This is a genomic window from Kitasatospora sp. NPDC043950, from assembly GCF_056435345.1.
This window is the reverse complement of sequence record NZ_JBWKER010000050.1, coordinates 1-47627: the sequence shown is the minus strand read 5'-3', so window position 1 is coordinate 47627 and position 47627 is coordinate 1. Positions and strand designations below refer to the sequence as shown.

Below are 47627 nucleotides of genomic sequence, written 5' to 3'. Positions count from 1 at the left end.
TGGTGGTGTTGGTTGTTGTCTGAGTAAGCTTTCCCTTTCACCCCTCTACCAACCAACCCCCCCCCCCCCCCCCCCCCCGCCCCCCACCCCCGGCGCGCCCCCCCCCCCCCCCCCCGTGCCGCCGTGTAGTCTCCCCGCTGAGAGGTGTCGGGAGGTGACCGTGACGCAGTACGCCGGGGGTGGGCAGGTCCCGCCGCGTCCCGTCGCTCCGCCGGGGCCGCAGCCGTCGGGGGCCGCCGCGCCGCCGCCGGTGCCGCCCGCTCCGGCTCCTGTTCCCGCCGCCGCGCCGCCGGTTCCGGCCGCTCCGGTGCCGCCCGCTCCTGTTGCCGCGCCCGCCCCGGCCGCACCCGCGCCCGGCGCGCCGGTCCCCGTCGGGTCCACCGGGCACTTCGTGCTGCCCTCCGGCACGCCCGTGCAACTCCCCGCCCACCCGCCGCAGCGGCACGCGCCCACCAGTCCGATCGCCGTCCTGCTGATCGGCCCGGCCGGGGCCGGCAAGACCACCGTCGCCCGGTACTGGGCCGAGCGCCGGCCCAGCCCGACCGCGCACATCAGCCTGGACGACGTCCGCGAGTGGGTGCAGTCCGGCTTCGCCAACCCGCAGTCCGGCTGGAACAACGCCTCCGAGGCGCAGTACCGGCTGGCCCGCCGCACCTGCGGCTTCGCCTGCCGCAACTACCTCGCCAACGGCATCTCCTGCATCATCGACGACGCCGTCTTCCCGGACCGCCCGGCCATCGGCCTCGGCGGCTGGAAGCGGCACATCGGCCCCGGCATGATCCCGGTCGTGCTGCTGCCCAGCCTGGACTCCGTGCTGCACCGCAACGCCCGGCGCGGCGGCACCCGGCGGCTCGGTGACGAGGAGGTGGCGCGGATCCACGGCCGGATGGCCGGCTGGTACAACTCCGGGCTGCCGATCATCGACAACTCGTACCTGGACGTGGCCGGCACCGCCGCCGAGCTGGACCGCGTCATCCTGGCCCGGCTGATGGGCATGCCGGTGCGCTGACCTGCGACGATCCGGCGGTGTCGGTGCCGGCTGCGATGATGTGCGGGTCCTGTCGAACCACCCCGGGGGAGCTGACGCCCGTGCCGGAAGGCCACATCATCCACCGCCTCGCCGCCGAGAACCGGAAGGCCTTCGGCGGCCGCCCGGTCGAGGTGTCCAGCCCGCAGGGCCGGTTCGCCGACGAGGCCAAGGCCATCGACGGGCAGCTGCTCACCGCGGCCGAAGCCGTCGGCAAGCACCTGTTCCTCGGCTTCGAGGAGGGCGCCTGGGTGCACGTCCACCTCGGCCTCTACGGCGGCTTCGCCTTCGGTACCGGGCCCGCGCCCGAGCCGGTCGGCCTGGTCCGGCTGCGGCTGGCCAACGACGACGGCTACGCGGACCTGCGCGGCCCCAACACCTGCGCGCTGGTCACCGGAGCGGAGAAGGCCGCCGTCGCCGCCCGGCTGGGCCCCGACCCGCTGCGCGCCGACGCCGACCCGCAGGCCGCCTGGCGCCGGATATCGGCCAGCCGGACGACCGTCGCCGCGCTGCTGATGGACCAGAAGGTGCTGGCCGGGGTGGGCAACGTCTACCGGGCCGAGGTGCTGTTCCGCCACGGGATCAACCCGCACCGCGCCGGCCGCGACCTCACCCGGGGCGAGTGGGACGCGATCTGGGCCGACCTGGTCGCCCTGATGCACGAGGGCGTCGGCGCGGGCCGGATCGACACCGTCCGCCCCGAGCACACCCCCGAGGCGATGGGCCGCCCGCCGCGCGTCGACGACCACGGCGGCGAGGTGTACGTCTACCGGCGGGCCGCGATGCCCTGCCTGGTCTGTGGCACCGAGGTCCGGACGGAGCAGCACGCCGCGCGCAACCTCTTCTGGTGCCCCGCCTGCCAGGCGGCCTGACCGCGTTCGAGGGTTGCTCCGGCCGGGCCCCGGCGCGTCCTCCGGAGGAGCCGGTCAGACGACGGCCGCGCTGGGCTCGTGGTGTTCGGCGGCGGCGCACGCGTCGAGGAGGGGGCGCAGGGCCTCGTCCACGAGCCGGTAGCGCACGATCCGCCCGTCCTTGTCCCCGGTGACCACGCCCGCGGTGCGGAGCAGCCGCAGGGCCTGGGACACGGCGGGGTCGCGCATGCCGGTGGCGACGGCGAGGTCGGAGACGGCGAGCGGGCCGGCCCGGTGGAGGGCGAGCAGGAGGGCGAGCCGCCCGGGGTCGGCGAGCAGGGAGAACCGCTCGGCCCAGGTGCGGACGTGCGCGGGGTCGCCGATCGCGGCGATGGCCTCGCAGACCCGGTGTCCGTCGATGGTGCGGTGGCCCGCGCGGTCGGCCGGTACGAGATGCATGCGCACATTGTTGCAGGAGGGGGCCTGTGATCCTGGACACCTGCGCAGGTGCGCAGCCTTGCAAGGGTGGGTCCTGGCCCCTACGGTGTTCCCCGCCGTGGTGCTCGGGAAGACCGGTGACGGATCCTCAGGGGTCCCAGTCCGGAGCGGCCCTCGCCACTGTGATCGGGCCATCGTGATCGTCGACGATGGAGAGACGTCCGTACCCACGACGCCACTGGGAGCCTCGCGCACCTGGGAAGGCGGGTACGGGACCCCCGTAAGCCAGGAGACCGGCCACGGCATCTCACGAAGTGTTTCCACGAGGTGCTGGAGCGTGACCCGAATGACCCTGCCCGAAACCGCCGCCGCCGAGGCGCCGGCGACACCGTCCGTGCTGCCCACGTTCCGCTGGAAGCGCGAGGACACCGTCCGCACGGCCGGGCTGATGGGGGTGATCCTGGCCATGCACGTGGTGGCCTTCGGGACGCTCGTCTTCCTGGTCGCGCCCCACAACTACGCGGTCGGCACCCAGGTCTTCGGGGTGGGCCTCGGGATCACCGCGTACACCCTCGGCATGCGGCACGCCTTCGACGCCGACCACATCGCGGTGATCGACAACACCACCCGCAAGCTGATGGCGGACGGCAAGCGGCCGGTCTCGGTCGGCTTCTGGTTCGCCCTCGGGCACTCCTCGATGGTGGTGCTGATGGCCGCCCTGGTGGCGGGCGGCGCGCAGCTGGCCAGCACGCTGATGGACGACGACTCGACCACCCACAAGTGGCTCGGGATGGTCGGCACGACGGCCTCCGGCGCGTTCCTCTACCTGATCGGCGCGCTCAACCTGGCCGCGCTGCTCGGCATACTGAAGGTGTTCCGGGCGATGCGGGCCGGGTCGTACGACGAGGCGCAGCTGGAGGAGCACCTCAACTCGCGCGGCTTCATGGCCCGGGTGCTGAACCGGGCGACCCGGTCGATCACCCGGCCCGGGCAGATGTTCCCGGTGGGCATGGTGCTGGGGCTGGGCTTCGACACCGCGACCGAGGTCACCCTGATGGTGATGGCCGGGTCGGGCGCGGCGGCCGGGCTGCCCTGGTACGCGATCGTCTGCCTGCCGCTGCTGTTCGCGGCCGGGATGAGCCTGTTCGACACCCTGGACGGGACGTTCATGAACTTCGCGTACCAGTGGGCCTTCGCGAACCCGGTCCGGAAGGTGTACTACAACCTGACGATCACTGGGCTGTCGATCGCGGTGGCCTTCGTCATCGGCACCATCGAACTGGTCGGCGTGCTGCACGAGAAGCTCGATCTGACCGACCCGGTCACCGGCTGGATCGCGGGCATCTCGCTGGACAACGTCGGCTACGCGATCGCCGGGCTGTTCGTGGTGGTCTGGGCCGCGGCGATCGCCTACTGGAAGCTGGCCCGGGTGGAGAAGCGCTGGGTGGCCGCCGAGTAGCGACGGCTGCGATCAGCGACGGCAGCGATCAGCGACGGCGCCTCCCCCGGGATCCCGGGGGAGGCGCCGTTTCGTCGCTGCGGGCCGGTGCCGGTCGTCGGGCGGGCGGGGTTCAGCGCTCTTCGCGGAAGTCGACGTGCCGGCGCGCGACCGGGTCGTACTTGCGCAGGACCATCCGGTCCGGGTCGTTGCGGCGGTTCTTGCGGGTCACGTACGTGTAGCCGGTGCCGGCGGTGGAGCGGAGCTTGATGACGGGGCGCAGTTCGCTGCGGGCCATGGGTGTCCTCCCGGGTTGGCGGGGTGTTCGGGGCTGGGGCGAAACCGTACACCGAAATGGAAGTCATTTTCATCTGGTGTAACGTGAGCTCCGTCCCGCCCATTCCCGGACGCCAGGGAGCACCCATGTCCGCCCACTGCCAACTCACCGGCCGCCAACCCGGATTCGGCAACGCGATCTCGCACTCGCACCGCCGCACCCGCCGCCGCTTCGACCCCAACATCCAGCACAAGCGCTACTGGCTGCCCGGTGAGGGCCGGTACGTCCGGCTCACCCTCAGCGCCAAGGGCATCCGCACCATCGACACGATCGGCATCGAGGCCGCCGTCGCCCGCATCCGCGCCCGAGGGGGGAAGGTCTGATGGCCAAGCAGAGCAAGATCGCCAAGAACGAGCAGCGCCGCGCCGTCGTGGCCCGGTACGCCGAGCGCCGCGCCGAGCTCAAGCGGATCATCGCCCACCCCGGCACCGCCCCCGCCGAACGCGCGGCCGCCCAGGCCGAACTCGCCCGCCAGCCTCGCGACGCCAGCGCCACCCGGATCCGCAACCGCGACGCCGTCGACGGCCGCCCCCGTGGCTACCTGCGCGCCTTCGGCCTCTCCCGGGTCAACCTCCGCGTCCACGCCCACGCCGGCCACCTGCCCGGCGTCCGCAAGGCCAGCTGGTGAGCGGCGTGGACGGGATCAAACTGCCCGTGGTGGTCGTCGCCGGACTGCACGCCGACGAACGCCGCGCCGCCGTTCGGGAGTTGGCGGCGGCCGCGGTGGACGCGGTGGTCCTCCACCATGACCTGCGGGAGGCCTCGCAGGGCGTCGTCCGCCGTGAACTGCGCGACGCGGGAGGCGGGTTCGACGCCGCCGACGTCCCGCTGGTGAACGACTGCCCCTGCTGCGCCCTGCGCGAGGACCTGCTGCCGCGACTGCTGCGGATCGCCGACGAAGGCCGGTACGGGCTCGCGATCGTCGAACTGTGGGGCGGTAGCGACCCGCACCCGGCCGTCGAGGTGATCGCCGGGGGAGAGGCGGACGGCCGCCACCTGGAGGACGCCGTCGAACTCGCGGGCGTGGTCACGGCCGTCGACCCGGACCGGCTGATCGGCGAACTCTCCGTCTCCGACGACCTGGTGGAGCACGGCGAGCACACCGCCGTCCAGGACCAGCGGACCCGCGCGGAGGCGCTCGCCCACCAGGTCGAGTACGCCACCACCCTCGCCGTCCCGCGGGCGACGGCGCACGCGCCCGGGCTCGCGTTGCTCCGCCAGCTCCACCCCACCGCCCGGGTCGTCCGGCTCGGCACCGGGGCGCTCACCCGGGCCGCCCTCGGCGGCTTCGACGTCGCCGCCGCCCGCGACCGGGTCAACCCGGCGATCGCGCTGCTCCCGCAGGAGAGCGACGAGGCCGGCGTCACCACGCTGGTCTGGGAGCGCCGACGCCCGCTGCACCCCGAGCGGCTGCACCGGGCGCTGGAACTGCTCGTCCCCGCCGCCCAGCGCAGCCGCGGCCGCTTCTGGCTGGCCAACCGGCCCGACCTGATGCTCGCCTGGGACGCCGCCGGGGCCAACCTCGCCGTCGAGGAGTGCGGCCCCTGGCTCACCTCCCTGCCCGACGCCGCCTGGGAGCTCTACCCGCCCGCCCGCCGGGCCGCCGCCGCCCTCGACTGGCACCCTCTGCACGGCGACCGGGTGCAGCAGCTCAGCTTCACCGCGGAGGGCCTCGACGTCGACGGCGTCACCGGGCTGCTCGACTCCTGTCTGCTCACCGACGCCGAACTCGCGGCGGGCGAACCCGGCTGGAAGGCCCTGCCGGACGCCTTCCGGGACCTGCTCGACCCCGTTCACTGAGGAGCCGTCACTGTGCGTAAGCGACCGAACCCGCCCAAGGCCCGGCCGAACCCGTTGTTCACGGCCGGCATCGAGTACATCGACTACAAGGACACCGACCTGCTGCGGCGCTTCGTCTCCGACCGCGGCAAGATCCGGAGCCGCCGCGTCACCCGGCTCACCGTCCAGCAGCAGCGCGCCGTGGCCAGGGCCGTCAAGAACGCCCGCGAGATGGCCCTCCTCCCGTACGCCGCCGGCACCACCCGGTAACCGGACCACCGCCACCACCGTCACCACCGTCACCACCCGACAAGGAGCCCCCGATGGCCGTCCCCAAGCGCAAGACGTCCCGCAGCAACACCCGGCACCGCCGGGCCCAGTGGAAGGGCAAGGCCCCGAAGCTCGTCCCGATCACCCTCAACGGCCGCGAACTGCTCGTCCCCCAGAACCTGGTCCCCGCCTACCGCCGCGGCCTGATCGACCCGGAGGGGGCGTAGCGACCACGGAGGGGGCGTGCGGGGGTGGGGGCGCGCCCTGTCGGGGGTGCTCGGCGGGCGGATCGGAGTGGGGGTTCGTAGGCTCGACGCATGTCTGATGCGTACGCGGGTCGGCGGGAGCGGGTGAGGGAGCACTGCAGTGCGGCCGGGGCCGATGCGGCGCTGATCACCCGGGCGGCGAACGTGCGGTATCTGACGGGCTGCGCGCCCTGCGGGGCGACGCTGCTGCTGACCCGGGAGCGGGTGCTGCTGGCAGTGCCGGACGATCTGCCGGCGGACGACACCGGGGAACACCTGATCGCGCCGGACGTCACCCAGGTACCGGTGGCGGCCTCGGCGGACACCGCCCTGGCGGCGGCCGCCGCCGCCGTGCGACTGGGCGTGGCGGACCTGGCGGTGGAGGAGCACGACCTGACCGTCAGCCGCCACCGCGCGGTGGCGGGCCTGGCGGAGGGGGCCCGGCTGGCCGACCTGGGGCAGGTGGTCGAGCGGCTGCGGGTGGTCAAGGACGAGCACGAGATCGCCGACCTGCGGATCGCCGCCGAGATCGCCGACCAGGCGCTCGGCGAACTGCTGGAGTCGATCCTGGTCGGCCGCACCGAACGGCACCTGGCGATGGAGCTGGAACGCCGGATGATCGACCACGGCGCGGACCGGGCGGCCTACCCGGTGTCCGTCGGCACCGGCAGCCACTCCGGCCAGCCCGCCCACCAGCCGACCGACCGCCGGGTGGAGGAGGGCGACTTCCTCACCGTGGTGATGGGCGCCCAGTACCGGGGCTACGGCGTCTCCACCGCCCGGACCTTCGTGATCGGCGCCGCCCCCGCGCCCTGGCAGGTGGAGCTGCACCGGCTGGTGTTCCGGGCCCAGCGGGCCGCCCGGGAGGCGCTCGGGCCGGGCGTGGAGCAGTGCGTGCCCGACCGGGCCGCGCGGCAGATCCTGGAGGCGGCCGGCCACACCGAGACCTCCCCGCACCCGGTGGGCCACGGCATCGGGCTGGAGATCCGGGAGGCGCCGCGCCTCGGCCCGTCGGACATGGGTAAACTGGACAGCCGCGTGCCGGTCACCGTCGGCCCAGGGGTCCACCTCCCGGGCAAGGGCGGTGTCCGGATCGAGGACACGCTCGTGGTGCGTCCCCCAGAGGAGGGCGGGCCCGAGCTGCTCACCATCACCACCAAGGAGCTCCTCGCCCTGTGACCGCGGCCGCCCGTCGGCCGTCGGCGGCAGGACGCAAGCCTTGGTTCCTTGACAGCTATATCCAGGAGTAAGTGCGCCCGTGGCTTCCACGAACGATCTCAAGAACGGCATGGTCCTCAAGCTGGAGGGCGGCAAGCTCTGGTCCGTCGTCGAGTTCCAGCACGTCAAGCCCGGCAAGGGCCCGGCCTTCGTGCGCACGAAGCTCAAGGAGGTCCTGACCGGCAAGGTCGTCGACAAGACCTTCAACGCCGGCACCAAGGTCGAGACCGCCAACGTCGACAAGCGCGGCATGCAGTTCTCGTACAAGGACGGCGAGAACTTCGTGTTCATGGACACGGACACCTACGACCAGATCGTGGTCGAGCCGGCCGTCGTCGGCGACGCCTCCAAGTACCTGCTGGAGGGCTTCGAGGCCCTGGTCGCCATGTACGAGGGCTCCCCGCTGTACATCGAGCTCCCGGCCTCCGTCGAGCTGCTGATCTCCCACACCGAGCCGGGCGTCCAGGGCGACCGCTCCACCGGCGGCTCCAAGCCGGCCACGCTGGAGACCGGTGCCGAGATCGCCGTGCCGCTCTTCATCGTCACCGGTGAGAAGATCAAGGTCGACACCCGCGACGGCAGCTACCTCGGCCGGGTGAAGTAAGTCCGTGTCGGCCGCACGTAGCAAGGCCCGCACCCGGGCCTTCCAGATCCTCTTCGAGGCCGACCACCGCGGGGTCGACCCGCAGCGGGTCCTCGCGGACTGGGTGGCCCGCGCCCGCGAGCCGAAGCCCGACGAGGGCACCCCGCAGGTCGGCGAGTACACCATGGAGCTGATCGAGGGGTACGTCCAGCACGCTCGCCGGATCGACGACCTGATCTCGCAGTACGCGGTGGGCTGGACCCTCGACCGGATGCCGATCGTGGACCGCAACGTCCTGCGGCTCGGCGCCTACGAGCTGATCTGGGAGGACGGCGTCCCGGACGCGGTCGTCCTGGACGAGGCCGTGGAGATCGCCAAGGAGTTCTCCACGGACGACTCCCCGGCCTTCGTCAACGGCCTGCTCGCCCGCTTCCTGGAGCTGAAGCCGAGCATCCGCCGGTAGGTCCCGACCACCGGCGGTGGTGAGACCCGCAGAACGGCCGCTGGACCCGGATTCCGGGTCCGGCGGCCGTCGCGCGTTTCACCCGGGCGGCGTAAGGTGGTGCCCTACTCGCCAGTAACTTGGCGTTCGGAAACCCGCAGTGAAGGGCAGGCCACCCCCATGACCACCGCGACCCGCAGCGAGTTCGACCAGGGCATCGCCCTGACCCGGCACCCTGACGAGCCCGGCCGCTACGAGGCCGAACTCGGTGCCGGCTGGCAGATTGGCGGCGGGGTCAACGGCGGGCTGCTGCTCGCCGTCGCCGGACACGCGCTGTCGCTGGAGCACGGCGACCACCCCGACCCGGTGTCGATCAGTGGTTACTACCTGTCCGCCTCCACGCCCGGCCCGGCCACCGTCCGCACCGAGGTGCTGCGCACCGGCCGCGGGCTCTCCACCGGCACCGCCTCGCTCAGCCAGGACGGCGTGGAGCGGCTGCGGGTGGTCGCCAGCCACGGCGACCTCTCCACCGCCGACGGCGAGGTGCGCACCAGCGCCGTGCCGCCGCAGCTGCCGCCGCCGGACCAGTGCGTCGGCGTCGAGCACGCGCCCCGGGAGCTGATCGCCCAGGCCGAGCTGCTGGAGCGCTTCGACCTGCGGCTGGACCCGGCCACCATCGGCTGGGCGCTCGGGCAGCCGTCCGGCAACGGGCGGATCCAGGGCTGGTTCCGGCTCGCCGACGGCCGCGATCCCGACCCGCTGCTGCTCCTGCTGGTCGCCGACGCGCTGCCGCCGGTGACCTTCGACCTGGGCCTGCCCGGGTGGGCCCCGACCGTCGAACTGACCGTCCACCTGCGGGCCAGGCCGGTCCCGGGCTGGCTGCGGGTCACCCACGCCACCCGCAACGTGGCCGGCGGGTACTTCGAGGAGGACGCCGAGGTCTGGGACGAGTCCGGCCGCCTGGTCGCGCAGTCCCGCCAGCTCGCCCGGGTGCCGCGGACGGCGTGAATCACATCGTCTTACCGTCGGTTACATTCCTGTGACACGCCGTACGTGTGCGGCGCGCGCGGATGGGGAGATAGACGGTCAGCGGCGAGCCGGCCGCTGACCGTCACCCGCCGACGGTACCCGTCGATGCCAGGAGCCATCCCGTGAGCGAGCGCAGCGAGCGGACCACCGAGAGGCGCGCAGGGGCGCAGGCCCGTGCCGAGCGCAGCGAGGTGGGCGCATGAGCCGCAACGGCCGCGCCCGCCGCAACTCCGACTGCACCGCCGGCGGCCCGCGACCCACGGTGCGGGCGCCGCACCAGCGGCGGCGGGTCGAGGGGGCCGAGCAGGCGTTCGTCATCGGGATCCTGACCAGCGCGGCCGACTTCGCCCGGGCCCGTGCCTGGGGGCTGTCGAACGCCGCCGACCACGAGCACTACCTGGCCGAGACCGCCGAGCTGCTGGCCGACGCCCTGGAGCGCTTCGACACCGTGCGGGCCCGGATGTTCCACCCGCAGGACTTCGCGGAGTTCTGCGTGCTGCACGGGCTGGACCCGGCCGAGCCGCTCGCCCGCGACCGCTACCTGGTCAATCCGCCGTTGCAGACCCAGCTGTTGGCCTATCAGGGCGAGGAACTGGCCGGGGATTTCGTGCCGCGCCTGGTCCGGGCCCGGGAGAACGGGCTGACGCTCTGCCACGCCGACCTGCTGCTGGACGGCGGCCTGTCCGGGGCCGCGGGCGAGGTCGACGAGGAGCACGCCCGCTGGGTGCGCGCCGCCCGCCAGCGCGGCGCCGAGGTGTTCCGCCGGATGCTGGTCGGCGCGGGCGCCGGGGTGTACGAGCTGCGGCTGCGGGTGGACGCGCCGGGCGGGCGGCTGACCGCGGCGGCCCGGGTGCTGCAGTGGGAGGACGGCGTGGTCCGGATCAACGACGAGGACCTGGAGCTGGTCTGCGCGGTGCTGTGCGCCGGATTGGCGCTGGAGCTGCCGGGGGTGGCGGTGCTGCACGGCTCGCAGGGCTCGGTGGCGGCGGGCGGTGCCCGTGGCGGAGCCGCCGACGAGCACTTCCTGCCGGCCTCCTGGGCCTGGTCGAGCGGCGGGCAGGACTGGGCGCCGGCTGCCGGGCCGGTGCGGCTGGACGGCGTGGCGGCGCAGCCCGGCTACAGCCTGGGGACGGTCTGCTGAGCCGGCCGTGGACGCGCGACGGCGCGGCCCCCGGGATGCGGGGTGCCGCGCCGTGACGTTTCTGCACGGCCCGGGGCGTGGCCCGGACCGCGGACCGAGCCGGCGGGAGCCGGTGCGGCGAGCGTCAGCTCGCCTCCTCCTCGCGCACCGCGCGGCGCGCGTCGGGGTTCAGCACGCCCCAGGAGATCAGCTGCTCGGTGAGGATCGACGGCGACTGGTCGTAGATGACCGCCAGGGTGCGCAGGTCGTCCTGGCGGATCGACAGCACCTTGCCGTTGTAGTCGCCGCGCTGGCTCTGGATCGTCGCCGCGTAGCGCTGCAGCGGGCCGGCCTTCTCGGACGGGACCTGGGTCAGTCTCTCCAGGTCGAGCACCAGGCGCGGCGGCGGCTCGGCCGCGCCGCCGGGGGTGCCGCCGGGCAGCAGCTCCTGCACCGGGACGCCGTAGAACTCCGCCAGCTCGGCCAGCCGCTGCACGGTGACCGCACGGTCGCCGCGCTCGTACGAGCCGACGACGACTGCCTTCCAGCGCCCCTGGGACTTCTCCTCGACACCGTGCAGGGAGAGACCCTGCTGAGTGCGGATCGCTCGGAGCTTGCCTCCGAGTTGCTTCGCGTAGTCGCTGGACATTGATCTCCCCGGACGAGATTGCTTCGCGTTCAGTGGTGGGTCACGGACGATTGCCGACGCCGTTACCGGTGGGTTCGACGTCCGTCTCGTAACTCACTGTGAGGTTACGTAGAGTAAGGTAGCTGCGTCAAGCCGAATGGGGCAGTCGTGCGAATGGCCCGCATCCTCGGCGCGTCCGGGGCGTGAACCCGGCGAAGCGGAATGGTGCGTGTCCGGTTGCCTCCCGGCCCGCTGCTAGGATGGCTCGAAGCCCGCGCCCGGTCGGCGGGGGCAGTCCCAGACATCCTTTAAGGCCCGTCCAGTGAGGCGGGGAAGGAGGTCCGCTTCGGCATGACCACACACCAAGATTCGACGCCGCGACCGCCGCACCAGGTGCTGGACGGCACGGACATCGCCCGGGTCGTCACCCGGATAGCGCACGAGATCGTCGAGCGCGCCAAGGGCGCAGAGGACGTCGTGCTGCTCGGCATCCACACCAGGGGCGTCCACCTCGCCCGCCGCCTGCACGGCCGGCTGGCCCAGATCACCGGGCGCGAGATCCCGCTCGGGGCCCTGGACATCACCATGTACCGGGACGACCTGCGGCTCAAGCCCGCCCGCGCCCTGGAGCACACCGAGATCCCGTCCGGCGGCATCGACGGCAAGCTCGTCATCCTCGTCGACGACGTGCTCTTCTCCGGCCGCACCATCCGGGCCGCGCTCGACGCGCTGAACGACATCGGCCGCCCGCGCGCCGTCCAGCTCGCCGTCCTGGTCGACCGCGGCCACCGCGAGCTGCCGATCCGGGCCGACTACGTGGGCAAGAACCTCCCCACCTCGCTGCGCGAGGCCGTGCAGGTGCGCCTGTCCGACAGCGACGGCGTGGACGCCGTGCTGGTCGGCGACCGCGACTACACCGATGCGTCGCGCTCCGCGCGCGATGAACAGGGTTCGCAGGCCCTGGCCTCCCAGCCGTCCGAACCGCACCTTTCGGAGTAACCCGCGTGAAGCGCCACCTCGTCTCCGCCGCCGATCTCACCCGCGACGACGCGCTGCTGATCCTGGACACCGCCGAGGAGCTGGCCCAGCTCTCCGGACGGGCCGTCAAGAAGCTGCCCACGCTGCGCGGCCGGACCGTCGTCAACCTCTTCTTCGAGGACTCGACCCGCACCAAGACCTCCTTCGAGGTCGCCGAGAAGCGGCTCTCCGCCGACGTCATCAACTTCTCCGCCAAGGGCTCCTCCGTCTCCAAGGGCGAGAGCCTCAAGGACACCGCGCTCACCCTCCAGGCGATGGGCGCCGACGCGGTCGTCGTCCGGCACCACGCCTCGGGCGCGCCGGCCCGTCTCGCCCAGTCCGACTGGCTGCACGGCAGTGTGATCAACGCCGGTGACGGCACCCACGAGCACCCCACCCAGGCGCTGCTCGACGCCTTCACCATGCGCCGCCACCTCAACGCCGGGCTGGGCCACGACCTCGCCGGGCGCCGGGTGACCATCGTCGGCGACATCCTGCACAGCCGGGTCGCCCGTTCCAACGTGCACCTGCTGACCACCCTCGGTGCCCAGGTGACCTTCGTCGCCCCGCCGACGCTGCTGCCGATCGGCATCGAGAACTGGCCCTGCGAGGTCAGCTACGACCTGGACCGCGTGCTCCCCAAGACGGACGCGGTGATGATGCTGCGGGTGCAGCGCGAGCGGATGAACGCCGCGTTCTTCCCGACCGAGCGCGAGTACAGCCGTCGCTACGGCCTGAACGGCACCCGGATGTCCCAGCTGCCCGAGCACGCCATCGTGATGCACCCCGGCCCGATGGTGCGCGGCATGGAGATCACCGCCGAGGTCGCCGACTCGCCGCGCTGCACCGTGGTCGAGCAGGTCGCCAACGGCGTGTCGGTCCGGATGGCCGTCCTGTACCTGCTGCTCGGGGGAGCCACCCTCAACGACGCCCGCACCGACTCCGTGGAGACCGCTCAGTGACCACCTACCTGATCCGCAACGCCCAGATCCTCGGCGGTGCCCCGCAGGACCTCCACCTCGCCGACGGTGTGATCAAGGCGATCGGCACCGACCTGGCGGTCGAGGCGGACATCGAGATCGACGCCGGCGGCCTGATCGTGCTGCCCGGTCTCGTCGACCTGCACACCCACCTGCGCGAGCCCGGCCGCGAGGACGCCGAGACCGTGCTCACCGGCACCCGGGCCGCCGCGATGGGCGGCTTCACCGCCGTGCACGCGATGGCCAACACCACCCCGGTGGCCGACACCGCCGGCGTGGTCGAGCAGGTCTGGCGGCTCGGCCAGGAGGCCGGCTACTGCGACGTGCAGCCGGTCGGCGCCGTCACCGTCGGCCTGGAGGGCAACAAGCTCGCCGAGCTGGGCGCGATGCACGAGTCCGCCGCGAACGTGCGGGTCTTCTCCGACGACGGCAAGTGCGTGGACGACGCGGTGCTGATGCGCCGCGCCCTGGAGTACGTCAAGGCCTTCGACGGCGTCGTCGCCCAGCACGCCCAGGAGCCGCGGCTCACCGAGGGCGCCCAGATGAACGAGGGCCAGGTCTCCGGCGAGCTCGGGCTCGGCGGCTGGCCGGCCGTCGCCGAGGAGTCGATCATCGCGCGGGACGTGCTGCTCGCCGCGCACGTCGGCTCCCGGCTGCACGTCTGCCACGTCTCCACCGCCGGTTCGGTCGAGATCATCCGCTGGGCCAAGGCCAAGGGCTGGGACGTCACCGCCGAGGTCACCCCGCACCACCTGCTGCTCACCGACGAGCTGGTCCGCTCCTACGACCCGGTCTACAAGGTCAACCCGCCGCTGCGCACCGCCGAGGACGTCCAGGCGCTGCGCAAGGCGCTCGCGGACGGCACCATCGACGCCGTCGCCACCGACCACGCGCCGCACCCGGACGAGGACAAGGACTGCGAGTGGGCCGTCGCCGCGATGGGCATGGTCGGCCTGGAGACCGCGCTGTCGGTCGTGCAGCAGACCATGGTGGACACCGGCCTGCTGAACTGGGAGGGCGTCGCCGACCGCATGTCGCACCGCCCGGCCCGGATCGGCCGTCTCGCCGGACAGGGCCGTCCCGTCTCGGTCGGTGAGCCGGCCAACCTGGTGCTGTTCGATCCCGCGTACCGTGGTGCCGTGAACCCGGACAGCTTCGCCACCCGTAGCCGCAACACCCCCTACAAGGGCCTTGACCTGCCCGGACGGGTGCACGCCACCTTCCTGCGCGGGCGCGCCACCGTGCTGGCCGGCGAGCTGGCCGAGCAGGGTGGGGCGGCGTGACCGGCCCGGCCGCGCTCGCCCAGGAGCAGGCCAAGGTCACCAACTGGCCCGGGTACATCGGCTGGGCCGTCGGCCTGCTGATCGTCATCGGGCTCGTCTACTGGCTGATGCGGCAGGGCTGGAACTGGCGGCGCACCCTCCAGTCCGGCATCCCGCCGCTGCCCGCCGTGCCGGCCGGCGCCGGGCGGACCATCCTGGAGACCAGCGGGCGGTACCACGGCTCCACCACCGCCGGGAACTGGCTCGACCGCGTCGTCGCGCACGGCCTGGGCACCCGCAGCCGCGCCGACCTCACCCTCGGCGAGGACGGCCTGCTGGTGCGGCGCCCCGGTGACGTCGACCTCTGGATCCCGGCCGGACACCTGACCGGTGCCCGCACGGACTCCGGGATCGCCGGCAAGGTCGTCCCGGCCGGGCTGCTCGTCGTCACCTGGACGCACGAGGGCACCGAGCTGGACTCGGGCTTCCGGGCCGACCACCCGGACGAGCACGCCGCCTGGGTCGAGGCGATCGCCCAACTCGCAACACGTACGAAGACGAAGACGGAAGAGGCCGCTCAATGACCGCACCTGCCCCCACCACGCAGCGCCGACGGCGGGAGCGCACCCCCGCCGTGCTCGTCCTGGAGGACGGCCGGACCTTCCGCGGCGAGGCCTACGGCGCGACCGGCGAGACCTTCGGCGAGGCCGTCTTCAACACCGGCATGTCCGGCTACCAGGAGACCCTCACCGACCCGTCGTACCACCGCCAGGTGGTCGTGATGACCGCCCCGCAGATCGGCAACACCGGCTGGAACGACGAGGACGACGAGTCCAAGCGGATCTGGGTCGCCGGGTACGTCGTGCGCGACCCCGCCCGGGTGGCGTCGAACTGGCGCTCCACCCGCTCGCTGGACGAGGAGCTCGTCCGCCAGGGCGTCGTCGGCATCAGCGGCATCGACACCCGGGCGCTCACCCGCCACCTGCGCGAGCGCGGCGCGATGCGCTGCGGCATCTTCTCCGGCGAGGCGCTGACCGACCAGGCCGAACTGCTCGCCCGGGTGCAGCGGTCGCCCGAGATGAAGGGCGCCGACCTGTGCGCCGAGGTGGCCACCACCGAGGCGTACGTCGTGCCCGCGATCGGTCCCGGCGGCGAAGCCCTGCCCATCGGCACTGCGGAGTTCACCGTCGCCGCGCTGGACCTCGGCATCAAGGGGATGACCCCGCAGCGGATGGCCGAGCGCGGCATCGAGGTGCACGTGCTGCCGGCCAACTCCACCCTGGAGGACCTCTACGCGGTCCAGCCGGACGGCGTGTTCTTCTCCAACGGCCCGGGCGACCCGGCCACCGCCGACCACCAGGTCGCCGTCGCGCAGGGCGTGCTGGAGCGCGGGACCCCGTTCTTCGGGATCTGCTTCGGCAACCAGATCCTCGGCCGCGCGCTGGGCTTCGGCACCTACAAGCTCAAGTACGGCCACCGCGGCATCAACCAGCCGGTGCAGGACCGCACCACCGGCAAGGTCGAGGTGACCGCGCACAACCACGGCTTCGCCGTGGACGCACCGCTGGACCGGGTGAGCGACACCCCCTTCGGGCGGGTCGAGGTCTCCCACGTCTGCCTCAACGACGACGTGGTCGAGGGCCTCCAGGCGCTCGACGTCCCCGCCTTCAGCGTGCAGTACCACCCCGAAGCGGCGGCCGGCCCGCACGACGCGGCCTACCTCTTCGACCGGTTCGTCGAGCTCATGCGAGGCGACGACAAGCACAGCGTGAAGCTCATGGAGGGCCAGCGTGCCTAAGCGCACTGACATCAAGTCCGTCCTGGTGATCGGGTCCGGCCCGATCGTGATCGGCCAGGCCGCCGAGTTCGACTACTCGGGCACGCAGGCCTGCCGCGTCCTCAAGGCCGAGGGCCTGCGGGTCGTGCTGGTCAACTCCAACCCGGCCACGATCATGACCGACCCGGAGATCGCCGACGCCACCTACGTCGAGCCGATCACCCCGGAGTTCGTCGAGCGGATCATCGCCAAGGAGCGCCCCGACGCGCTGCTGCCGACCCTCGGCGGGCAGACCGCGCTCAACACCGCGATCTCCCTGCACTCGGCCGGCACGCTGGAGAAGTACGGCGTCGAGCTGATCGGCGCCGACGTGGTGGCGATCAACAAGGGCGAGGACCGCCAGCTGTTCAAGGGCGTCGTCGAGGCGGTCAACGCCAAGATCGGCCACGGCGAGTCCGCCCGCTCGGTCATCTGCCACTCGATGGACGACGTGCTGGCCGGCGTCGACACGCTCGGCGGCTACCCGGTCGTCGTGCGCCCCTCCTTCACCATGGGCGGCGCCGGCTCCGGCTTCGCCCACGACGAGGAGGACCTGCGCCGCATCGCCGGCCAGGGCCTGGCCCTCTCGCCGACCACCGAGGTGCTCCTGGAGGAGTCCATCCTCGGCTGGAAGGAGTACGAGCTGGAGCTGATGCGCGACAAGAACGACAACGTCGTGGTCGTCTGCTCCATCGAGAACTTCGACCCGATGGGCGTGCACACCGGTGACTCGATCACCGTCGCCCCGGCGATGACCCTCACCGACCGTGAGTACCAGATCCTGCGCGACATCGGCATCGCCGTGATCCGCGAGGTCGGCGTCGACACCGGCGGCTGCAACATCCAGTTCGCCGTCAACCCCGACGACGGCCGGGTCATCGTCATCGAGATGAACCCGCGGGTGTCGCGCTCCTCCGCGCTGGCCTCGAAGGCGACCGGCTTCCCGATCGCCAAGATCGCCGCCAAGCTGGCCGTCGGCTACACGCTCGACGAGATCCCCAACGACATCACCGAGCAGACCCCGGCCTCCTTCGAGCCGGCCCTCGACTACGTCGTGGTGAAGGTTCCCCGGTTCGCGTTCGAGAAGTTCCCGAGCGCCGACGCCACGCTGACCACCACCATGAAGTCGGTCGGCGAGGCCATGGCCATGGGCCGCAACTTCCCCGAGGCGCTGCAGAAGGCGCTGCGCTCGCTGGAGAAGAAGGGCTCCCAGTTCTCCTGGACCGGCCCGGTCGGTGACAAGGCCGAGCTGCTGGTCAAGGCGGTCGTGCCGACCGACGGCCGGATCAACACCGTGATGCAGGCCATCCGGGCCGGCGCCACCCCGGAGGAGGTGTTCGAGGCCACCAAGATCGACCCGTGGTTCGTCGACCAGCTCTTCCTGCTCGACGAGATCGCCGGCGAGCTGACCGAGGCCGCCGAGCTCACCCCCGAGCTGCTGCGCCACGCCAAGCGGCACGGCTTCTCCGACCAGCAGATCGGCGAGATCCGCGGCCTGAAGCCGGACGTCGTCCGCGAGGTCCGGCACGCGCTCGGCATCCGCCCGGTGTTCAAGACCGTCGACACCTGCGCCGCCGAGTTCGCCGCCAAGACCCCGTACTTCTACTCGTCCTACGACGAGGAGAACGAGGTCGCCCCGCGCACCAAGCCGGCCGTGATCATCCTCGGCTCCGGCCCGAACCGCATCGGCCAGGGCATCGAGTTCGACTACTCCTGCGTGCACGCCTCCTTCGCGCTGGCCGACGCCGGGTACGAGACCGTGATGGTCAACTGCAACCCGGAGACCGTCTCCACCGACTACGACACCTCCGACCGGCTCTACTTCGAGCCGCTCACCCTGGAGGACGTGCTGGAGATCGTCCACGCCGAGCAGCAGGCCGGCCCGCTGGCCGGCGTGATCGTCCAGCTCGGCGGCCAGACCCCGCTCGGCCTGGCCCAGGCGCTCAAGGACAACGGCGTGCCGATCGTCGGCACCCAGCCCGAGGCGATCGACCTCGCCGAGGAGCGCGGCGCCTTCGGCCGCGTGCTGCGCGACGCCGGCCTGCCCGCCCCCAAGCACGGCACCGCCTTCTCCTTCGCCGAGGCCAAGGCCATCGCCGACGAGATCGGCTACCCGGTGCTCGCCCGCCCGTCGTACGTGCTCGGCGGCCGCGGCATGGAGATCGTCTACGACGAGGCCTCGCTCGCCTCCTACCTGGAGCGCCACGCCGGCCTGATCTCCGAGCACCCGGTGCTCATCGACCGCTTCCTCGACGACGCGGTGGAGATCGACGTCGACGCGCTCTACGACGGCACCGAGCTCTACCTCGGCGGCGTCATGGAGCACATCGAGGAGGCCGGCATCCACTCCGGCGACTCCGCCTGCGCGCTGCCCCCGATCACCCTCGGCGGCTACGACATCAAGCGCCTGCGCACCTCCACCGAGGCCATCGCGCGCGGCGTCGGCGTCCGCGGCCTGATCAACATCCAGTTCGCACTGGCCGGGGACATCCTGTACGTGCTGGAGGCCAACCCGCGCGCCTCCCGCACCGTGCCGTTCACCTCCAAGGCGACCGCCGTGCCGCTGGCCAAGGCCGCCGCCCGGATCTCGCTCGGCGCCACCATCGCCGAACTGCGGGCCGAGGGCCTGCTCCCGGCCGAGGGCGACGGCGGCACGCTGCCGGCCGACGCGCCGATCGCGGTCAAGGAGGCCGTGATGCCGTGGAGCCGCTTCCGCGACATCCACGGCCGCGGCGTGGACACCGTGCTCGGTCCGGAGATGCGCTCGACCGGCGAGGTCATGGGCATCGACAAGGTCTTCGGCACGGCCTACGCCAAGGCCCAGGCCGGCGCCTACGGCGCGCTGCCGACCAAGGGCAAGGTCTTCGTCTCGGTCGCCAACCGTGACAAGCGCAACCTGGTCTTCCCGGCCCGCGCGCTGGTCGGCCTCGGCTTCGAGGTGCTCGCCACCGCCGGCACCGCCGAGGTGCTGCACCGCGGCGGCATCCCGTCCACGCTGGTGCGCAAGCACAGCGAGGGCGAGGGCCCCAACGGCGAGCGGACCATCGTCCAGCTGATCCACGACGGTGAGGTCGACCTCATCATCAACACGCCGTACGGCACCGGCGGGCGCCTCGACGGCTACGAGATCCGCACCGCCGCCGTGTCCCGCGGCGTGCCCTGCCTGACCACGGTCCAGGCGATGGGCGCGGCCGTTCAGGGCATGGACGCGCTGCTGCGCGACGAGGTCGGGGTGATGTCGCTCCAGGAGCACGCCGCGCTGATCAACGCCGGCCGCAAGTAGCACCACCGCAGTGGGGGGCACCGAGGCCGGCCGGGTGCCCCCCACTTCCATGCCCTGATCCGGGTGCTCACGCCCAGATCCGGGCCCTGATCCGGGAGTTGGGTTTTTGTACAAGCTGCTGTTCGACCTCGTCTTCAAGAAGATGGACCCCGAGAAGGCCCACCACCTCGCCTTCTTCTGGATCCGGCTCGCCTCCTCGGTGCCCGGCCTGCGCACGCTGGTGCGGCTGGTGCTCGCCCCGCGTGACCGGGCGCTGCACACCACCGCCCTCGGCCTCGACCTGCCGGGGCCGTTCGGCCTGGCGGCCGGCTTCGACAAGAACGGCGTCGGCATCGACGGCCTGGCGATGCTCGGCTTCGACTACGTCGAGATCGGCACCATCACCGGCGAGCCCCAGCCGGGCAACCCGACGCCCCGGCTGTTCCGCCTGGTCGAGGACCGCGCGCTGATCAACCGGATGGGCTTCAACAACCAGGGCTCGGCCCGGGTCGCCGCGCGCCTCGCCGCCCGCCCGCACACCAGCTCCACCCCGGTGATCGGCGTCAACATCGGCAAGACCAAGGTGGTCGAGGAGGCCGACGCCGTCGCCGACTACGTCAAGTCCACCGAGCGGCTGGCCAAGTACGCCGACTACCTGGTCGTCAACGTCAGTTCGCCGAACACCCCCGGGCTGCGCAACCTCCAGGCCGTGGACCACCTGCGCCCGCTGCTCTCCGCCGTCCGCGAGGCCGCCGACCGCACCACCGCGCACCACGTCCCGCTGCTGGTCAAGATCGCCCCCGACCTGGCCGACGAGGACGTCGACGCGGTCGCCGACCTCGCCCTGGAACTGGGCCTGGACGGCATCATCGCCACCAACACCACGATCGGCCGCGAGGGCCTGCGCGCCGACGCCGCCCGGGTCGAGGAGATCGGCATGGGCGGCCTGTCCGGCGCCCCGCTCAAGGCCCGCGCCCTGGAGGTGCTCCAGCGCCTGCGCGCCCGGACCGGGGGCCGGCTGACGCTGGTCTCGGTCGGCGGCGTCGAGACCGCCGAGGACGCCTGGCAGCGGATCGTCCACGGCGCGGACCTCGTCCAGGGCTACAGCGCCTTCATCTACGAGGGCCCGTTCTGGTGCCGCCGGATCCACCGGGGCCTCTCCGCCCGGATCCGGGCCGCGGGCTTCCGCGACCTGGCCGCCGCCGTCGGCAGTGCCGTCGACGGCACCAGGGCCGCCTCCTGAACCACCGTGCGGCCCCGGCTCGTACGACGCCCCGTACGAGCCGCGCACGACCTCCCGTACGGCCTCCGTGCGGCCTCCCCACGACCTTCCGGAAGGACGACATGACCCTCGCCCCGTTCGGCGCCCGGCTGCGCCAGGCCCTCGACACCCGCGGCCAGCTCTGCGTCGGCATCGACCCGCACGCCTCCCTGCTCGCCGCCTGGGGGCTCGGCGACGACCTCGCCGGCCTGGAGACCTTCAGCCGCACCGTCGTCGAGGCGCTGGCCGACCGGGTGGCCGTGCTCAAGCCGCAGGCCGCCTTCTTCGAGCGCTTCGGCAGCAAGGGTGTCGCGGTGCTGGAGAAGTCCGTCGAGGAGGCCAGGGCGGCCGGCGCGCTGGTCCTGATGGACGCCAAGCGCGGCGACATCGGTTCCACCATGGCCGCCTACGCGGAGGCCTTCCTGTCGCCCGGCAGCCCGCTGTTCTCGGACGCCGTCACGGTCAGCCCGTACCTGGGCTTCGGCTCGCTGCGCCCGGCCCTCGACCTGGCCCGCGCGCAGGGCTGCGGCGTGTTCGCGCTGGCGCTCACCTCCAACCCGGAGGGCCACGAGGTGCAGCGGGCGGTCGGCGCGGACGGCGAGTCGGTCGCGGCCTCGGTGCTGCGGCAGCTGGCGGCGGAGAACGGCGACGCCGCCCCGCTGGGCTCCTTCGGCGCGGTCGTCGGCGCGACGCTCGCCGACGCGGGCGTGGAACTGGCCATCAACGGCCCGCTGCTGGCCCCCGGGATCGGCGCCCAGGGCGCGACGATGGCCGACCTGCCGCGGGTGTTCGGCGCCGCGGTGATCAACGTGGTGCCGAGCGTCAGCCGGGACGTGCTCAAGCACGGTCCGTCGGTGGCGGCCCTGCGCTCGGCGGCCGAGCGGTTCGTCGGCGAGTACGCGGACGCGGTGAAGTAGCGGCGATCGAGGGCGCGAGCGCGTAGCGGGGCGATGACCCTGCGCAGTGTGCGCAGCCCGGCGAGGGTCCCCGGACCTCCCCGGAGTTGACGTGAGCGCCGTCACATTGGCGGTGTCAAAGTTTCGCAATCGCGGTCATTTTGCCCTGGAAAGTCCTGGTCGGCCTTGGCTGACCAGGACTTTTCGTGTTCTTTTCCTGACGTGGCGCCGCAATCCGGGTAGTGTCCGGCGATAGGTCATCGGCGAGCCGCGAAACCCGTAGCTCCCGCAGGTCAAGGGCCCTCTGGTTCCCCTTGCGGACGGTGTCCTGGGATCCAAACCAGTCATAGCTCAATCCCTTCCTTCCACACCCTGAGGTGAACGGCGTGGCTCTTCCGCCCCTTACCCCTGAACAGCGCACCGCCGCGCTCGCCAAGGCCGCCGAGGCTCGCCGGGAGCGCGCCGAGGTCAAGAACCGGCTCAAGCACTCCGGCGCCTCCCTGCACGAGGTGATCAAGGCCGGAAAGGCCGAGAACGACGTCATCGGCAAGATGAAGGTCTCCGCACTGCTGGAGTCCCTTCCCGGCGTCGGCAAGGTCCGTGCCAAGCAGATCATGGAACGCCTCGGCATCAGCGAGAGCCGGCGCGTCCGCGGCCTCGGTACGAACCAGATCGCCTCCCTGGAGCGGGAGTTCGGCGGCGGTGCCGCCTGACCGTGCCCCGTGGTCCCGGGACCGTCCGCGATCCGGGATAATCGGTGCATGAGTGAGCGTCCGCGGCTGACCGTGCTCTCCGGCCCTTCGGGGGTCGGCAAGAGCACGGTCGTCGCTCATATGAGGAAGCAGCACCCCGAGGTCTGGCTCTCGGTGTCGGCGACGACCCGGCACCCGAGGCCGGGCGAGCAGAACGGGGTCCAGTACCACTTCGTCGACAACGACGAGTTCGACAAGCTGATCGCCAACGGCGAGCTGCTGGAGTGGGCCGTCTTCGCCGGCAACCGCTACGGCACCCCGCGCTCGGCGGTGCTGGAGAAGCTGGAGCGCGGCGAGCCCGTCCTGCTGGAGATCGACCTCCAGGGCGCCCGCCAGGTGCGCGAGTCGATGCCCGAGGCGCAGCTGGTCTTCCTGGCCCCGCCGAGCTGGGACGAGCTGGTCCGACGGCTGACCGGTCGGGGCACGGAGTCGCAGGACGTGATCGCGAAGCGGCTGGAGGCGGCCAAGGTCGAGCTCGCGGCCGAGCCCGAGTTCGACACGACCCTTGTCAACACCTCCGTCGAGCAGGTAGCGGCCGAACTGCTAGCCTTGCTCGGTGTAGCCTGACCTGTCTGTCTTTTCCACCCTTTCGGAAGGTTTTCGCGTGTCCTCTTCCATGACCGCGCCCGAGGGCATCATCAACCCGCCGATCGACGAGCTGCTTGAGGCCACCGACTCCAAGTACAGCCTCGTGATCTACGCCGCCAAGCGCGCGCGCCAGATCAACGCGTACTACTCCCAGCTCGGTGAGGGCCTGCTCGAGTACGTCGGCCCGCTGGTCGACACCCACGTGCACGAGAAGCCGCTGTCGATCGCGCTGCGCGAGATCAACGCGGGCATGCTGACCGCCGAGGCGATCGAAGCCGCCTGAGGCGGTCTCCGAAGCTTGTGGAAGGGCCCGGCGGAATCGTTTCCGCCGGGCCCTTCGGCGTTCCCGGGGGCTGTGGGATCGACCACGGTGCGCGCGGTGGCTGAGGGGCCGTAGGGTGTGCACGTCCCAGGAGTGGAGGAGAGCGGGAGTATGAGCGCGACTTCGGACCGGAGCGGGTCGGCGGACGCGCCGCGCGTCGCCCTCGGCGTCAGCGGCGGCATCGCCGCCTACAAGGCGTGCGAGCTGCTCCGCCGGTTCACCGAGTCCGGCCACCAGGTCACCGTGGTGCCCACCGAGGCCGCGCTGCACTTCGTCGGCGAGGCCACCTGGGCCGCGCTCTCCGGCCGCCCGGCCGCCACCGAGACCTGGGAGCGCGTGCACGAGGTGCCGCACGTGCGGATCGGCCAGCAGGCCGACCTGGTCGTGGTCGCCCCCGCCACCGCCGACCTGATCGCCAAGGCCGCCCACGGCCTCGCCGACGACCTGCTCACCAACACCCTGCTCACCGCCCGCTGTCCGGTCGTCCTGGCGCCCGCCATGCACACCGAGATGTGGGAGCACCCCGCCACCCGGGACAACGTCGCCACGCTGCGCCGCCGGGGCGTGATCGTGCTGGAGCCGGCCGTCGGGCGGCTCACCGGCAAGGACACCGGCAAGGGACGGCTGCCCGAGCCGTCCGTGATCTTCGACGCCTGCCGGGCCGTGCTGCGCCGGGGCGGGGCCGCCCCGACCGACCTGGCGGGCCGACACGTGGTGGTCTCGGCCGGCGGCACCCGCGAGCCGCTGGACCCGGTGCGCTTCCTGGGCAACCGCTCCTCCGGCAAGCAGGGCTACGCGCTCGCCGTGACGGCCGCGGCCCGTGGGGCGCGCGTGACGTTGGTCTCGGCCAACGCGGAGCTCGCCGACCCGGCCGGGGTCGACGTGGTGCACGTCTCGACCGCGCTGGAGCTGCGCGAGGCGGCGCTGAAGGCGGCCGCGTCGGCCGACGCCGTGGTCATGGCCGCGGCCGTGGCGGACTTCCGGCCCGCCGAGTACGCCAGCGGCAAGATCAAGAAGGTCGAGGGGGTCGAGCCGGCGCCGGTCGCCCTCGTCCGCAACCCCGACGTCCTGGCCGAGCTGGCGGCGCACCGCGCCCGTTCGGGCCAACTCGTGGTGGGTTTCGCGGCGGAGACCGACGACGTGCTCGCCAACGGCCGCGCCAAGCTCGCCCGCAAGGGCTGCGACCTGTTGGTCGTCAACGAGGTGGGCAACGGCAAGGCCTTCGGGACGGACGTCAACGAGGCCGTGGTACTGGGCTCGGACGGCAGTGAGACGGCCGTTCCGGTGGGCCCGAAGGAGGCGTTGGCGGACGTGGTCTGGGACCTGGTCGTGAAGCGGCTGGAAACGATCGGCGGCTGATCAAGCCCTGCTGGAGATCGGTCGCGATTTCCGGAAGCGGGTGACGTTCGGCGGAGGCATCCCGTTAGACTCCAGGAATCAAGTCTTTCCGGATGTCCCCGGTTCGCCGGGGGCCTTCAGTCAGCAGCCGCTGCAACCCCAGGGAGCGCTGTGTCTCGCCGCCTGTTCACCTCGGAGTCCGTCACCGAGGGACACCCCGACAAGATCGCTGACCAGATCAGCGACACCATCCTTGACGCTCTCCTCCGGGAGGACCCGACCTCCCGGGTCGCCGTGGAGACGCTCATCACCACCGGCCAGGTGCACGTGGCCGGCGAGGTGACCACCAAGGCGTACGCGCCGATCGCCCAGCTCGTCCGGGACAAGATCCTGGAGATCGGCTACGACAGCTCCAAGAAGGGCTTCGACGGCGCCTCCTGCGGCGTGTCGGTGTCCATCGGCGCGCAGTCGCCCGACATCGCCCAGGGCGTCGACACCGCGTACGAGGCTCGGGTCGAAGGCGACGAGGACGACCTGGACAAGCAGGGCGCCGGCGACCAGGGCCTGATGTTCGGCTACGCGTCCGACGAGACGCCCGAGCTGATGCCGCTGCCGATCACCCTCGCGCACCGCCTCTCGCGCCGCCTGACCGAGGTCCGCAAGAACGGGACCATCCCGTACCTGCGCCCCGACGGCAAGACCCAGGTCACCATCGAGTACGACGGCGACAAGGCCGTCCGCCTCGACACCGTGGTGGTCTCCACCCAGCACGCCAGTGACATCGACCTGGAGTCGCTGCTCACCCCGGACATCCGCGAGTTCGTGGTCGAGCCCGAGCTGAAGGCGCTCGCCGAGCAGGGCATCAAGCTGGTCACCGAGGGCTACCGCCTGCTGGTGAACCCGACCGGCCGCTTCGAGATCGGCGGCCCGATGGGCGACGCCGGCCTCACCGGCCGCAAGATCATCATCGACACCTACGGCGGCATGGCCCGCCACGGTGGCGGCGCCTTCTCCGGCAAGGACCCGTCCAAGGTCGACCGCTCGGCCGCGTACGCGATGCGCTGGGTGGCGAAGAACATCGTCGCCGCCGGCCTCGCCCGCCGCGCCGAGGTGCAGGTCGCGTACGCGATCGGCAAGGCCGAGCCCGTGGGCCTGTTCGTCGAGACCTTCGGCACCGAGACCGTGCCGGTGCTGACCATCCAGAAGGCCGTCACCGACGTCTTCGACCTGCGCCCGGCCGCGATCATCCGCGACCTGGACCTGCTGCGCCCGATCTACTCCCAGACCGCGGCGTACGGCCACTTCGGCCGTGAGCTGCCCGAGTTCACCTGGGAGCGCACCGACCGGGTGGAGCAGCTGAAGGCGGCCGTGAAGGACTGAACGGCCTGATCGTCCGGAAGCGGCGCCTACCCCCGGGCGGGGTGGGCGCCGCTTCTGTGCGTTCTGTCGGTGTGACCTGGTAGTACTGGGAGCGATGAGCAGCACAGGGGAGACGGAGAACACGGAGAACGGGGCCGAGCCGGAGCAGCTGGCGTTCATCCGGGAGACGGTCAAGCGGGCCAAACCCCGGACGTGGCGCGGCGCCAAGCGGGCCGAGCACCTGCCGGTGGCCCGGGTCGTGGTGGACAAGGGCGTGCTCACCATCGACAAGTTCTTCGACTACGAGGTGCCGGCCGCGATGGCCGAGGAGGCCCGCCCGGGCGCCCGGGTGCGGGTGCGCTTCGGCGCGCGCGTGGTGAAGGGCCAGCGCGAGGGCGGGGAGCTGCACGACGGGTTCATCGTCGCCCGGCTGGAGAAGAGCGACTTCCCCGGCCCGCTCGCCCCGCTCGCCCAGGTGCTGTCGCCCGAGCCCGTGCTCACCCCCCAGCTGCTCCGGCTCTGCCGGACCGTCGCCGACCGCTACGCCGGCACCCTCGCCGACGTCCTCCAGCTGGCCGTCCCGCCCCGCCACGCCAAGGCCGAGGCGGAGCCCTCGCCGCCGGCGCTCCCGCGCCCCCCGGCCCCCGCCCCCGGGGGCTGGCAGCGCTACCCGGCCGGGCCCGACTTCCTCGCCGCGCTGGCCGACGGCGGCTCGCCGCGCGCCGTCTGGGCGGCGCTGCCCGGCCCCGGCTGGCCGTACGAGATCGCGCGCGCCGTCGCCGCCACGCTGGCGGGCGGGCGCGGCGCGCTCGTCGTGCTGCCCGAGGGGCGGTCGGTGGCCCGGGTCGACCAGGCGCTCACCGAACTGCTCGGCGCGGGCCGGCACGTGGCCCTGGAGGCCGACCTCGGCCCGCGCGAGCGTTACCGGCGCTGGCTGGCGGTGAGCCGCGGCTCGGTGCACGCCGTGATCGGCACCCGCGCCACCATGTTCGCGCCGGTGCGCGACCTCGGGCTGGTCGTCGTCTGGTCCGACGGCGACAACAGCCACAGCGACCCGCGCGCCCCGCACCCGCACGTGCGCGAGGTCGCGCTGCTGCGCGCCGCCGACGAGGGCGCGGCCGTGCTGCTCGGCGGCCACGCCGTCACGGTGGAGGGCGCGCAGCTGGTCAGCACCGGGTGGGCCCGCCCGCTGACCGCCGACCGGGAGACCGTGCGCCGGATCGCGCCGCGAGTGCGGACCGTCACCGACCAGGACCAGCACCGCGACGGCGCGGCCCAGGCCGCCCGGCTGCCCTCGGTGGCCTGGGAGGCCGCCCGGGAGTCGCTGGCCGCCGGGCGCCCGGTGCTCATCCAGGTGCCCCGGCGCGGCTACGTGCCCCGGCTGTCCTGCGGGCGCTGCCGCACCCCCGCCCGGTGCCGGCGGTGCGAGGGCCCGCTGGAGGCGCCCGCGGCCGACGCCGCGCTGAACTGCGGCTGGTGCGGGGAGGCGGAGACGGACTGGCACTGCCCCGAGTGCGGCTCGTTCCGGCTGCGCGCCCAGGTGGTCGGCGCCCGGCGCACGGCGGAGGAACTGGGCAAGGCGTTCCCGCGCATCCCGGTGCGCACCTCCGGGCGGGACGCGGTGCTGGCCACCGTCCCGGACGAGCCGTCGCTGGTGATCTCCACGCCCGGTGCGGAGCCGGTGGTGGACGGTGGTACCGGGTACGGGGCCGCGCTGCTGCTGGACGGCTGGGCGCTGCTCGGCCGGCCCGACCTGCGGGCCGGGGAGGAGACGCTGCGGCTCTGGTTGACGGCCGCCGCGCTGGTCCGGTCCGCCGAGGAGGGCGGCTCGGTGGTCGTGGTCGCCGAGCCGTCGGCGCGGCCGGTGCAGGCCCTGGTCCGCTGGGACCCGCTGGGCCACGCCGGGCTGGAACGCGACGAGCGGGCGCAGCTGCACTTCCCGCCGGTGTCGCGGATGGCGTCGGTCAGCGGCAGCCCGGCGGCCGTGGCCGACCTGCTGGGGCTGATCCGGCTGCCCTCGGAGGCGGACGTGCTCGGGCCGGTACCGGCCCCGGCCCTGCGCGGGGAGGAACAGGAGCGCGCGCTGCTGAGGGTGCCGCCCGGGCAGGGGGCGGCGCTGGCGGCGGCCCTCAAGGCGGCGCAGATCGCGCGGATCGCGCTGCGGACGCCGGAGGCGGTACGGGTGCGGGTGGATCCGACCGACATCGGGTGAGGCCGGCGGGGGCGGGGTGAGTGGCCACCCCGCCCCGGATGGCGCTGGTCGGACGGCGGCGTCAGCCGCGCAGCGGGATGCCGGTGCGGTCGACCGGGGTGCGCTCGGGGGTGGTGCGGTCGACCGGGGGGCGGTCGAGGGTGCCGCGCTCCGGGGTGGTGCGGTCGAGCGCGGTGCGCTCCAGGGTGCCGCGCTCCAGGGCGGTGCGGTCGAGGCTGCTGCGGTCCAGGCCGCCCTGGCGGGCCGCCGGGACGGTCGCCGCCAGGCCGCCGGACGGCGCGGCGGGCAGCTCCTCCGAGCGGTCCGGGCGGCTCTGGCCCGGGACGGCGCCGCTGGCGGCGAGGAGTTCGCTGGTCGGGCGGCGCATCCCGTACCGGCGGTGCACGGCCTGCTTGGTGACCCCGAGGGCCGAGCCCACCGAGTCCCAGGAGAAGCCCAGGGCCCGGTCGAACTCGACCGCCGCCGCGACCAGGGTCTCCACGCTCTCCCTCAGCTCCTGCGCCAGGCGCACGGTCGGCGCGGGCGCCCGCCCGTACACGACGAAGCCGGCCGACGTGCTGGGCCGGCGCGGACGGTAGACGTTGCCCAACTGGGCGGTGAGCGTCCGCAGCGCGTCGACCTGCCGCCTCACCCGCTCGATGTCCCGCACCAGCAGGTGCAGGCTCGCCCGCGCCCGGGCGTCGTGGTTGATCTGCTCGGCCATGGCCTACGTGCCACCTTCCGTACGGTTCGGCTCGGCCGGGGCGCGGTGTCCCGTGCGCCCGGCCCCGGTCAATCTCACTTGACCAACGCCGAAGCGGGGGCCGGGGTAACGCCGCCGGGCACACTCGGGATATGCCAGAAGCCGGTGCCGGGGTGGGGGAGGGGCGTTCGGGGCGGTGTGAGGAGCCGGGTGAGGGCATGGGCGGCGGGCGCGGTGCGTTGCATAGACTTGCCGGGAACCCGTAGTTGCCCGCAGCCCAGCACCCTCGACGGACAGGAGCCCGTACCCGTGGCGATCCAGCCGATCCGGCTCTTCGGAGACCCCGTCCTGCGGGCCACCGCCCAGCCGGTGACCACGTTCGACAAGGAACTGCGCACCCTGGTCGGCGACCTCACCGAAACCATGCTCGACGCCCCCGGCGCCGGCCTCGCCGCGCCCCAACTCGGCGTCTCCCTGCGGGTGTTCACCTACCACGTGGACGGTGTCACCGGGCACCTGATCAACCCGGACCTGTCGCTGACCGAGGAGGAGCAGGACGGCCCCGAGGGCTGCCTCTCGCTGCCCGGACTGCGCTACGACACCAAGCGCGCCTACGGCGTGGTCGCCAAGGGCTTCACCATGTACGGGGATCCGGTCACCCTGGAGGGCACCCAGCTGCTCGCCCGCTGCATCCAGCACGAGACCGACCACCTCGACGGCATCATCTTCATCGACCGGCTCGACCGCGAGCAGCGCAAGGCCGCGCTGAAGGCGATCCGTGACACCGACTGGGGCGGCGCGCCCGCGCCGGTCGTCAAGGTCTCCCCGCACAGCACGTTCGGCGCCGCGCGCTGAACCCTCTGATCTCCAACGTTCTTTTGCAGAAAGGCACTTGATGCGTCTCGTCTTCGCCGGCACCCCCGAGGTCGCCGTTCCCGCCCTGGACGCCCTGCTCGCCTCCGACCGGCACGAGGTCGTCGCGGTGGTCACCCGCCCCGACGCCCCCGCCGGGCGAGGGCGCAAGCTGGTCGCCAGCCCCGTCGCCCAGCGCGCCGAGGAGGCCGGGATCGAGGTCCTCAAGCCGGCGAAGCCCAGCGACCCGGAGTTCGTCGCCCGGCTCACCGAACTCGCCCCCGACTGCTGCCCGGTGGTCGCCTACGGCGCGCTCCTGCGCCCCGGCACCCTGGAGATCCCCAAGCACGGCTGGGTCAACCTGCACTTCTCGCTGCTGCCCGCCTGGCGCGGCGCGGCCCCCGTCCAGCACGCCGTGCTGGCCGGCGACGAGGTCACCGGCGCGGCCACCTTCCTGATCGAGCAGGGCCTGGACTCCGGTCCGGTCTACGGCGTGATCACCGAGGAGATCCGCCCGACCGACACCAGCGGCGAACTGCTCACCCGCCTCTCGGTGTCCGGCGCGCGCCTGCTCACCGCCACCATGGACGGCATCGAGGACGGCTCCCTGCACGCCCTCCCGCAGCCGGCCGAGGGCGTCACGCTCGCCCCGAAGATCACCGTCGAGGACGCGCGCGTCGAGTGGAGCCACCCCGCCCTGCGGATCGACCGCGTGGTGCGCGGCTGCGCCCCGGCGCCCGGCGCCTGGACGGAGTTCCGCGGCGAGCGGCTGAAGATCACCGGGCCGGTGAAGCTGCTGACCGACTCGTCCGCCCTGGCGCCCGGGGAGCTGGCCGTGGTCGGCAAGAACAGCGTGCGGGTCGGGACGGGCAGCCACGAGGTCGAACTCGGGGAGGTCCGCCCGCAGGGGAAGAAGGAGATGCGGGCGGCGGACTGGGCGCGCGGGGCGCGGCTGGAGTCCGGGGAGCGCTTCGGCTCCGAGGGCTGAGGCTCAGGTTTAGCGTTACTGTTCGTCCAATAACCACTGATAATCCTCTGATAACCACCGATAACCACCGCAGCACCTTGAGGCATCCTGTGACCACCCCCAGCGCCCAGCGCGCCCCCCGCCCGCACCGCCGCCCGAAGAAGGACCCGGCCCGGATCGTCGCGTTCCGCGCGCTGCGCGCCGTCGACGAGCGCGACGCGTACGCCAACCTGATCCTGCCGTCGCTGCTCCGCGAAGCCGAGCAGAAGGGCATGGACCGGCGCGACGCCGCCCTCGCCACCGAGCTCGTCTACGGCACCCTGCGCCTTCAGGGCACCTACGACGCGATCATCGCCGCCTGCATCGACCGGCCGCTCGGCAAGGTCGACCCGCCGGTCCTGGACGTGCTCTCGCTCGGCGCCCACCAGCTGCTCACCACCCGCATCCCCAGCCACGCGGCGGTCTCGGCCACCGTCGAGCTGGCCCGGGTGGTGCTCGGCGACGGCAAGGCCAAGTTCGTCAACGCCGTCCTGCGCCGGATCAGCGCCCACGACCTGGACGCCTGGATCGAGAAGGTCGCCCCGCCGTACGAGAAGGACGCCGAGGACCACCTCGCCGTCGTCCACTCGCACCCGCGCTGGGTCGTCTCCGCGCTCTGGGACTCGCTCGGCCGCTGGCAGCCCGACGCCTCCGGGCGCAGCGCCCTGGAGGACCTGCTGCGCGCCGACAACGCCCGGCCCGAGGTGACCCTTGTCGCCCGCCCCGGCCGGGTCGACGTCGGCGAACTCGCCGACGCGCTGCCCGAGGCCGAGCCCGGCCGCTGGTCCCCGTTCGCGCTGCGGCTCGCCGAAGGCGGCGACCCGGGCTCGCTGGAGGCCGTCCGGGACAACCGGGCGGGCGTCCAGGACGAAGGCAGCCAGCTGGTCGCCCTCGCCCTGGCCAACGCCCCGCTGGACGGCCCGGACCGGCTCTGGCTGGACGGCTGTGCCGGCCCCGGCGGCAAGGCCGCGCTGCTCGCGGCGCTGGCCGCCGAACGCGGCGCCGGGCTGGTCGCGAGCGAGAAGCAGCCGCACCGCGCGCGGCTGGTCGCCCGGGCGCTGGAGGGCAACCCCGGCCCGTACACGGTGATCACCGCGGACGGCACCCGCCCGGCCTGGCGCTCCGGAGGCTTCGACCGGGTGCTGGTCGACGTGCCGTGCTCCGGCCTGGGCGCCCTGCGCCGCCGCCCGGAGGCGCGCTGGCGCCGCCGCCCCGCCGACGTCGCGGCCTTCGGCCCGCTCCAGCGGGACCTGCTGCGCTCGGCGATCGACGCCACCCGGGTCGGCGGGGTGGTCGGGTACGCGACCTGCTCGCCGCACCTCGCGGAGACCCGGGCCGTCGTGGACGACGTGCTGCGGGCCGAGGGCGGCCGGGTCGAGTGGATCGACGCGCGCCCGCTGCTGCCGGGCGTCCCCGCGCTCGGGGACGGGCCGGACGTGCAGCTCTGGCCGCACCTGCACGGGACGGACGCGATGTACCTGGCGCTGCTGCGGCGGACGGCGTGATCCGGTGATCCGGTGATCCCGTGATCCGGTGATCCGGGGGGACTGGGGAGGGCGGTGCGCTCAGCCGGGTGAGGGGGGCTGCGGCCGGGCGGGCGTGGGCCCGGGGAGGTCGGTGAGGAGGGCGTGGGCCTGGGCGCGGAGGCGGTCGACCGGGGGGTCCTCGCAGATCACCTCCAGGCCGAGCCCGCTCGCCTGCCCGAAGTGGTAGTACGACTGGTAGGCGAGGTAGGGGCGGTGGCCGTCGGTGGGGTCCAGCCCGACGGCGAGCGTCGCGAAGTGGGTGCGCTCGTTCTCGGTGCGCTCGAACTCCGTCCGGGAGAGCCGCCATTCGAACTCGTACGGCTCCGGATCGGACGGCAGGTCCAGCAGCGCCTGGGCGAGCCGGCGGACGTCGTCCGGCCCGGCGAACGGGAGCGACTCGGACCCGCGGGGCGCGGCGGCGAGCAGCTCCCAGCCGTCGCCGTTGCGGCTGACGGACAGTGCCCACTCGCCGTCCTGGTCGTGCCAGTGGCAGCTGAGGATCGGATCCATGGTGGTCAACCTCCCTGTGAGGCTTGGCCGTTCGGCTCTCCCCATCGTGGCACACCGGACCGCCGAAGGGAGCCGGGCGGCCGGCGGTGGGCGGGGGCGCGCGGGGCTTTCGGGCCGAGGGCGGGGGCCGGGGTGGTCAGTCGGTGGCCGGGGTCGGCGCGGGGTGCCAGGGGCGGTCGGCGCGGGTCGGGCGGGCCGCGGCGGTGAGGCGCAGGGCGTACACCTCGCGGTCGGTGGCCGGGTGCGGGACGGGGCCGAGGTAGTCGTGGCCGGTCAGGTGGCACCAGGCGGGCAGGTCGAGGGGGGCGGCGGGGTCGGTGGTGTGGATGTGCACCACCGCGCCGGCGGGCAGGTCGGCGATCCGGGCGCGCAGTCGCAGCAGCAGTTGGACGCAGAGCAGGCCGGTGCCGTCGACGGTCAGGTCGGGGGCGGGTTCCTGGCCGGGCTGCTGTCCGGGGGTGTGGGTCATGGGGTTGCTGCCCTTCGCGGTGGTGCGGCGGTGCCGGGGTGCAGGGGTGCAGGGGTGCCGGGCTCAGCCTAGGCGCCGGGACGGTGCGGTACGCGGCGCCGTTCGGGATCTGGCGGTTTCGTAGTCCGACAGTCCGACAGTTCAACGGTCCGTTAGTCGCGGGCTGTGGCCGCCCCCGGCCGCTGGTCGGGGGCGGTGCCGCCGAGGCGGGTGAGCAGGACGGCGAGGCGGTCGAGGTCGTCGGGGCTCCACTGGTCGGCCGCGAAGAGGTCGGCGGCGACCTTCCGGGCCGTGTACAGCATCTCGGCGAGCCGGTCGCGGCCGGTCGGCGTCAGGGCCGCGTAGGCGACCCGGGCGTCGCGGGCTGCCGCCTCCCGGCTCACCAGGCCGATCCGCTCCAGCGGTGCCAGCCCGCGGGTGACGCCCGAGGCGGTGAGGCCGAGGGCCTCGGCGAGGTCGACCCGGCGCATCCGGCCGCCGGGGGCGTGGCCGAGGTGGAGCAGCAGGGTGAAGTCGGACAGGCTCACGCCGTGCAGGCCGCCGAGGCTCGCGTCGAAGCGCTTGGCCACGGCTGCCTGGGCGCGGACCAGCCGCAGGGCGGTGTCCAGCGGGTCGGGCCGGGTGCCCGGGTCGGCCTGCGGGTCGGCCGGTGGGTCGGCCGGTGGGTTCGTGTGCGGGTCGGCGTGCGGATCTGTCATTGCTACCTCCTTGACTACTCAAGCATACCGGTGCGGCGAGCCGTCAAGGAGGTAGCGGGAGGGGGGGGAGGGGGCTAGCCGGCGTTGGCGGCGCGGCGCTGCCGCTTGCCGAGCGGTGCCTGCGAGAGGTCCTCGGCCTGGGACCGCAGGTTCTTGTAGCCGTAGCCGCGCTCGGCCAGCCAGGCCCGTGCCGCCTGCTCGGCCCGCTCGGCCGCCGCCAGGATGTCCTCCTCCGCCTCGCCCGAGTCGAGGAAGCGGAAGGTGAAGGCGGCCCGCGCGCCGAGGTCGTAGCTGAGGTGTCCCTCGCGGGTGAAGGCCGCGCGCAGCACGTCGTGTTCGGGCGCGCGGGCGAGGAGTTCGGCGTGCTGCTCGACGCTGAGGTCGTCGAAGACGCCGCGCACCATGATGCGGAAGGTTCGAGTGGTCATCCCCCGACCATAGGCAGGACGGACGGCCGACCGCCAACCCGATTTCGTGCCGCTCGCTGGTCGACAGTGGGTTCCCGGGCGGACCTAGGCGCGTCTGCCGGGCAGGCGGGTGCAGACGGTGCCGGAGGCGAGCGGGGCCGGTTCGGCCTTGAGGGCGTCGAGGGTGAAGTCCGTGGTGAGGGCGCTGATGTCGGCGGTCTGCCGGATGAGGTAGTGGTTGGCGCCGGGGGCTTCGTAGCGGGCGAGGTCGGGGACGACCGGGCGGGCCCGCAGGGCGTATTCGAGGGACTGGTTGGCGTTGGCGGCGCTGTGGTCGCCGGTGCCGTGGACGATCAGGACGCGTCGGCCGGCGAGGTGGTCGACGGGGTCGCCGCTGGGCAGCCAGGGCGCGATGCCGGCGACGCCGACGACGTTCGGGTGCCCGGCGCACCAGAAGGCGGCGCGCCCGCCGAGGGAGTTGCCGATGAGGACGACGGGTACGTCGCCGTAGCGGCGGGCGAGTTCTTCGAGGGCCCAGCGGGTGTCGACGGCGGTGTCGGCGTCGGCGCCGTTCCAGCCGCTGTAGCGGTAGCGCAGCAGGTGGACGGCGAGGCCGTGCGGGCGGCCGCGGTCGGCGAGTTCGGCGGTGAGGTCGCGCAGGCCCAGTTCGGCGACCTTCAGCGGTCCGCGCCGGCTGCGCAGGAACCCGCCGGGCAGTAGCAGGGCGACGCCGTCGACCCGCCCCGTCCCGTCGTCGCCGAGTCGTGGGGTCAGTTGTGCGGTGCGCGGCCGCTGCGCCTGGAACACGCGAAATCCCTCCCTGGTGTCTACCTCCGGATTCTACGGTTCGGCGGGCGGGTCGCGGTGCGCGTGCAGGGGCCGCAGGGCCCAGCCGGTGGCGCGGGTGCGGGGCCCCCGTGGGCCCGGCCTGGCGGGCGGGGGGAGGGCGTTGGGTGGGCGGGCCAACTCGCCTGCGGGTGCGAGGCGTTGGGGCGAGGTCAGGAGCGGCGGCCCGGCTGGTCGCCGCCGCCGGTGGAGCGGCTCCGGCCGGAGAGCAGTTCCTGCATGCTCGGGAGCTTCCGGCGCTGCGAGCCGGTCTGCGAGCCGGTCTGCGGGCCGCTCTGAGAGCCGGTTTGCGTGCCGGCGGGCGGGGCGATCGAGCGGCGGGGTTCGGGGGCCGGGCCGAGGCCGGCCTTGGCGGCCGCGTCGGCGAGGAAGTCGGAGGCCTGGCGGCGGGCGTTGTCGACCGTGCGGCGCAGGCTCTCGGCGTCGTTGCGCAGCTTGTCGGTCTGCCGGCGCAGCAGGTCGGTGCGCTGCTCGGCCTCGGTGAGCTGCTTGAGGCTGGCCGCCGCCCGGGCGGCGGCCTCCCGTTCGAGCTCCTCGCCACGTTGCTGGGCTTCGGCGACGATCTGTTGTGCCCGGGCCTCGGCGCGGGCCCGCTGGTCGGCGAGGTCCTGGTCGAGCCGGCGGCGCCGCTGGGCGATGCTGGTCTCGAATTGCAGCGCGACCTGGGCGGCCTGGTCGCGGGTGCGCTGGAACAGCGCGTCCGCTTCCTGCCGGCGGGCGAGGACGTACGGGTCCTCCTCGGCGGCGGGGACGTCCCGGACGGTGGCGTGGTAGCCGGCCGGGGGTCGTTCGGCCTGCTCGGCGAGGTGGATCAGGCGTTCGGCGACCTGGTCGGCGTGCGGCGGCCGTCGGTCGGGGTCCTTGGCGAGCAGTTCGAGGACGAGGGTGTCGACGTCGGCGGGCAGGCCGGGCCGGAGGGTGCCGGGGGCGGCCGGGTGGACCTCGCCGTGCTGGCGGATGAGTTCGTAGAGGGTGCCGCGGAACGGGGTGCGGCCGGTGAGGAGTTCGTACAGGAGGCAGCCGAAGGCGTAGAGGTCGGAGCGGGCGTCGAGGCCGCCGCTGTCGAAGCGTTCGGGGGCCATGTAGGCGGGTGTGCCGACGATGACGTTGGTGCTGGTGATGCCGTCGTCGGCGGTGCCGACCCGGGCGATGCCGAAGTCGACGACCTTGACCTCCCCGGACGACTGGATCATCACGTTGGCCGGCTTGACGTCCCGGTGGACGACGCCGGCCCGGTGGGCGGTGGCGAGGGCCTGGGAGATCTGGACGGCCCAGGTGAGGGCCTGGCGCAGGGGCAGCGGTCCGTCGCCGAGGTGGCGGCTGAGCGGGGCGCCGTCGAGCAGTTCCATGACCAGGAAGTAGAGCGGCCGGCCGGCCTCGTCGTGCCGGCCGAAGTCGTGCACGGTGACGATGGACGGGTGGTTGAGCGCGCCGGCGGTGGCCACCTCGCGGACGAACCGGGCCGCGTCCTTGGGGGTGTTGTTGCTGCCCGGGAGCATCACCTTGACGGCGACGAGCCGTTGGATCCGCGCGTCGCGGGCCTTCCAGACCGCGCCGAAGGCGCCCTCGCCGATCTGCTCGACCAGCTCGTACCGCCCGTCGAGTACGTCGCCCGGCTGCATCCCCGCCCCTTTCACGCCCCCGGTGCCGCGCCCCGGCCCCCGGGTCAACCTACCGTCCGTCGCCGGGGCCGGGAGTTTTCCGTTGTCTTTGTTCAGGATCGAGCCAGGCTCTGCGATCATCCGATGATCGTCGTTCGTGCGTGGGCGGCGCTTGACGGGGGAGTGACCGACATGGCCGAGGGGCCCGTGGACAGTGCCGCCGGGGCCGGGCGGGCCCGCAGGTCCGTCCGCCTCGCCAGGGGCGGGTTCGCCATGGACAAGGAGGCCTGGATGGTGGTCTCCGGCGGGGTGCTGGGGGCCATGTTCGCGAGCATGGGCCTGGCCGTGCTGATCGGGCCGTCCCAGGGGTACGGCGGCGAGAGCCTCGACATCATGGGCATCGTCAGCATCCTCGGCCTGATGCCCTGCGGGGCCGGCCTGCTGTGGGCGCTGCTCCACCCCCGGCGCGGCTTCCCCGCGGTCGCCGTCGGGATCCTGTTCGGGCTTGCCGCGTTCGTCTCCTTCGCCGGGACCGGCCTCAACGACGCCTGGGAGGCGCCGCTGGACCGGCCGTCGTCGATCCGCGCCGTCGGCAGCTGGACCAGCGGGGACGTGGTGGTGCGGGTCCGGCCCGACCAGGTGGTGGCCTACCGCGGCACCACCGGGCAGGTCGCGTGGCGGTGGACGCCGCCGGGCGAGGACTCCGTCTGCGCCATGAGCCGCGGGACGGGCCACGGCCTCGGACTGCTCGGCCACTCCCCGCACGACCGGCCGTGCGCGGCGGTGACGGCGCTCAACCTCGCCGACGGCAAGGCCGCCTGGACCGCCGCGGCGGACGCGCCCGGCCGCGTCGGGGACACGGCGGCGCCCGATCTGCTCGCCGTCGCCGGGGACGAGGCCGTCCTCCAGGAGCGGACCGGCTGGCGCGCGGTGCACCTGGCCGACGGGCGCGCTTCCTGGCGCGGCGACGCGGACGCCGGCTGCTCGCCGTTGCAGGTGGCGGGCGGGGCGGCGGAGGTGGTGACGGTCGCGCAGTGCGGCGACGCCGCGCCGGTGCTGCGGTCGCTGGCCCCGGCGGACGGGCGGGAGCGGACCCGGGTCGCCCTGCCGGTCACGGGCGGGCTGAAGGACGTCGCGGTGGTCTCCACCGAGCCCCTCGCGGTCTGGGTCGACGCGCAGGGCGAGCGCGGGACGCACGCCGTGCTCAGCTTCGACGGGGCGGGGCGGCAGCGGGCGTCGATCCCGGTCGCGGGGGACGAGTACGACCTCGACGTCATGCTGGGCGGCGCCCACGCGTACGACGCGTTCGCCGCCCGCCCGCTGTTCGGCGGGGTGGTCGTCGGCGACCAGCTGATCGTCCCCGGCGAGAAGCCGGACGACGTCCGGATCAGCGGGGGGAAGAACCCCAGCCGCATCGCCACCGGGCGCCTGGTCGCCTACTCGCTCGCCGACGGCGGTAAGCGCTGGACGTCCGGGCTGGACGACCAGGTGACGGGGCTGCTGGTGGACGGCGCGTCGGTGTGGGCGCTGACCCGGGACAAGCTGACCCGGGTCGACGCCGCGACCGGGCGGAAGAGCAGTGAACTGGACGTCAACGACTCCAAGTCCGTCCACCCGGTGGACCTGTCGGTTTCCGGGCCCGGCCGGTTCACGGTGGTGGCGGAGGACGGCACGCGGGACGAGCCGCCGGCCCGGGGCATGGGCTGAGCCGGCTCGGGGCATGGGCTGAGCCTGCGGGGCGCTTGATCGCCCGTTGTTCGTCACGCTCGGTCACGGCCACGGCCCGGGGGTGCCGCCCCGAGCGGCTGTGTCAGGCTGGTGGGGGAGCACCGCCGAGATCGGGAGGCTCGTGATGGCCGAGATCAGGGTGAACGGGGTGTCGCTGCACTACGAGGCCCGTGGCGAGGGGCCCGGCGTCGTCCTGGTGCACGGCTCGTGGAGCGACGCCGACAGCTGGGCGCGCGTGATGCCGGGCCTGGCCGAGTCGACCACCGTCGTCGCCTACGACCGGCGGGGCCACAGCCGCAGTGAGGACCCGCTCACCCAGGGTTCGGTCCACGAGGACGCGGCCGACCTGGCCGGGCTGATCGACGGGCTCGGACTCGCGCCGGCGTTCGTCTGCGGGAACTCGTACGGTTCGCTGATCACGCTGCGGCTCGCCGCCGCCCGGCCCGACCTGCTGCGGGGGATCGCCGTGCACGAGCCGCCCGGCGCCGGCATCCTGCTCGCCGACCCCGAGCTGAGGCCGGTCGCCACCGCGCTCGCCGACCGGATCACCGCCGTCCGGGAGCTGCTGGAGCAGGCCGAGTCGGCCGCGGCGGCGGAGCTGTTCGTGGAGACGGTCACCTTCGGGCCGGGGGCCTGGGCACAGCTGCCCGCGCCGGTGCGGCACACGTACGTGCGCAACGCGCCGACCTACCTGGACGAGCTGCGGGACCCGGACGCCCTGGACCTCGACCTGAACGCGTTGGCCCGCTTCACGGAACCGGCTCTACTCACGCAGAGTGACAACAGTCCGCCGATGTACGGCGAGGTGCTGGACATCATCGACCTCACCCTGTCGAAGGTGGAACGACACCTGTACCGGGGTGCCGGTCACGCACCGCACCTGTCGCAGCCGGAGGAATGGGTGCGGGTGGTGCTGCCGCGCGCCCTGGCGTGAGCCCCCACTCCGGGAGCGCGCCCGGCCCGTTGCGCGCTGGGGCGTAACGGGCCGACCGCACGCGTCAGTTGGGCGAGGCGCCCCAGCCGTCGTCCGGGAGGGTGCGGTCCGGCTCGGGGCAGTCGGTGTGGTCGTAGCCCCACAGCAGGGCCTTGTTCAGCACCCAGTCGTCTGGCGGCGGCGCGTCATCATGGCCCTCGGGGGCCGCGTGGCCGTCGCGGGCCTGGTGACCGTCGCGGTCGGTGAGGACGAACGCCACCCGGACCTCCTCGGCCACCGCCACCTCCAGGGTGCGCTGGTCGGGGACGTTCTCGTACGTCACGGTCTCCCAGCGGCAGCCGGCGGCGGTCAGCGCGGCGATCAGGGCCGACTCGGTGACGTGCGTGTCGAGCGTCAGCAACCCGCCACCGGCCAGCGGGAGTTCGAGTTCGCCGTGCCACACGGGCAGGGACAGCGACTGGAGCCGGCGGCAGTGGCAGAACACCGTCTGCACGTCGCCCCAGCTGAAGCCGTGCGGCCAGCGGGACTCGCGGTGGATCCGCCCGCCGTCCCAGGGATCGCCGTAGTGGGCGGCGAGTTCGGGCAGCGAGGCGTTGTAGCGCAGCCCGTCCGGACCGTCCAGGCCGCCGGTGGTCGCCAGCGCGGTGAGCCGCGCGAGGAAGTCCGTCACCCCAGGCACCCGCGCACCGCCTCGATCAGCCGGTTGGCGCGGGCGTCGCCGTGGCCGATCATCCGGTTGGCGACGTAGCCGAAGCCGACGCCGAACTCGTCGTCCCCGAAGGCGAACTGGCCGCCCGCGCCGTCGTTGCCGAAGCTGCGCGCGCCCAGCAGCGGGCGGAAGGCGGGGGAGTCGAGCAGCAGGCCGGAACCCCAGCGGGCGCCCATGTCGAAGCCCAGGAAGCCCGCGCCGGAGGAGACTTCGCGCACCGCGTCGGTGACGGTCTCGTGCGAGAGCAGGCGCGGGCCGCCGTCCAGGCCGGTGGCGGCGGCCGCGTACAGCCCCGCCAGCCCGGTGGCGGAGGCGACCGCGCCCGCGCCGGGCAGCTCGATCGCGTGCAGGGCCGGGTCGTTCCAGCCGTGCGGCACGTCCAGGCCGGGGAAGACCAGGGCGCCGTTCATCGTCACGATCCGGGTCAGCAGGTGCTCCGGGCCGGGCATCGGACGGCGGCCCTCCGCCTCCACCAGCCGGGCCAAGCGCGGGAGTTCACTCTCCGGCAGGCCGATCCGGACCGGCAGGCCGAGCGGCTCGGCGATCTCCTTGCGGAGGAACTCGCCCGGCGTGAGCCCGGTGATCCGGCGGATCACCTCGCCGACCGCGAAGCCCAGGACGTGGCCGTGGTACTCGTAGGCCGTGCCGGGCTCCCAGAGCGGCTCCTGCGCCTCGATCGCGCGGACGACGGGAGCCCAGCCGGCGATCTCCTCGAAGGACAGCACCGCGTCCAGGGCCGGGATGCCCGCGCGGTGGCCGAGGATCATGCGGGTGGTGATGTCCTGCTTGCCGTGGCGGGCGAACTCGGGCCAGTAGCGGGCGATCGGCGCGTCGAGGTCGAGGCGGCCCTGCTGGGCGAGCAGGTGGGCGCTGATGCTCACCGCGCCCTTGGCGCAGGAGAAGACCGGGACGAGGGTGTCCTGCGTCCAGGCCCGGCCGGTGCGTTCGTCGGCCGTCCCGTCCCACAGCTCGACCACCTTGCGGCCGCCGGAGAACACCGTGACGGCGGCGCCGAGTTCGGGGAACTCGTCGAAGTTGCGGGCGAAGACGTCCGCCACGGCGCCGAACCGTTCGTCGGTCCAGCCCTGGTACTGCTGCATGGTGTTCCGCCCCGTTCCTTCGTTCACGTGGAGCCGCTGGCCCCAAGATCGTCGACCGGACCACGGTACGGCGTCGGGGCGGTCGGCACGACCGGTTTCCCACCCGGGCGGCGGTGGGGAGCCGGCGCCCGGGCGGTGGTCCGTCGCCCGCCGTCAGCTGCGGCCGGTGACGTAGAGGGGCTTCATGTCGACGACCGTCGCGGTGACGGTGTGCCCCAGGCCCTCGCGGGCGGCGTTGGTGAGCACGCCGGGGTCGGCCTCGGCGTGCTCGGCGAACAGGCCGCCGAGGCCCCGGGCGCGGGCGTACTCGGCCTTGGCGCGGACGGAGCGCGGGGTGTCGAGGGAGAGGAAGACGCCGGTGCTCGGGTTGTGGAGGTAGTCGGCGTCGGCGGAGATGTCCGTGTACAGCTCGAAGCCGTTGCGGCCCTCGCCCTGCTCCAGGTCGAGGTAGTTGCGCAGCACGTCGGCGTAGGTGCTCGTGCCGGGGGCGAAGGAGCCGACCGTCTGGCCCGACGCGGTGTCGTACGTGCCGCGCAGGGGCGAGCTGCGGGTGAGCCGGGCCCGCTTGGCGTTGCGGGTGGTGGTGGCGTAGCCGAGGTGGATGCGGTGCGGGGCCACGCCGGCGTGCTCGATCAGGTGGGTGACGGCGTTGTCGACGCAGTCCGTCTGGCTGCTGCTCGGGTCGCGGCGAAGCGAGGTGTGGTGCCCGAGCCCGGCGGACCAGGGGCTGCCGAAGAAGTCGAAGGACATCAGGTCCAGCCGGTCGGCGCCGGCCTCGACCAGGAGCGGGACGTTCATCGCGTCCAGTTGGGCGGCGGAGGCCGGCACCGCGACGGCGATCGTCGCGTTCCGGTCGGCGGCGGACAGCGCGGCCCTGGTCTCGCGGATGAGCTCGGCGAAGTTCCCGGCGTCCTCCGGGCCGTACCCGGCCTCCGGGGCGCCGGCCGAGCCGGGCCAGCGCCAGTCCAGGTGGAGGGTGGAGAACATCGGGAAGGCGCGGAAGATCCGTACCACGGACTGGGCGAACCGCCGCCGGGAGGCGGGCTCCTGGGCGATGGCGTGGAAGGCCTCGCTCAGGTCCCAGCCGCCGATGTGCAGTCCGACCGCGAGGTCCGGGTTGCGCTCCTTGAGGCGACGGGCGGCGCCCAGCAGGCCCTGGGCCTGCTGCTGGGTGAACAGGTCCTGGTAGTCGTTGGAGACCCAGCCGTCGAACCCGTAGCCGAGGTAGGCGGCCGCCGCGCTCCAGGCGTCGATGAAGGTCACGGCGCCGCGCTCGGAGGAGGCGATGCCGAAGTCCTGGGCGGCCTGGGTGGTGGCGGGCCCCAGGCTGCCCCGGCCGCCGACGAGGCCGACCAGGCCGAGGACGATCTCGTCGAAGGCGCCGTTCGCGGCCTCCAGCCGGGTCAGGTCCGCGCCCGGCCCGCCGGTGGGGCCTCCGCTGTCGTCGGTCAGGCGGCTGTCGTAGGCCCAGGTGGTGTCCAGGAAGCCGGACACGGTCTGCTCGCCGCTGCGCCGGTAGGTGTTGAAGGCGGGCTTGGCGACCCGGCAGGGGGTGAAGGAGAGCTTCGAGTCCTCCCGCGCCGGGTCGAAGCCGTTCATCTCGTACGTGCGCTCGGCCGCGTCCACCGCCTGGCCGTTGAGGCCGGGGTCGGACGGGTACACCAGCTCGCTCATGGCATGCGCTCCCTGTGGTGGGGATGACGGAATGCGCCCGGATCGACGCCGGGCGTGATCACGCTTGGGAGCGTAATGGCGGGAGCTGTGCGTGTGGGGCGGTTCGGACGAACTGGTTGACGGTCGATCAGATGAGCGGTAATGCCGACGCCGCTCACCGCAGGGCATGCGGTGAGCGGCGCAGGGTGGTGCGGGGCGGTGGGTGGTCAGGCGGTGAAGCGGGGGTCGCGGGCTTCGATGGCCTGGATGAAGGCGGCCCATTCGGCCTGGTCGAAGGCGAGGTGGGGGCGGCCGGGGTTCTTGTCGTCGCCGAGCCAGACGTCGCCGTTGGGGAAGCGGGCGATGATCACGCAGTTGCCATTGGAGTCGCCGGAGAAGGGGGACTTGGCCCAGTCGGCGTCGGCGGGGTTGTGGTTGTACGGGTCGCGCTTCTCGCTCACGTGATCTCTTCCAACTTGCGTTCAAGGGCGGCAATGGTGGCGGTCGGCGAAAGCGCGCACCGCTTCAGCCGAGCGAAGGCCCGCTCGGCCCGACGGACTTCACGTCCCGATTTACGCGGGAGCATACCGCCGACGGCTTCGACGAATGCGAAGCTCTCACCTGGCTCCCCAGGGAAGCGAAGAAGCGTAAGCCCCGACGCCAGAATCCCAGGTCGCCCAGCGCTGAGCGGAACCATGCGAAGGATGACGTTGGGGTACTGAGCCACCTTGAGAACGTGCCGGATCTGACCGGCAAGAACCTCTTCGTCGCCGCCGACGAGTAGGGCCACCTCGCCAAAGTAGGCGTCGAGATTGAGTAGTGGCGCTTTGGTGAGCCTGCGTTGGCGAAGAATGCGGATCTCGGCAGCAGCCTCGTTCTGGTCCTCGCTGAGACCGTCGAGACCGGCGGCGATCACCTCGCGTGCGTAATCCTCGGTCTGCAGCAGTCCAGGGAAGGCCGACAGGTAGTAGTCGAGCATCTGAGTGGCATCGGCCTCAAGACTGAGGTACTCAGCGAAAGCGGAGCTGATCGTGTCGGCAAACTCGTGATCCTGCCACCAGTGCCGTGAAGGGCCGTCAGTGGCCAACGCCTCGATCTCTGCCCTTTCCGGGCCGGTGATCCCGCAGTGGTCCATGAACGCGGCCAAGTCAGCTGCGGTCACCGGCAGCAGCGCCCTCTCGACCTTGCTGAGTCGAGCCGGGTTCCAGCCCTTCAGGCCGGCGGTCACGTCGGCGAGCGTCTTGTTGTTCTCTGTGCGCCATGCTCGTAGCTCGTCTCCGAGCCGGATCTGCCTGATCGCTGACGGGTCCTTGCTCAACGCGCCCCTCCCTTGGTCTGCGGCCCCAGTCTTGCTGGCCGTGCTACAGGGCTCAAGCCAAGTCCAAGATCAAATAATTTATTTTTCTCTTGGCATTGTTCGGGTTGCAAATTCGATTTTCGATGCCCCACACTCACTGTGACCGCACGAACACGCCACTGAAGGTGTGGGGTGACTCATGTCCACCTTGCGTAACCCGGTCCTCCGAACCTGGGAGACCACCCTCACCGAGCACGAGACCTCGGTCCGTACCGCCCGCCGCCTGGTCCGTGACCAGCTCACCTCCTGGGGCTGGGCCGGTGACCCGGTCGACGACCTCGTCCTCATCGCCTCCGAGTTCGTGACCAACGCCGTCGTCCACGCCTGTCACGGCGACGGCGAAGTCCGGCTCTACCTCCAGGAGTTCGACGGCGACTGCCGCCTCGAAGTCTGGGACCCCCGCAGCGACCTCCCGCTCCTGGAGCGGCGTCCGGGCCGTTTCAACGAGTGCGGCCGCGGGATCGAACTCGCCCGCCGGCTCGCCGTCGACTTCGGGGTGGTCGCGCGGTGCGGCACGGGCAAGCGCGTCTGGGCGCGCGTCCTCCGTACCGCGAACAGCAACGTTCCCTCGCCCGAAAGTTGAGCGTCATCAAGCTCGCCACCACGGCTGCGATCACCGCCGCCAGCCTCGCCCTCGCCTGCTTCGCCTCGGACCTCGTTCCGCCGCGCGAGCCGGCCACCGCCGACGTCGTCTGGTGGACCACCCTGGCCGCCGCCCTGATGACCGGCATCAACCGCCACAGCGACAACTCCGACGACGACAACGACTGAACCGAGGCCGCTCACCCCATGACGACCATGCACCCCGCCGCCATCGCCTTCCGCGACCCGGCGGCCCTCCGCGCCCGCTGCGACATCGGCAACGTCCGCAGAGTCCACGGCGAGCCCGACTACGAGAACGGAGCCGTCGTCCCCGCCGGCGACTGGTCCCCGCTCCCCGAGGACCACCCCGAGCGCTACGCGCCGGGCTCCTTCACCAAGGACAGCGGCCTGGTCGAGTTCTTCCGCCTCCCTGGGACCGTCACCGACGTCCACACCGTCGCCGCGCTCGTCGGCCTCCTCGGCGATCCGCTGCACGTTGCCCTGGACGAGGCCGACGACCCGCCCGGCGAGTTGGTCACCCACCGGTTGCCCGAGAACGGCCTGTGTCTCGGCCTGCATGTCGACAACCACCAGAACCTGCCGTACCCGGACCGCGACACCGCCCGCCGCCGCCTCTGCGTCAACCTCGGCCCCGGCAGCCGCTACCTCCTGCTCGCGGACACCGACATCAAGTCCATCTGCCGTACCGTCCACGACCGTTACGAGACTCACTGCCCCCACACCGACGACCTGCGGATGTTCGTCGCCCTGCGCAAGCCGCTCAAGCTGCTGCGGGTCCGCATCGACCCGGGGGAGGGCTGGCTCGCCCCGACCGCCGTGCTGCCGTACGACGAGTCCACGGAAGGTGTGGAAGGTCAGGGCCGGTGGTCCACCACCGCGTCCTGGCTCGGCCACTGGGGGCGCGACCTCTTCGACCCGCTGATCTGATCGCGCGCCGATCACTCTCCGCACACACCCCGATCGGCGGGGCGGGCGCAGGCCGCACCGTTGCGCACTTTGGAGCGCGGCAAATCTGAGGGGCGCGCAAGAGGCACCACGCGCCTCTGTTCGCGCCCCTTTGAGGTCGAGAACCCTCGCACGCCCGGCCCCGACGATCCGGGGCTGCCAGCGACTATCTGACCGCGCGTTCGGGCAGGCTCGGGCGGACACCGATCGAAGGAGGCCGTGATGGCCGCAGTGCACGAATCCGTACTCGACGCGATCGGCGGGACACCGCTGTTCCGCCTCGCCCGGCTCGGCGCCGGACTGCCCGCGCCGATCTACGCCAAGGCCGAGTTCCTCAACATCGGCGGCAGCGTCAAGGACCGCGCCGCGCTGTCCATGGTGCTGGCCGCCGAGCGGGACGGCCTGCTGCGGCCGGGCGGGACGATCGTCGAGGCGACCTCCGGCAACACCGGCATCGGGCTGGCCATCGTCGGGCGGCAGCGCGGCTACCGGGTGATCGCCGGGGTGTCCGACAAGTCGGCGCCCGAGAAGTCCGACATCCTGCGGGCGTACGGCGCCGAGGTGGTGCTCGCCCCGACGGCCGTGCCCGCCGAGGACCCGGCGCACCTGTTCAACGTCGTGCAGCGGCTGGTGGAGGAGATCCCCGGCGCCTGGCTCGCCAACCAGTACGACAACCTGGCCAATCCTGACGCCCATGTGCGCACCACCGGTCCCGAGATCTGGGAGCAGACCGGCGGCCGGGTGACCCACTTCGTCGCGGGCGTCGGCACCGGCGGTACCGTCACCGGCACCGGCGGGTACCTCCAGCAGGTGTCCGGCGGCTCCGTGACCGTGATCGGCGCCGACCCGGAGTCCTCGATGTACGGGGGCGGGGACGGCAGCCCGTGGTTCGTCGAGAGCATCGGGCACTTCCTCCACCCCGGCACCGTCGAGGACCGCTGGCCGCAGGCCTACCGGTCGGAGGTGGTGGACGCCTTCGAACGCATCCCGGACCGCGAGTCGCTGCTGACGGCCCGTCGGCTCGCCCGCGAGGAGGGCATCCTGGCCGGTCCTTCCTCGGGCACGGCGGTGGCGGCGGCGCTGCGGGTCGCGCGGCGGCTCGGGCCGGACGACCTGGTGGTGGTGCTGCTGCCGGACTCCGGGCGCTCGTACCTGTCCAAGGTGCACAGCGACGACTGGATGCGGCAGTGGGGCTTCCTGGAGGAGTCGGAGGCGGAGGCGGAGTCGGAGGCGGCGAACAGCCTTCGGTCGCTGCTCGCCGGGGCCGGCCCGCTGGTCGCGGTCGACGCCGGCGCGACGGTCGGCGAGGCGCTGGAGGCGCTGCGCGCCGTGCCCGACGGGGTGGCGCCGGTGGTGCTGGCGCGGGCGGCGAGGCCGTACGGGGTGAGCGCGACGGAGGTGGTCGGCTCGGTGTCGCGGGCGGTGCTGGCGGCTGCGCTAGGCAGTGTCGTCAAAGTGATCTTGGCTAGTGGATCATGGTGTGGTGATACGTCGCCATGAACTCTCCGATGCCGAGTGGGGCTTGGTGGAG

General features: G+C 73.1%; 51 protein-coding genes and 1 riboswitch. Of the genes, 36 read left to right on the top strand and 15 right to left on the bottom strand.

The annotated features are described in order from the left end of the window. The first annotated feature begins 115 nt into the window (after positions 1–115). Both AC07BF_RS28935 and AC07BF_RS28930 read left to right on the top strand, forming a co-directional pair. A complete protein-coding gene (locus AC07BF_RS28935; protein WP_478334110.1) occupies positions 116–1009 on the top strand; it encodes an AAA family ATPase in 894 nt (297 codons plus the stop codon). Between the two features lie 80 nt (positions 1010–1089). Further along, complete coding sequence (locus AC07BF_RS28930) at positions 1090–1899, top strand: Fpg/Nei family DNA glycosylase (protein ID WP_400803582.1); 810 nt, start codon at positions 1090–1092, stop codon at positions 1897–1899. A 54-nt stretch (positions 1900–1953) separates the two neighbouring features. Here AC07BF_RS28930 and AC07BF_RS28925 read toward each other — a convergent pair whose 3' ends face one another. Next, positions 1954–2337: an ArsR/SmtB family transcription factor gene (locus AC07BF_RS28925; RefSeq protein WP_363583120.1), complete on the bottom strand. Its 384-nt coding sequence runs from the start codon at positions 2335–2337 to the stop codon at positions 1954–1956. Positions 2338–2418: 81 nt separating this feature from the next. Continuing rightward, a riboswitch (cobalamin riboswitch) is annotated at positions 2419–2632 on the top strand. 30 nt (positions 2633–2662) lie between these two features. Here AC07BF_RS28925 and nicT point away from each other — a divergent pair. After that, positions 2663–3775: a Nickel transporter NicT gene (gene nicT / locus AC07BF_RS28920; RefSeq protein WP_478317765.1), complete on the top strand. Its 1113-nt coding sequence runs from the start codon at positions 2663–2665 to the stop codon at positions 3773–3775. A 112-nt stretch (positions 3776–3887) separates the two neighbouring features. Here nicT and rpmG read toward each other — a convergent pair whose 3' ends face one another. After that, positions 3888–4052, bottom strand: a complete 165-nt coding sequence (gene rpmG, locus AC07BF_RS28915) for a 50S ribosomal protein L33 (protein ID WP_363618280.1) — start codon at positions 4050–4052, stop codon at positions 3888–3890. 125 nt (positions 4053–4177) lie between these two features. Between rpmG and rpmB the strand changes: the two genes are divergently transcribed. The 10 genes from rpmB to AC07BF_RS28865 all read left to right on the top strand — a co-directional run bounded on the left by rpmB (position 4178) and on the right by AC07BF_RS28865 (position 10798). Continuing rightward, positions 4178–4414, top strand: a complete 237-nt coding sequence (gene rpmB / locus AC07BF_RS28910; protein ID WP_363583124.1) for a 50S ribosomal protein L28 — start codon at positions 4178–4180, stop codon at positions 4412–4414. Beyond that, positions 4414–4719 (top strand): 30S ribosomal protein S14, encoded by a 306-nt coding sequence (gene rpsN / locus AC07BF_RS28905; RefSeq protein WP_063346772.1) that lies wholly within the window; start codon positions 4414–4416, stop codon positions 4717–4719. The genes rpmB and rpsN overlap by 1 nt, the downstream gene beginning before the upstream one ends. A gap of 5 nt (positions 4720–4724) precedes the next feature. Continuing rightward, positions 4725–5891 carry a CobW family GTP-binding protein gene (locus AC07BF_RS28900; protein ID WP_478334109.1) on the top strand — a complete coding sequence of 389 codons (1167 nt, stop codon included), beginning with the start codon at positions 4725–4727 and terminating at the stop codon, positions 5889–5891. Positions 5892–5903: 12 nt separating this feature from the next. After that, a complete protein-coding gene (rpsR, locus tag AC07BF_RS28895; protein WP_363583130.1) occupies positions 5904–6140 on the top strand; it encodes a 30S ribosomal protein S18 in 237 nt (78 codons plus the stop codon). Positions 6141–6193: 53 nt separating this feature from the next. Beyond that, a complete protein-coding gene (gene rpmF, locus AC07BF_RS28890; protein ID WP_063346769.1) occupies positions 6194–6367 on the top strand; it encodes a 50S ribosomal protein L32 in 174 nt (57 codons plus the stop codon). 90 nt (positions 6368–6457) lie between these two features. Further along, positions 6458–7564 (top strand): M24 family metallopeptidase, encoded by a 1107-nt coding sequence (locus AC07BF_RS28885; RefSeq protein WP_400986387.1) that lies wholly within the window; start codon positions 6458–6460, stop codon positions 7562–7564. A 79-nt stretch (positions 7565–7643) separates the two neighbouring features. Further along, positions 7644–8207: an elongation factor P gene (gene efp, locus AC07BF_RS28880; RefSeq protein WP_350877845.1), complete on the top strand. Its 564-nt coding sequence runs from the start codon at positions 7644–7646 to the stop codon at positions 8205–8207. A gap of 4 nt (positions 8208–8211) precedes the next feature. After that, positions 8212–8649: a transcription antitermination factor NusB gene (gene nusB, locus AC07BF_RS28875; RefSeq protein ID WP_063346766.1), complete on the top strand. Its 438-nt coding sequence runs from the start codon at positions 8212–8214 to the stop codon at positions 8647–8649. A 159-nt stretch (positions 8650–8808) separates the two neighbouring features. Next, positions 8809–9636 carry a thioesterase family protein gene (locus tag AC07BF_RS28870; protein ID WP_363583134.1) on the top strand — a complete coding sequence of 276 codons (828 nt, stop codon included), beginning with the start codon at positions 8809–8811 and terminating at the stop codon, positions 9634–9636. 220 nt (positions 9637–9856) lie between these two features. Further along, positions 9857–10798 (top strand): hypothetical protein, encoded by a 942-nt coding sequence (locus AC07BF_RS28865; RefSeq protein ID WP_363583136.1) that lies wholly within the window; start codon positions 9857–9859, stop codon positions 10796–10798. Positions 10799–10922: 124 nt separating this feature from the next. Here the strand turns inward: AC07BF_RS28865 and bldD are convergent, their stop codons facing one another. After that, positions 10923–11426, bottom strand: a complete 504-nt coding sequence (bldD, locus tag AC07BF_RS28860) for a transcriptional regulator BldD (protein ID WP_031072501.1) — start codon at positions 11424–11426, stop codon at positions 10923–10925. Between the two features lie 330 nt (positions 11427–11756). Between bldD and pyrR the strand changes: the two genes are divergently transcribed. From pyrR to AC07BF_RS28790, 14 genes are all read left to right on the top strand, one after another. Next, positions 11757–12404, top strand: a complete 648-nt coding sequence (gene pyrR, locus AC07BF_RS28855) for a bifunctional pyr operon transcriptional regulator/uracil phosphoribosyltransferase PyrR (RefSeq protein WP_363583138.1) — start codon at positions 11757–11759, stop codon at positions 12402–12404. 5 nt (positions 12405–12409) lie between these two features. Beyond that, positions 12410–13384, top strand: coding sequence for an aspartate carbamoyltransferase catalytic subunit (locus AC07BF_RS28850; RefSeq protein ID WP_363583140.1), 975 nt, complete (start codon positions 12410–12412; stop codon positions 13382–13384). Continuing rightward, the gene (locus AC07BF_RS28845) at positions 13381–14685 is read left to right on the top strand and encodes a dihydroorotase (protein WP_363372726.1); all 1305 of its coding nucleotides are present in this window, start codon (positions 13381–13383) and stop codon (positions 14683–14685) included. The genes AC07BF_RS28850 and AC07BF_RS28845 overlap by 4 nt, the downstream gene beginning before the upstream one ends. Beyond that, positions 14682–15248, top strand: coding sequence for a PH-like domain-containing protein (locus AC07BF_RS28840; RefSeq protein ID WP_363583142.1), 567 nt, complete (start codon positions 14682–14684; stop codon positions 15246–15248). Before AC07BF_RS28845 ends, AC07BF_RS28840 begins: the two co-directional genes overlap by 4 nt. Next, complete coding sequence (gene carA, locus AC07BF_RS28835) at positions 15245–16462, top strand: glutamine-hydrolyzing carbamoyl-phosphate synthase small subunit (protein ID WP_363583144.1); 1218 nt, start codon at positions 15245–15247, stop codon at positions 16460–16462. The genes AC07BF_RS28840 and carA overlap by 4 nt, the downstream gene beginning before the upstream one ends. Next, positions 16455–19763 carry a carbamoyl-phosphate synthase large subunit gene (gene carB, locus AC07BF_RS28830; RefSeq protein WP_363583146.1) on the top strand — a complete coding sequence of 1103 codons (3309 nt, stop codon included), beginning with the start codon at positions 16455–16457 and terminating at the stop codon, positions 19761–19763. Before carA ends, carB begins: the two co-directional genes overlap by 8 nt. 106 nt (positions 19764–19869) lie before the next feature. Continuing rightward, positions 19870–20985 carry a quinone-dependent dihydroorotate dehydrogenase gene (locus AC07BF_RS28825; protein ID WP_363583148.1) on the top strand — a complete coding sequence of 372 codons (1116 nt, stop codon included), beginning with the start codon at positions 19870–19872 and terminating at the stop codon, positions 20983–20985. Positions 20986–21086: 101 nt separating this feature from the next. After that, entirely contained in the window at positions 21087–21920 is an 834-nt protein-coding gene (gene pyrF / locus AC07BF_RS28820; RefSeq protein WP_350877835.1) for an orotidine-5'-phosphate decarboxylase, read from the top strand. Between the two features lie 365 nt (positions 21921–22285). Then, positions 22286–22612 carry an integration host factor, actinobacterial type gene (mihF, locus tag AC07BF_RS28815; RefSeq protein ID WP_063346755.1) on the top strand — a complete coding sequence of 109 codons (327 nt, stop codon included), beginning with the start codon at positions 22286–22288 and terminating at the stop codon, positions 22610–22612. A 48-nt stretch (positions 22613–22660) separates the two neighbouring features. Then, positions 22661–23218, top strand: a complete 558-nt coding sequence (gene gmk / locus AC07BF_RS28810) for a guanylate kinase (RefSeq protein ID WP_350877834.1) — start codon at positions 22661–22663, stop codon at positions 23216–23218. A 37-nt stretch (positions 23219–23255) separates the two neighbouring features. After that, the gene (rpoZ, locus tag AC07BF_RS28805; RefSeq protein WP_030240625.1) at positions 23256–23522 is read left to right on the top strand and encodes a DNA-directed RNA polymerase subunit omega; all 267 of its coding nucleotides are present in this window, start codon (positions 23256–23258) and stop codon (positions 23520–23522) included. 150 nt (positions 23523–23672) lie between these two features. Further along, entirely contained in the window at positions 23673–24920 is a 1248-nt protein-coding gene (coaBC, locus tag AC07BF_RS28800; RefSeq protein WP_363627483.1) for a bifunctional phosphopantothenoylcysteine decarboxylase/phosphopantothenate--cysteine ligase CoaBC, read from the top strand. A gap of 150 nt (positions 24921–25070) precedes the next feature. Beyond that, positions 25071–26279, top strand: a complete 1209-nt coding sequence (metK, locus tag AC07BF_RS28795; RefSeq protein WP_350877833.1) for a methionine adenosyltransferase — start codon at positions 25071–25073, stop codon at positions 26277–26279. 94 nt (positions 26280–26373) lie between these two features. Further along, a complete protein-coding gene (locus tag AC07BF_RS28790; protein WP_478334108.1) occupies positions 26374–28470 on the top strand; it encodes a primosomal protein N' in 2097 nt (698 codons plus the stop codon). A 61-nt stretch (positions 28471–28531) separates the two neighbouring features. Here AC07BF_RS28790 and AC07BF_RS28785 read toward each other — a convergent pair whose 3' ends face one another. Continuing rightward, a complete protein-coding gene (locus tag AC07BF_RS28785; protein ID WP_400844166.1) occupies positions 28532–29173 on the bottom strand; it encodes a hypothetical protein in 642 nt (213 codons plus the stop codon). Between the two features lie 288 nt (positions 29174–29461). Between AC07BF_RS28785 and def the strand changes: the two genes are divergently transcribed. The 3 genes from def (at position 29462) to AC07BF_RS28770 (ending at position 32515) form a co-directional block, all read left to right on the top strand. Beyond that, on the top strand, positions 29462–30007 hold the full coding sequence (def, locus tag AC07BF_RS28780; RefSeq protein ID WP_363627486.1) for a peptide deformylase: 546 nt from the start codon (positions 29462–29464) through the stop codon (positions 30005–30007). A 40-nt stretch (positions 30008–30047) separates the two neighbouring features. Then, positions 30048–30992: a methionyl-tRNA formyltransferase gene (gene fmt, locus AC07BF_RS28775; protein ID WP_363583154.1), complete on the top strand. Its 945-nt coding sequence runs from the start codon at positions 30048–30050 to the stop codon at positions 30990–30992. Between the two features lie 89 nt (positions 30993–31081). Continuing rightward, positions 31082–32515, top strand: coding sequence for an RsmB/NOP family class I SAM-dependent RNA methyltransferase (locus AC07BF_RS28770; RefSeq protein WP_363618305.1), 1434 nt, complete (start codon positions 31082–31084; stop codon positions 32513–32515). 60 nt (positions 32516–32575) lie between these two features. Here the strand turns inward: AC07BF_RS28770 and AC07BF_RS28765 are convergent, their stop codons facing one another. From AC07BF_RS28765 to AC07BF_RS28740, 6 genes are all read right to left on the bottom strand, one after another. Further along, positions 32576–33046 carry a hypothetical protein gene (locus tag AC07BF_RS28765; protein WP_363627487.1) on the bottom strand — a complete coding sequence of 157 codons (471 nt, stop codon included), beginning with the start codon at positions 33044–33046 and terminating at the stop codon, positions 32576–32578. A gap of 136 nt (positions 33047–33182) precedes the next feature. Further along, the gene (locus AC07BF_RS28760) at positions 33183–33515 is read right to left on the bottom strand and encodes a sulfurtransferase TusA family protein (protein WP_363583160.1); all 333 of its coding nucleotides are present in this window, start codon (positions 33513–33515) and stop codon (positions 33183–33185) included. Between the two features lie 152 nt (positions 33516–33667). Continuing rightward, the gene (locus AC07BF_RS28755; protein WP_363627488.1) at positions 33668–34213 is read right to left on the bottom strand and encodes a MarR family winged helix-turn-helix transcriptional regulator; all 546 of its coding nucleotides are present in this window, start codon (positions 34211–34213) and stop codon (positions 33668–33670) included. A gap of 74 nt (positions 34214–34287) precedes the next feature. After that, positions 34288–34641: a DUF6204 family protein gene (locus tag AC07BF_RS28750; RefSeq protein WP_363583164.1), complete on the bottom strand. Its 354-nt coding sequence runs from the start codon at positions 34639–34641 to the stop codon at positions 34288–34290. Positions 34642–34725: 84 nt separating this feature from the next. Further along, positions 34726–35427, bottom strand: a complete 702-nt coding sequence (locus AC07BF_RS28745) for a dienelactone hydrolase family protein (protein ID WP_363627489.1) — start codon at positions 35425–35427, stop codon at positions 34726–34728. 191 nt (positions 35428–35618) lie between these two features. After that, the gene (locus AC07BF_RS28740; RefSeq protein ID WP_478334107.1) at positions 35619–37088 is read right to left on the bottom strand and encodes a serine/threonine-protein kinase; all 1470 of its coding nucleotides are present in this window, start codon (positions 37086–37088) and stop codon (positions 35619–35621) included. Positions 37089–37259: 171 nt separating this feature from the next. On the opposite strand from AC07BF_RS28740, the gene AC07BF_RS28735 reads away from it, so the two are divergent. Continuing rightward, a complete protein-coding gene (locus AC07BF_RS28735) occupies positions 37260–38774 on the top strand; it encodes an outer membrane protein assembly factor BamB family protein (protein WP_363583170.1) in 1515 nt (504 codons plus the stop codon). Between the two features lie 145 nt (positions 38775–38919). Beyond that, entirely contained in the window at positions 38920–39729 is an 810-nt protein-coding gene (locus tag AC07BF_RS28730; RefSeq protein ID WP_363583172.1) for an alpha/beta fold hydrolase, read from the top strand. A 64-nt stretch (positions 39730–39793) separates the two neighbouring features. Here AC07BF_RS28730 and AC07BF_RS28725 read toward each other — a convergent pair whose 3' ends face one another. From AC07BF_RS28725 to AC07BF_RS28705, 5 genes are all read right to left on the bottom strand, one after another. Then, positions 39794–40399, bottom strand: a complete 606-nt coding sequence (locus AC07BF_RS28725) for a hypothetical protein (RefSeq protein ID WP_363627491.1) — start codon at positions 40397–40399, stop codon at positions 39794–39796. Further along, the gene (locus tag AC07BF_RS28720; RefSeq protein WP_478334106.1) at positions 40396–41538 is read right to left on the bottom strand and encodes a serine hydrolase domain-containing protein; all 1143 of its coding nucleotides are present in this window, start codon (positions 41536–41538) and stop codon (positions 40396–40398) included. The genes AC07BF_RS28725 and AC07BF_RS28720 overlap by 4 nt, the downstream gene beginning before the upstream one ends. A 153-nt stretch (positions 41539–41691) precedes the next feature. Next, entirely contained in the window at positions 41692–43212 is a 1521-nt protein-coding gene (locus AC07BF_RS28715; RefSeq protein WP_363627492.1) for a glycosyl hydrolase family 18 protein, read from the bottom strand. A gap of 206 nt (positions 43213–43418) precedes the next feature. Continuing rightward, the gene (locus AC07BF_RS28710) at positions 43419–43652 is read right to left on the bottom strand and encodes a DUF397 domain-containing protein (protein ID WP_363627493.1); all 234 of its coding nucleotides are present in this window, start codon (positions 43650–43652) and stop codon (positions 43419–43421) included. Continuing rightward, a complete protein-coding gene (locus tag AC07BF_RS28705) occupies positions 43649–44509 on the bottom strand; it encodes a helix-turn-helix domain-containing protein (protein WP_363583182.1) in 861 nt (286 codons plus the stop codon). The genes AC07BF_RS28710 and AC07BF_RS28705 overlap by 4 nt, the downstream gene beginning before the upstream one ends. 178 nt (positions 44510–44687) lie before the next feature. Here AC07BF_RS28705 and AC07BF_RS28700 point away from each other — a divergent pair, with 178 nt between their 5' ends. The 4 genes from AC07BF_RS28700 to AC07BF_RS28685 all read left to right on the top strand — a co-directional run bounded on the left by AC07BF_RS28700 (position 44688) and on the right by AC07BF_RS28685 (position 47596). After that, positions 44688–45131, top strand: a complete 444-nt coding sequence (locus AC07BF_RS28700; protein WP_400803524.1) for an ATP-binding protein — start codon at positions 44688–44690, stop codon at positions 45129–45131. Then, a complete protein-coding gene (locus AC07BF_RS28695) occupies positions 45128–45319 on the top strand; it encodes a hypothetical protein (protein WP_350887235.1) in 192 nt (63 codons plus the stop codon). The genes AC07BF_RS28700 and AC07BF_RS28695 overlap by 4 nt, the downstream gene beginning before the upstream one ends. An 18-nt stretch (positions 45320–45337) precedes the next feature. Next, on the top strand, positions 45338–46078 hold the full coding sequence (locus tag AC07BF_RS28690; protein WP_400803520.1) for a hypothetical protein: 741 nt from the start codon (positions 45338–45340) through the stop codon (positions 46076–46078). A gap of 240 nt (positions 46079–46318) precedes the next feature. Continuing rightward, positions 46319–47596 carry a PLP-dependent cysteine synthase family protein gene (locus tag AC07BF_RS28685; RefSeq protein ID WP_478334105.1) on the top strand — a complete coding sequence of 426 codons (1278 nt, stop codon included), beginning with the start codon at positions 46319–46321 and terminating at the stop codon, positions 47594–47596. Positions 47597–47627: the final 31 nt, after the last annotated feature.

Bases quoted from the DNA above. Each gene is read 5' to 3' on its own strand.
- AC07BF_RS28925 (WP_363583120.1), bottom strand. From the start codon at position 2,337: ATGCATCTCGTACCGGCCGACCGCGCGGGCCACCGCACCATCGACGGA.
- nicT (WP_478317765.1), top strand. From the start codon at position 2,663: ATGACCCTGCCCGAAACCGCCGCCGCCGAGGCGCCGGCGACACCGTCC.
- rpmG (WP_363618280.1), bottom strand. From the start codon at position 4,052: ATGGCCCGCAGCGAACTGCGCCCCGTCATCAAGCTCCGCTCCACCGCC.
- rpmB (WP_363583124.1), top strand. From the start codon at position 4,178: ATGTCCGCCCACTGCCAACTCACCGGCCGCCAACCCGGATTCGGCAAC.
- rpsN (WP_063346772.1), top strand. From the start codon at position 4,414: ATGGCCAAGCAGAGCAAGATCGCCAAGAACGAGCAGCGCCGCGCCGTC.
- rpmF (WP_063346769.1), top strand. From the start codon at position 6,194: ATGGCCGTCCCCAAGCGCAAGACGTCCCGCAGCAACACCCGGCACCGC.
- AC07BF_RS28885 (WP_400986387.1), top strand. From the start codon at position 6,458: ATGTCTGATGCGTACGCGGGTCGGCGGGAGCGGGTGAGGGAGCACTGC.
- AC07BF_RS28870 (WP_363583134.1), top strand. From the start codon at position 8,809: ATGACCACCGCGACCCGCAGCGAGTTCGACCAGGGCATCGCCCTGACC.
- AC07BF_RS28865 (WP_363583136.1), top strand. From the start codon at position 9,857: ATGAGCCGCAACGGCCGCGCCCGCCGCAACTCCGACTGCACCGCCGGC.
- bldD (WP_031072501.1), bottom strand. From the start codon at position 11,426: ATGTCCAGCGACTACGCGAAGCAACTCGGAGGCAAGCTCCGAGCGATC.
- pyrR (WP_363583138.1), top strand. From the start codon at position 11,757: ATGACCACACACCAAGATTCGACGCCGCGACCGCCGCACCAGGTGCTG.
- carA (WP_363583144.1), top strand. From the start codon at position 15,245: ATGACCGCACCTGCCCCCACCACGCAGCGCCGACGGCGGGAGCGCACC.
- pyrF (WP_350877835.1), top strand. From the start codon at position 21,087: ATGACCCTCGCCCCGTTCGGCGCCCGGCTGCGCCAGGCCCTCGACACC.
- gmk (WP_350877834.1), top strand. From the start codon at position 22,661: ATGAGTGAGCGTCCGCGGCTGACCGTGCTCTCCGGCCCTTCGGGGGTC.
- coaBC (WP_363627483.1), top strand. From the start codon at position 23,673: ATGAGCGCGACTTCGGACCGGAGCGGGTCGGCGGACGCGCCGCGCGTC.
- AC07BF_RS28790 (WP_478334108.1), top strand. From the start codon at position 26,374: ATGAGCAGCACAGGGGAGACGGAGAACACGGAGAACGGGGCCGAGCCG.
- AC07BF_RS28785 (WP_400844166.1), bottom strand. From the start codon at position 29,173: ATGGCCGAGCAGATCAACCACGACGCCCGGGCGCGGGCGAGCCTGCAC.
- fmt (WP_363583154.1), top strand. From the start codon at position 30,048: ATGCGTCTCGTCTTCGCCGGCACCCCCGAGGTCGCCGTTCCCGCCCTG.
- AC07BF_RS28765 (WP_363627487.1), bottom strand. From the start codon at position 33,046: ATGGATCCGATCCTCAGCTGCCACTGGCACGACCAGGACGGCGAGTGG.
- AC07BF_RS28760 (WP_363583160.1), bottom strand. From the start codon at position 33,515: ATGACCCACACCCCCGGACAGCAGCCCGGCCAGGAACCCGCCCCCGAC.
- AC07BF_RS28755 (WP_363627488.1), bottom strand. From the start codon at position 34,213: ATGACAGATCCGCACGCCGACCCGCACACGAACCCACCGGCCGACCCA.
- AC07BF_RS28750 (WP_363583164.1), bottom strand. From the start codon at position 34,641: ATGACCACTCGAACCTTCCGCATCATGGTGCGCGGCGTCTTCGACGAC.
- AC07BF_RS28740 (WP_478334107.1), bottom strand. From the start codon at position 37,088: ATGCAGCCGGGCGACGTACTCGACGGGCGGTACGAGCTGGTCGAGCAG.
- AC07BF_RS28735 (WP_363583170.1), top strand. From the start codon at position 37,260: ATGGCCGAGGGGCCCGTGGACAGTGCCGCCGGGGCCGGGCGGGCCCGC.
- AC07BF_RS28730 (WP_363583172.1), top strand. From the start codon at position 38,920: ATGGCCGAGATCAGGGTGAACGGGGTGTCGCTGCACTACGAGGCCCGT.
- AC07BF_RS28720 (WP_478334106.1), bottom strand. From the start codon at position 41,538: ATGCAGCAGTACCAGGGCTGGACCGACGAACGGTTCGGCGCCGTGGCG.
- AC07BF_RS28715 (WP_363627492.1), bottom strand. From the start codon at position 43,212: ATGAGCGAGCTGGTGTACCCGTCCGACCCCGGCCTCAACGGCCAGGCG.
- AC07BF_RS28700 (WP_400803524.1), top strand. From the start codon at position 44,688: ATGTCCACCTTGCGTAACCCGGTCCTCCGAACCTGGGAGACCACCCTC.
- AC07BF_RS28690 (WP_400803520.1), top strand. From the start codon at position 45,338: ATGACGACCATGCACCCCGCCGCCATCGCCTTCCGCGACCCGGCGGCC.
- AC07BF_RS28685 (WP_478334105.1), top strand. From the start codon at position 46,319: ATGGCCGCAGTGCACGAATCCGTACTCGACGCGATCGGCGGGACACCG.